The organism is Pseudomonas asplenii (assembly GCF_001293465.1).
In the GTDB taxonomy this organism is placed as follows: domain Bacteria; phylum Pseudomonadota; class Gammaproteobacteria; order Pseudomonadales; family Pseudomonadaceae; genus Aquipseudomonas; species Aquipseudomonas fuscovaginae_B.
Genome location: NZ_JSYZ01000054.1, coordinates 1 through 51,939 on the forward strand (window position 1 = coordinate 1; position 51,939 = coordinate 51,939).

A 51,939-nucleotide genomic window follows, 5' to 3' on the forward strand; every position below is an offset into this window, starting at 1 on the left:
GACCAGGGCGGTATCGGCCGCTTACCAGGTCGTCGCGTAGCTCCGTCAGGTTCTTTTCCAAGTCCATTTCGAAAGCCAGCGCGCTGGTGCTGTTGCGCTTCGAGCGCCGGCAGTCGTAATAAGCTTGGACCAAGTCGCTGAACGGGCAGGGGCTCGAATCTGCGGACGGGGCGGACGCGGAGCTCGTTGTTCTTGTCGTTGTTGTTCTGATAGCCATCTTCGAAATTCAGATTGAATGCGTTGTTGGCGGAGCGCTGCGACCGGTCGTGCTATCTACGTCGCCCCGACGATTTCTCATCGGGGGAACTGTGCCGGACCTGCTCGGACGCTTTAGACCGTCGGTATCCGTGTGTGCACATGGCGGTGGCACGAAGGCCAGCGGCACGACCAGATTCAATTCGCACAGACCTGAAAGCCTTGACCTTCAGGTAGCGGGCGCGGTTGGGGAATTGCGCTTCCAGGCGTTGGCCTGCTTTCCGATAGAGGTTGTTACCTCCATCGTGCCTGCATGCTGGGTGACGCTGATGAAGCGGTTGTCCTTGAACAGGCGCATGAGCAGTTCGATCACCTGGACCTTCTCAACGAGTGACGTGAGGTGTGGTCGCTTATCCTGCGTGGCGTTTGCCCGCGCAATCAAGATCAGCACATCGACGCACTCGTCGATAACCCGCCGACCCAATGACTGCTTGAGTTCCCGCGGGATGTTCTTGGTGATGTTGGTAGCCATCTGCAAAAGACCGCTGGCGGCCTTGTAGATCGAAAGCTCAGTATGCATTGCCATGCGTTGCCCCTACTTGGGCTCCGGCCGCAAGCGGCCGGTTAAATGAATGAATTACTGAATAAGCTCGCTGCGGACGGGGCGGACGCGGAGCTCGTCGTACTTGTCGCTGCTGTACTGATAGCCATCTTCGAAAAGCAGAAAGACTGCGCTGTAGGCGGAGCGCTGCGAACTCGACCAGTACCAAGTGTCCTTGAACGCCTCCGGGCCACCTTCGCGGAATGCTTCATGCACCGTCTGCGCTGGGTCTTCTTCGCTGTAGATCTTGCCTACCGGATCGCTATTCGGGTTATCGCCGTCGCGCCGTCCGGCCCAGTTTTCCTGGGTCGTCGGTTTGAAGTGGCGATACTGCAGTTCTTGCACGTCACGCGCCGGGATCGCCCAGTCGGTGAAGCCACCGACATCCAGGGCCAGGACTTGCTGTGCTAGCTTGCTCCCGGCTGCGGCCATGGCTTCGGTGTTCGCCCGGCTGTTTGTGAAGCTGTCGGCGCCTTCGATCTTTTCGCCGTACTCACCCCATTCGCCAGTCAGCTCATGCCCGGCGCCGGCAGTGATGTTCAGGTAGCGATTTCCAGTCTCGGGGTCGCGGGTGATGCCTGAGACAAAGCCGCCGCCGTATGCCTGGCCGATGGCCGGAATGGTTGCTACTGGTGCTGCTTTTTCAACTGCGCTCATGTGATGCTCCTTTCGTCTAGGCAACAAAAAAGGCGCTGATGCGCCCTGGGTCAAATGAATGAAGGATCAAATAAAGAATCTGCGGACGGGGCGGACGCGGAGCTCGTTGGTCTTGACGGTGACGTCCTGATAGCCATCTGCGAAAAACAGAAGGAATGCGTCGTTGGCGGAGCGCTGCGAACTCGACCAGTAGTAGCAGTCTTGTGCGAAGATCTGCGGGCAGTTCACCCAGCCCTGGTACAGTTCGGCCGCGGCTGGCAGATAGAAGTCGTTGTGTCCGTCTGCGCTGTATCCTGAGGCCGCAATGGCGGCCGGATGACCACCTTCAGATAGCAGGATCGTCGAGTTCGACATGCCATCGGTCTTGCTGGTTGCCTTCGACTCTTCGCCTCGGCGTCCGTACTCGTGATCGCCGACATCGTCTTTTGCGAAGATCAGGTAGTGCGCTGGCACGTCGCCGCGAGGCGGGACGAAACCGCCGTTGAGTCCGCCTTGCTCGGGCCAGTACGAGCCAGTTTCCGGGATATCCGATGCAACGCCATTGGCCGCAACTTGGGCGGATGGGGCGATGTGACTGACAACGCTCGCCAGTACCAGGCCGGCTACCGTTGCCGCCGGCATCTTGATTGTTGCTTCGCCGACTTTCAGAGTGACCATTTCAGGTTTCATGCTATTTCCTCTTGGGAGATGCGCAGCGCTTCGCGCCGGCAGAAGTTTTCGAGTTTCAGCGCCACGGAATTCGATACGGTGATTTCGTGGCGCGGTGGAGTGAGAAAGGGAAGGGCTCCGGATGGGCCAAGGCTGTGCAGGTGGTGAATCATCAGGGTCATCGCTTCGCCCTGTTCAGTCAGGCCGGCCCAGGCCATCAAGTCCGAGAGGGCCTGTTTAGTCCCTGGTCGAACCTTCAAACGCAGGTCTTCTTCCTGCCTCTCTGTTGACTTGGTGCGCCGGCGCCGATCGCGTTCGGCCTGATCCATTGCCATAGTTTCCCTCCAGGCCGCTGGGTGGCAGATGAACCCAGGACTGCCGTTTGCGTTGCTGCACGCGCGCTGCTCGGCGCATCAGCGGGTCACCACCGGATAGTCGATGTTGTGGTCAGCGATGATTCGCCGGATCAACGTGGAGCTGATTTCGAGCTCTTTGCACGCCTGGTAGCGGGTTATTCCGCGGTCCATGCAATCCTTGATTTTTGCAACAAGCTCGGCGTCTTGCTTGGGCTTTCGCTTGTTCGGCGCATAGGCTTTCTTCGGGCCGGCGAGGAACTGGATGCCATATCGCTTGGCGATCCCGCGCAAGACCCCCAGCGAAAGACCCTCCCGCTCACATATCTCTTCACGGTTGAGCGTTTTTGCCAGCTCGCGAATTCTGCGTGCCTGGGCATCTGACGCCGATTTGACTGATGCGCTCTGGAAGTTCGGGGTCTGTATGCGTTCAACCACGGACACACCTGGTGATACGGTGACTTGGCGAACATCGATTTTTCCGCCGGCAGCGAGGAAGGCTTCGACAGAAGAAGCGAGAGACGCGCGAAGTGTTTCGTTCTGCTGGATTAGACTGAGTTCGTTGCTGATCATGCTGCTTTGCTCCTCAGCTTGGCCTCGTACTGGTCAACCAGCAGCTTGAACTGCCATAGATCGGCCTCGAGTTTTTCGATGTAGTCGTCATCGCGCTGGAACTCCTTCCACCAGAGCTGGCGACCAACTGACTCAAGTGCTGGGCAGTACATGCCGACATGCCAGAACTTTCGATCAGTGATCCACATGCAGCCCTGGACCTGATCCATTACGCCGCTGGCATCGTTGTCGATGTGAAATGACCTGAGCTTTTCTGGGGCCAGGAAGCACTTGTACTCGCTACCTCCGTCTTCGCCGATCAGTCCGTCTGCGCTGGCTCCAAAGAAGCCATCGTCAGTTGTGACGAATCCGGCACGATTTACCATGAGGCCGGTTTGCAGCTCGTGTTCCATGCGGGCTTGAGGCTCCAGTTCGTGACCGCGTTTCATCTGCCATGTCTCGAACCCGTTATCCAAGGCTGTCCCGCTGATCCGCTCAACAGCCAGGCTGAATGCATAGTTCAGTGCAGCCTCGGATGGTTCGCCAACTGGTTCGCCGGCCAAGGCCCTGCGGATCACATCGGCCTTCGGAGCAGCCTTGTATTCTGCTTCTGCTCGAGCATCAGCTTCCGACTTGCCGGCCAGGATGGCCGAGACATAAATCTGCTGTTGCGCAGTCAGGCCATTAACCCGTGATCGAGCCACCGTAAACATACTTGCGGTGATGCATCCAGAACGCGCTTGGTGCCACTCGGGGCTACCTTGCTCGCAACTGATCAGGATCATTTCGTTCCCTCCAGTTCTGCTTTGCGGTGATTTACGGCCCTGCGTAACTGATCGGCGCCCGTTGAATCTTTTGCTGCGTGAAGTATTTTCAAGCCCGATTGCCAGGCCTCTTGAAGGGACTTGCTGTCCTTGGCGGCGGCGACCTTGGCCTCAAGGTCAGCAATAATGGCTTCTCGGAAGCCGTCGCCGCTGGCTTCATTTCCGTCGTCATCTTCTTCGCCGATCGCTACGTTGAAGATCATCTTCAGCAGGTAGCGCATTCCGTAGGAAGTGCCGGATCCGAAGGCATGGGTCTTGGTCATGACATCTCCGCCTTTTGCGCCCTTCCCATCAGAAGGCACATGGGCGCGATATTCGCGAGTGTGGCCGGCCGTATGGCTTACGAAGCAGATCATGCCGACCATGCCTTCCGGCGCAGGCTCGGTACCAAAGGAAAGGGAAAATCCTTCCTTCGTGTACTTCGGTCGTAGAGCGCTGTCCAGCTTCCCGTAGGTTGCGTAGTTGCTGCCCGTCTGGCGGTTTGTGGCGTCGGTGGAGATGCGGCCCATTTCGGCCTGCACGCGCGACAGAGCGATGTTGAACTCAGTTTCTGCCTGCTTGATCTGCATGCGTTCATGCATCGTCATCAGGCGCTCCATCTTCTCGATGTCGCACTGAGGGTCAGAGGCAATGCGCAGGATGGCCTGCAGTACTGTTGATGGCTCGCCCACGACTGCGGGCGCCTGGTCTTTTTCGACGCGGGCGACGTTGTTCATTGAAAACCTCAGCGTTACTGGGTGACGCGATCAGCGAGAGCGCTGAGCAGCATCAAGAATGTGAAGATGGCGAGGGCGAGGAATGAGCCGCGCCAGATGAGAAGGCGCCGGCGGCGCTGTGCCTGGGTCATGGGGCGTGCCTTCCCTCGCCGCGGCACTTGAAGCATCTGCCAAATGAGCTGTGGTGCGGGCCACGGCTCACATACTCACCAGAGCCCTTGCACTCGCGGCAGATGACCTTGTTTCGTTCGCGATCAAGCTGCTTGCGAAGGTCGGCCAGCTCACTGTCACGTGGGTCACCAGCCGGAACCTGGAAGGCCATGCCGATGCTTTCTGCCCAAGCTGCAACATCTGATGCGACAGCCTTAATCTGCTCGCGAGTCGCCGTGATGCCGTGCTCCTCGAAGGATTCTGCGAGGCCCTCGGCGTAGTAGTCTGTGCGGGAATAGCTCATACCGTCACCTTGCAAGTCCAGCGTCCGGCGCACCGGCAGGGCTGTTCAATCCATTTCACGTCTGCCAGGAACAAGAAGCCCCGATTTCTCAGGGCTTCGGCGATTCCTGCGAACGATCCGGCGATGATGGTCATGCCGTCTCCTTGCGCCGCAGAATCAGCATTAGGCGCTTGCAGTAGTGGTTGAACTCTTCGGTCGTTATCGCGCCGTCGGTGAACAGTCGCGTGATGAGGCCCTGTACCAGGAGCTCGTTCTCGTCAGGGCAGTCATCATCTTCCAGGCCCTCAAGAGCCTGATCGATCAGAATGTGCGGGCTCAAAATCCGCACTCCCGTTCAAGGCGGTCCTGCTCCTGCTGGGCGGCCACTGCCTGTTCGGCGTGCGGCTTCAGCAGCTCTACCGCGATCTCCTTGAGCGCCTGCTTTCCGCCGACCAGGTAGATAGCCAGATCGAGCAGCGAGCCGGCACTGGCGAAGCCCGAGGCGGCGATGACGAGCTGGCCCAGTGCGTCCTTCTCGTCAAGGCCATCAATCTGGCGCTGGTTGACGTGGTCCTGAACCGCCTTGGCGAAGTGGGCTTGGGTGACCTCGCCCTTGTCGCCGGGCCGGTAGCCCCAGTCCACTCGGTAGCCGGCCAGCAGCCGGTCGGCGTTGGCGTCGATCCACTCGACCTCAGCCAGGTCGTCCTCACTGACCGGAGGCGGTAGCCGGTTGTCGTACTCATACTGGGCTTTTCGTAGCGCTGACATAGTCGCCTCCAGGGTGGCGGGTTGTTCACCTGTATTCGTCAGCACTCATGCCTCCTGCTGTTTGCCGATGGGCCCAGGGCGAGTGCTGACGGGTAGAGGCGGGGAAGGAGAAGATTTGTCGCTGCTATATTTGGAGCAGGTCTTCGGTGCCGAGGAGAGTCAAATGAGCTGGGATGAAAGGAGGTTCAAAGCCACATGCAGCGATTGTGGTCATGAAGGTGTTCAGGTCATTCGCTCAGATGACTGGGGGCGTACCGAGCAGAGCTGGGAGGGTTTCGATACCGTATCTGCAGAAGACTACGAGCACCATCGGGGGCGATCTGAGGCGCTCGTGCCGATTTGTAAATGCAAGTGCAAAAACATCATCATTGGGCAAGTCATACCTGAATGACTATGCACGTCAATGGCGGTGCTCAAACAGCCAGTTCGTGGCTCTCGGCACGGCGAACAACCCGGACGTGGGCCACACGCCTATCCGGAACCCTGCGGTCCCGGCGCATTTCGTCGTCGCTGATCAGCGAATGAATGGCGATAAGTGCGGCCAGGATGAAGCAGGCCGGGGTGATGATCTGGCGCTTCATGGCCTCGGCCACCAGCGCCGTGCGGCGGGTCACGCCAAGCTTGAACATGGCGTTGGTGAGTCGTTTCTTCACGGTGCCGGCTTCGATGCCGGCCTCCTTGGCGATCTCCTTCGAGGTGAAGCCCTGGGCGATCCAGAGAAGGAACTGCAACTCCCGCGGCGCCAGGCCGCGACCGAGATGACCCTTCCATGTGCCGTTGGTGATCGTGTCCATCGTGGTGACTCCCGGTTGATTTCCCGTCAGCCCCTCGCGAGAAGGGCTGCCAGTGAAATCTGTATCTCCGCACCCGCTTGCCGGGTCATTCGCTCAGTTCGGTCAACACCTCGTCCGCCGTCGCAGTGGTCTGCGCGTGGGCAGGCTTTCGGGCCTGTCGGATCGCCGGTCGCCAGTAGAGGCAAGTGCGGTTTTGTTCATCGGTTTACTGTCCTCCCACCGATGGAGCCGGGAGTGACCTAACCGGCTAGGCCGGGTAGTCGGGCATGGCGCTGGCTGTGTAAAGAGCGGCGCAGCTTTCGCTGCTGGCCGGCGGGGTAGGTGCTGGCTTGAGGTGAGTTTAAGCAAGCTGAAATTTATGTGTCAAGCATGCTGAATAAAATAATTCAGATTGCTGAAATTTACTCTTGGTAAAAAGCCCGCACTGAGCGGGCTCACTTATGCGTCGCAATACTCTCGCCAGCCGATCCTGACCTGGTCCGCCCCCAGGGTTTCTACTCTGATGCCGGCGGTTTCACTGATTTCTTCCAGCAGGCGCTGCCAGTCTTCCGGGTTTTCGTGTGCAAGTCGGGCAACGGTCACTGCCTGGACTTTCTGGACCTTGGGTGAGGCGATCAGGGATTGCAGGCGCCGTCCCACTGATTCGTAGGAGGAGAGCGGTTTGCTGGTGGTAAACGCAAGGTGCGGCATGTGGTACTCCTTACCAATACTGTATGAATAAACAGTATTGGTAAGGCTCGCGCTTGGCAATGGGGCAGGCTAATTATTTATGCGTTTATGCATATTTAGATCGTAATCTGATCCGCTCAGGCCTGAAAAAGCCCGCACTTGGCGGGCTGGCGATAATGCCGGCTAGTCGGCGATAGGGGCGTAATTTCCGCTTGTTGAGTCTCTGTAGACGACCTCACAGAACAGCCGCGGTCCATCTCGCAGTATGATCAGCGCCTTCTTTGCCTCTTCCTTGGTTTCGAAAGGGCCGGCGCCTACTGCAAGGCCTATCATCGGGACGATCGGAAGGCCGGTTGCGCTGATAGCCTCAATTGTCCGCTCCCGTTCGGCCTCGTCCTTGCAATGCGTTGATGCCACCCAGCCATGCTTCAGCTTTGGCGCTTGGCCCGGCTCGACATCTGAGCCGCAGTGCTTACATTTTATGGCTGCGAATTTGATAGGCTCTGCGCACAGTGGGCAGGGGCGAGCATCTGTCTCTGTCTGGAGAGCAGAAGGGGCGTTTCTGCCGCCCAGCAGAACCATCAGGAGGCCAGCGAGCGTTACCATTCCGCCAACAATCGTGTGGATCTGTCGGTCTGCCATTAGCCCCATGTTGTTCACCCGGCCGCCAGCACCAGTTGGCACGGACACATCCATGCCTAGCGCGAAGATCAGCCAGCAGATGCCGGCGATCATCGTGAACGTCCCAAGTCCTTTCATTGGATCCCTCCCCATCGTTGACCTAGCACTTTACCATCTATGGCTATTCGTCACTATTCCATGGCTCGGGCTTTATGCCCTGGGATAAAGTCAATTCACCGACAACAACTGGGAAGGACGATCAATGAGGCCACCGCAGCGTTTCAATGTGAATGGGTATTGGATAATGCAGGCGAGTGACGGGTGGGAGGTGTCTGATGACGATCGGCGCCTGGCCGGACCATTCGGCACCCAGGGCGAGGCAGAGGAGGCCGCCATGAAGCTACCGAGGAAAGGCTGGTAGGCCAGAAACAAGAAGCCCGGCGCTGGCCGGGCTATTTGATAGTGACGCTCACATGCCTGATGCGAAAGGGAAAGGGGTAATTTCAGAAAGCACCTCGAACCCATCCATGGAGGGTGGCACCCTGGCTTTTAGGTGTTTGTAATTTGGGGAAATGCAGACCTTGATCGCAATAGGTTTACCAGGCCTGAAGAAAGTCCCTATGGATACAGCTCGATCTGATGGCTCGTTCAAAGCTGCAAGAACATGCTCTGCCGCTATCAGCAGGTCTGCAGGATCTCTAGACATTGTGCCCTCCGACTAGGGTGGCTCCTAGTGCTTGCAGAATAGGTCTAATCGGCAAAATTAGCGATTTTGCACCCCCAGGAGCTGATGAGTCATTGCCTCCGGCGAACACCAGACCCACCGCTGCTATTGGGCGGCCATGGTCGTCCGCCTGGACAACGAGGGAGCCAGAATCTCCGGATAACGAAAATTCAGCACCGCTACCGTGAACTGTAAAAACGTTTCCAAACCATATGGTTCCACTGAAGCCATAGCTTTGGGCGGCGTAGTTTATACCACATGGCCTCAAGCTCCTGCTGACTATCAGACCCTTGGTATGGCGAGTCGTTCTACCAACCTTTTCAACCCTCATGCCTTCGACAGGATCAGCTATCGCTAAAGGAGTATCGAAAGCCTCACCTTGCATAGAGGACACTTCTGCTAGGTTCCTTATCAGGAACAGGGCGGCATCAGTGTTTGAGGCGATATCCACATTTCCTACGGATCCGACATGCATTTCCAGAGCGGTCGTGTGGAAGCCAAGCGTGAAGGGGGGTATCCCGGAAGGGCCGACGTCAATTACCCCTGGGGCAAGGATCGGGGTACCGGGCTGCACGTGGCTGCACAAAGCACTAACGTGGTTATTGGTTAGACCATAGATTTTGCCATCTGGTAGGCGTACGAGGGCTCCGAGGGTTCCAGCTGATGCGTCGTTACCTGGAGATATCGAAGATCCACAACTGTAATGCAGAGAGTTTGCAGCAGTTTGGTGCAATGAGAATGTTGCACCTTGGCTCTTCATATGGTCCTTCCCGACCGTTTCGACCACACCTTGAGGATAGGCAAGCCCTTTTCGATAAATTCCCTGGGGAAGGGACTTCAGATCCTTCTGGCTGATCTTTCGAGTTGTGTAAATGAAAATCGTGTTTGTCGTTTCGTTATAAGTGATCGAATCGACGCCCTTGTGTCTTAGAATTTGCTCGGCATCAACTGAAAGGGGAATCGGCTGCACCACGGCCAGGTATGTGGCATCAACGTCCGCTGGCAGTTGAGGCAGAAGCCCTCGGCCTATAGCCCACCTGGCGATGCCGCTGGCAACTTGATGGGTGCTCATGGGTGGGGCGGGAGGCGCAATTCCTGGAGGCGGTGCGGGTGTCAGTCCAGCAGGAATTGGCGGAATTGAGTTGGGCATAGCATCCCCTGAAAAGTAAATTCAGAGGCGACTGTTCGGGGGCCTCCTGCCCCATCTCTAGTTTTTCACCATTAAACTGCATGGTGGAGTCGTGCTTCTTGCACTTCCGTCTATCAACTTTGCACTAAGCGGATCTAAAAATTCAAGGCCTGGCTAACTGCTGAAACTCGTGGCCTTTCAAGATTTTCTGTTCAGCCTCGATGCTGTTGCGAATGGCATCAGTAAAACTTCTGCAGAGCCTGGACGACCACGCCCACAATCCGGCAGTTCTCGTTGAACGGCTGAATTGGGTACCCAGGGTTCAGAGGCTTCAGGAACCACTGTCCGCCGTCGCTTACCAGCTTCTTGAACGTCGCCTCGTTGCTGTCTGGCAGCTTGGCCACCACCAGCTTGCCAGGCAGGACCTCGGCCTCGGTATCTACCAGAATCAGCGTGCCTTCGGTGATGCTCTGGCCGGCCGGCGCCGTCATCGAGTCGCCTTTTACCTTCAGCCAGAACGCTGGGCCCTTGGAGTCGTATTCGGAATACTCGTAGGTGTCGGAAGTGCCGGCCGGGTAGGGCTCGACCGCCTCGGCCCAGGAGCCGGCGGCAACCCAACTGACTACCGGGTACCGGAAGGACTTGGTGGGCTGAGCAGCCATGGCGACGTTTGATTCGGACGCCTCTTGCTCATCCCCCTCGCCAATTGCAAGCCACTCCGCACGGAAACCGGTCGCTTTTGCCAAGGCGTAAAGATTCTCTGGTCTGAGGCTCTTGCTCTCACCAGTCACCCATTGAGTAACGGCTGAATTTGCCACGCCGCAAAGCGAAGCAATTTCCCCCTTTTTTTTGCCGCTGAGCTTGATGGCCCGGGCGATGCGTTCGTGTCTTTCCATGGACTCAATATTAAGTTAACTGAATTTAAGCATGAAGGAGCTGGAATTCATCGTTGACGCTAAAGATTCAGCATGCTGAAATTGTGCTAAGCCCGTATGAGGATGCGCAATGAAAACGCGTGAAGTCGCCGATTTCTTCGGCAGCAAGACGAAGCTGGCGCAGGCCCTTGGTATCCGTCCAAGCGCTGTGACCATGTGGGGGGAGACGATCCCAGAATCCAGGCAGTACCAAATCCAGGTTCTTTCCAAGGGCAAATTCAAGGCCGCCAGGAAAAGCCAAGCTGCCTGATCTGCCTGACCAATCCCCTGCCAATCCATGCAGCCAGTATCGACCTTACCGGCCTGCGCGGTAAGAAACCTGAAGTCGCTGGAGTTTTATCCAGTGCCAGTGAATGAGAAGAGAGAGACAAGAGCATGGCCATAGCCGAGCTGAAGATCCGATTCGACGCGCAGCCCGGCTTGGATGAGCTGGATGCCCTAATTGCCACCCTTGAACAGGTTTTCGCCGACGCTCCGCACCTTCGCTTGAAGGTCAGCGATCTGCTTTTCACCGGCAGCGATCACCGCTTCAAACCCGGCCTTGTCGACTTGGTCACGACGCCCGCAGGAGGGGCATTTGGTCCATCGATCATTCAGCTTCACATCACCGACCGTTTCCGAAAAGTGGTGGCTGCAGCCGTCGCAGATGAGCTTGAGCTCTTGAGTATCGATTAAAGACATGTCCGCCCTCCGATGGCCCTCTGGTGTGGAAATCGGAAGCTACCACGGATGCGCTGGACACCTACAAGCCTTGAATTTCAGGCACAAAAAAGCCACCGGCGAGGGTGGCTCATTTGCAAAACTAGAGAGTCACCATTATGCATAACCCAATCGCTCCATTCAACACGCTCGCAGAGCCCGCGCCACGAAACGGCACATCCCAAAACGTGGCGCGCACGATGTCGTCGGTGGAGATCGCCGAACTGACCGGGAAGCTGCACAAGAACGTGCTGGCCGACATCCGCTCGATGCTGGCGGATCTCGAAATCGACTCGGCTGATTTTTCAGCCCAGTACAGGGATGGCACCGGACGCAACCTGCCGTGCTTCCATCTCGACCGGGAGATGACCGACACGCTGCTCACCGGGTACAGCGCAAAGATGCGCCTGGCGGTGGTGCGTCGCTGGCGAGAGCTGGAAGCCCAGGTCTCCAAGCCGCGAGAGCTGTCCCGCATGGATTTGATCCAGTTGGCCTTCGAGGCCGAGCAGGCTCGCCTGCAACTGACCGTCCAAGTGCAGGCTCAGGCCACGAAGATCGAGCGCTTGGAGAACCTGTTCAAGGAGGGCATGACCCACGTGCAGTTCTGCAAGGGACTGAACGGCGTCAACGTGATGCAGGTTGGGCATTTCCTTGAAACTCGCAACTGGCTCTACAACGAGAGCAGGTCCGGTACCCGCTACCGCGTGGCCGCCTACGCCCGCGATAAGTACATGACTGAGCACCAGGTCGAGGTCGCCCCGCACGGCAAAGAGCCATTTATCTCCTTCACGCCGATTCTGCTGCGCAAGGGCGCCGTCCGGATGTACGAGCTGTACCTGGCTGGCGAACTGCCCATGAAGAAGAACTGGGATGGGCTGTTCACTCATGACAAGGCTGTGCGGGGTGCGGCGTGAGCATGGATATCGTATTTCGCATGCTGACGGAGGCCTGACATGCAGTACACCGTCACAATCAACCAGGTGAAGGCGCTTGAGTGGGGGCTGAACTCTCAGCAGGCCCTGCTGTTCGCCTTTGTCTATGAGTGCCCGAGCTGGGCCAACCCCATCAAGACCGATACCGGCATCTACTTCGCCTTGAGCAAGGCCAAGATCGTCGAGGAACTGCCGCTGCTCACCGAGAAGCCGGACACGGCATATCGACTGCTGAAGGCGCTGCGTGATGCCGGCCTGATTGAGCTTGCCAGCACTTCCAACATCACTTTGGTCCGCCTGACCGGGAAGGCCAAGGAGTGGAACCGCAAGATGGATGGGTCGGAAAAATATCCGACCTCTGATGCAGTCGAGGGTCGGAAAAAAATCCGATCCACATCGGAAAAATCTCCGAGCATGGTCGGAAAAAAATCCGAGACAGGGTCGGAAAAATCTCCGACAAATCAGGATACCAGTAATCAGGGTACCAATCAGGATACCAGTATCAGTACTGCGCCCCAGGCTGCCGCCAAGGTCGCCGGGCAGGTTGTCCCGTTCACTCCCCAGCAACCGCGGTGCGCAATCCCCGAGGACATGCCGGGCCCGAAAGACCCCGAGTGCAAGACCTACAAGACCTGGGCGAACTACGCCATGGCCTACCGCAAGCGTTACCACGGCGCGTGGCCGGTCTGGAACTCCAAGGTGGCAGGCCAGGTTGGTCAACTGATCGCTCGCCTGGGCGCTGATGTCGCTCACCACGTCGCGGCGTACTTCCTGACCATCAACGATGCCCGGGTCGTCACGAACATGCACAGCATCGGCGACCTGCTGGCCAAGGCCGAGGCCTACCACACTCAGTGGCTGACCAACCGCCAGATGACTGGTACCGCGGCGCGCCAGATCGAGCAGACCCAAACCAACATCAGCGCTGCCGAGCAGGCCCTGGAAGCGCTCCGAGCCAAGAGGGCCGCCGCCAATGCTGAATGACGTGCAGCAAGACCAATTGCTCCTTTCCCTGTATGCGACTGCGGAGACGATGGGGCAGCAACTCTCCCAGCCCGCTGCGCTGATGATGGTCGAGGACCTGTGCCAGCACACCGAACAGGCACTTGTCGCCGCACTGCGGGCCTGCCGGATCGAGGGTGGTCGGCTCACGACCGCGCTGATCCTGAAGCACGCTCAGGCGGCTGACGGGCGTCCGGGAAAGGACGAAGCCTGGGCGATCGCCATGACCACCCACGACGAATTCGAAACCGTTGTGCTGACCGATGAGATCCAACTGGCCCTGGCTGCGGCCAAGCCAGTGCTCGACGCTGGCGACAAGGTCGGCGCCCGGATGGCGTTCATCAGTGCCTACGAGCGTTTCGTGACCCAGGCCCGGGCGGATGCGAAGCCGGTTGGCTGGCATGTCTCTGTCGGTTTCGACGCAAATCGCCGCGTGCAGGCGATCACCCGCGCCGTGCAGATGCAACGGATCCCGCAGGAGCACGGGCAGAAGTACCTGGCAGACCTGAACATTGCGCCCGTCACTGAAGATGGCCGGGCCATCGCCGGCCTGCTGACTGGGACTGTCACCCGGCCCGCGGCGAATCTCCGGGAGAAGCTGGCAAAGGTGAAGGCGTCGATGCAGGAAATGCGTCAGGCAAGCGCCGAGAAGAAACTCGAAATGCAGATCGCTGCGGCCAACGACCTGGCCGGCCGCCGGGCGATGTTGATCAAGCAGGCCCAGGGCCTGGAGCAGAAACACGACACTCAGGAGGCCCACTGATGGACACCAACAAGATGCGCGAGCAGTTCGAGGCAGCGTTCATCGCTCAGCAGGTTGAAGCTTTTGGCGAATACTCCCGTGGCGGTGCCATCTACAGGCTCAAGCGCAACGGCGATTTCGACAAACCGCCTACGGCTTACGATCTACAGCGCCGCGAACAGGGTATGTACGACGAATATTGGATCGAAATGCTGTGGTGGGCCTGGCGGGCCAGTCGCGAGGCCGTGGTGGTGGAGCTTCCTGATGTGCTGGAAATCGGTGGTCCGCTCGGTATTCGCTATTTCACCGAGCGTGAGGTCCATAGCGCGATCGCGGCCCAGGGCCTGAAGGTGGCGCAATGACCGACAAGATCAGCGTCAACTGTCAGGCCAAGCTCTCCGAGGCCATCACACGGCTCAGCACCATGTTTCGCGACAAGAAGTTCGTCGTTGTGTCGCTGCGCCCCGGCAAGGACCGCACCCTGGACCAGAATGCCCTGTGGTTCGCCTTCTACAAGCGCATTGCAGAGATGACCCAGATCGGCGACGCCTCGGACGCCCGCAAGTACTGCAAACTGCACCACGGCGTACAGATCCTGCTGAACGAAGACCAGGACTTCCAGGCTTCTTGGTACCGCGTCATGCGGCACCTGTCCTACGAGGAAAAGCTGGACCTGATGGGAGATTGCAGGCTGTTTGGCCCGGACGGCATGCCGGTCACCAGCCTTTTCAATCGCGCCCAGGGCATTGCCTACACCGACCGCATCATTGCTGACTTCACCAAGCAAGGCGTGTTCTTCGGCGACCTGATCGGCGAGGCGGCGGCATGATCGAAAGGAAGCGACGCGCCAAGAAATGCGAGAACCCAGCCTGCGGGGTTTCGTTCGTGCCGCAGCGTCTCGGACAGAAGGTCTGCAACTACACCTGCGGCCTGGCTATCAAGGAAGTGAACCAGGACAAGGCGCGCAAGTCCCTGGCCCAGGTTGAACGCAAGGCAATCAAGGTTCGCAAGGAAAAGCTGAAGTCTCGCGCCGACTACGTGCGTGAAGCCCAGGTGGTGTTCAACCAGTGGGTGCGCCTGCGCGACGCCGCGCTTCCGTGCATCAGTTGTGGCCGGTACCACGCCGGCAAGTATGACGCTGGCCACTACCGCACTGTCGGCGGTAATCCTGAGCTGCGGTTCGAGCCACTGAACTGCCACAAACAGTGCGTTCCCTGCAATCAGCACAAGTCCGGCGACATCGTGAACTACCGAATCAACCTGGTGCAGCGAATCGGCTCCGACCGCGTGGAGTGGCTGGAAGGGCCGCACAGCGCTCAGCACTACACAATCGACGAATTGAAGGCCATCAAGGCCGAGTACAAAGCAAAAATCAAGGAATTGGAAGGGGAGGCAGCATGAACTACCACAACGTGATATCGGCGGTCGTGCGCGCCCTGGCGGCCGAGACGATCACCAGCGCCGGCGGGTGCGATTTCGAGCCGAAGGTGCAGGCCGCGAAGCTCAAGGGGGAAATCTCAGGGAAGGATGCCGCGCTGCTGGCCGACTGCATCGTGCACAAGCTATTGCATGCGCAGTTGAGCCCGCGCCACTGGAATGCTCTGGTCGCGAAGTACAGCACGCACCGCGGCCGGAAGATCGACTCCATCGGTCGACTGGTGTCTGCCGTGAAGAGCCCGGCGCCGCTTCGATTCACCCAGCAGGCCGTCCTGGCCTGGGCTGTACCGCAGCAGTCGAAGGGCATTCAGCGCAAGGCAGTCCAGGTAAAGGCGCCCGCGCACCGGGTGAGCGAGGAGGCGGGGCAGTGGGATTGGCGCAACGCAGCAGCCGACGCCAATGCGGCAAGGGCCAACAAACACTCCCAGGCGGTGGCCGAGGCGAAGCCCGGGGAAATGATCGTCTTGGTTGAATCGAACTACGACATGACAAACTGGGATTCGCAGGGCCTGACCGAGCGCACGTACCAACGCTGGAACAAGGCGATTAAGGATGCCCTGGAGTCGATAGTCGATGAGGCGCTGGTAGAGGCGCAGCACATGCTCGAGGCCGTTGGCGTGCTCACTGATGAGGCTGCATGAAAAAATTCGCAAAAGTGCTTGCGCTGCCATGTCGCCATGTCGCATTATTTGTCCATCCTGTCATTCCTGCGCGTGTTGAGGAGTGACGAAGAAAACCCGGTCGCCGAGCCGGGTTTTTTATTGCCCGCAAAAACACAAAAGCCCCGACATCGATCGGGGCTTTCTTTTGGCGCGGGAAAAATGAGGGCGACTCCGGAGGGTGCTGACACACCCCAGGGAGACGCCAGGTCGCAGAGTAGACCTGCAAGCCAGCCAAGGCCCTCACTGCTCGCGCGAGCGGGTCGGAGCCTAGCAGAATTCATAAGGCTTTGCAGATGTTAAAAGATTGCAGATGCGGTAAGTGCAGAAGACTACTCGCCCGGGTGGGCGGGTTTACAGAGCTCCAGATCAAATGTTCCCGATGCGGGACGTTGAATCATGTGAAGGCCACGAGCCTCGAGCGATCGCCTTTGAGCGACATGAAAGCGGAATCCTCCGCGAAACCTCATTCGACTCAATAGGTGAAAATATGACTGTACGTACACTGGGTAAACGCTTCAGAAATCCCCTGATCAATGGCAATGCAACCTTCATTGCGCCTCTGATCACCCCTCAGGAAAACGTGAACGGGATCATCCTCCGTTCGATTGTCGTCCAGAGCGGCACCGTGACCATCGGCCCCGGAGTTCCGGGTAACGGCACCGATCGATTCGATCGCAGCCACATGCGTATTCCAAACGGGATTACGCTCTATAACGACGTTATGGTTCCGGCTGGCATGGGCGTGTACCTGAACACGACTGCCAACTTCAACATTTCCGTGGAAATGTCTTGGGACGTGCTCAACGCTGACGGAACCGTTGCGTAACTCGCACCTAGTCTTCGCAATGACCAAGGTCCGGCTCTTGAGCTGGTCCATGTAACAAGCTGGGCTCTGCAAATGCAGGGCTTTTCATTCTCGGCCCCTTGCCGCACCTGTTGCCATGAATGGGTGCCCTTGGGGTCGTCCTATTTCTATGGAGAGACCAATGGCAGAACCAACGAGCACTGCCGCCAGCGTGGTGCTGGTCAAATACGGCGTGGTCATGGCTGCTTTCATCGGCTCGATCCTATCCCTTGGGTTTCTGAAAGACTTGACCCGTGGACAGGCGGTGACCGCTGTAGCCACCGGCCTCGGTTTTTCGGTTTACCTGACGCAACCAGTCACTTCCTGGCTGGCTCCCAAGCTTGACCTTGCGGTGACCGATGATTTGCTGTGCGGCGTGGCTTTCGTGCTCGGCCTCACAGCGATGAACATCATCCCGGCAATCAAGTCTGCGATGGGGGCGTTCGTTGCGACGCGAGGTGCCTAATATGAACAGTATCCTTGTGTCGGCGATGACCGCGCTGGACGCCTTTCTGTGCGTCCTCGTAGTTGTCGCTGCCTGTGAGTATCTGCGCAAGGTTCGCCCGGCCGATGAGCCGTTGCTCTGCATCGCATTCTACCTGGTAGCCATCGGCGCTTTCGGTGCGTTCATCACAGCTATCCAAGGTCACTGGGTCAACCCCTTCGGGGTGATGCTTCATGCCGGGGTGGTCCTCTACGCATGGGCTCGCCGCGGTTACGCCTTCAAGTAGTTGCACCACGTTTTCGAATGCGGCAGTTTGTGGTGCGCTCATAAGTGATCTCAAGGGCTTTTATGCGCAATGATCAATCTTGATCTTGGCGCTCAGTCACGACTTTGGGTTTCACCGGAAACCGGAGCCAGTCACCCTCCTGAACTGGGACGTTGAAGTTACTTTTCACTTCAAACGTTTGGTCTAGACGTTGGCAGGTGAGCTGAATGGTATGAGCGGTTTGCCAGCCGGGGAACGGTTTGCTTTCAAGGCAAAGCCAGCCTGTATGCATGATTTGATTCACGTTGTTTTCTCTGCCTACCCCAACATATAGAGAACGATCCCCTGGTTTGAATTCGGAAGCGATGCCTTGAAGTATTACAGGCTGCTCATATTGGGTGTGAACCACAACGTCGGCGTTTATGAATCTCATGCGGCACTCCTTGCGTTGGTTGATCCACACCAATACCGCCGGTGAGCCACTATTTCAAGGGGGGAGTATGGCAAGGCCCATGCCTCCGGTGGACCTGCTCGATCAAATGCTCACTGTGTTGCGTCCTGCTCCCGAAGTATGGGGATGGCTCCGAGCCGAGATACTCGCCGACACTGGCAGTATCCATAACGAGGACCATGCCCACCTGATTGATGCCGACATCCAGGTGATGTGGGCATCGTCCTGTTTCGAGAAGCAGGGCAGAACCGTCCTGGGCCAGGCCGAGCAAGTGGCATTCCGTGCTGGAGGTTGGCAGAAGGCCAGGATGGAGCAGCAGATGCGTGAGTGGTTCGGCGAGGTGCCGGCCTTCATCATCACCCTGGCTGCCGACTACTGTGCCCAGTGCTCCGACGCAGAGTTCTGCGCCCTTGTAGAGCACGAGCTTTACCACCTGGCGCACGCCACCGACAAGTACGGTCAGCCAGCATTCACCCAGGACGGCGCCCCGAAGATCAAGCTTCGTGGTCACGACGTCGAAGAGTTCGTCGGCGTGGTTCGTCGCTACGGTGCGAGCAACGACGTGCAGCGGCTCATCAACGCTGCGAGCCGGCCGCCAGAGGTGGCCAACATCAACATTTCGAGGGCCTGCGGAACCTGTCTGCTCAAGTTGGCCTGATCTGAGACAGGCATGAGACGGAACCCAATCTATGGCAGCCCTGAAAAGCGATGTGAAAGCCTTCATCGTTCAGGCTTTGGCGTGCTTTGACACGCCCACTCAAGTATCACAAGCCGTAAAGCAAGAATTTGATATCGACGTGACCCGCCAGCAGGTTGAGCAGCACGACCCAACCAAGCGCGCGGGTGTGAACCTGGCGGCCAAGTGGCGAACCCTGTTCGAGGACACCCGCAAGCGGTTTCGTGAAGAAACGGCAGACATCCCGATCGCCAATCGCGCGTTCCGTTTGAGGGCCATGAGCCGTTTCGTGGAAAAGGCCGAGTCGATGAAAAACATCGGCCTGGCCATGCAGATCCTCGAGCAGGCCGCCAAGGAGTGCGGCGACATCTACGTCAACCGGCAACCGAAGGTAGAAGAATCCCCCGACAACCTGGTGCCAAATCGCGTTCAGGTCGATGTGATCGATGCGAGGAAGCCAGATGCCGAGCCTTAACCGACCGCAGGCAGAGTTCCTGACCTTGCCGCACAAGTTTCGCGGTTTCGTTGCTGGGTTCGGCAGTGGCAAGACCTGGGTGGGTTGTGCGGCACTGTGTAAGCACGTCTGGGAGTGGCCCAGGGTCAACGCTGGCTACTTTGCTCCAACCTATCCGCAGATCCGGGACATCTTCTTCCCGACTATCGAGGAGGTTGCGTTCGACTGGGGGCTGAAGGTCAAGACGAAGGAGAGCGACAAGGAGGTCGAGTTCTACAGCGGTCGCCAGTACCGCAGCACAATCATCTGCCGTTCGATGGAGAAGCCGCAGACCATCGTCGGCTTCAAGATTGGTCACGCCCTAGTCGACGAGCTGGACGTACTGGCCGCGACCAAGGCGCAGCAGGCCTGGCGCAAGATCATCGCCAGGATGCGCTACAACATCCCCGGGCTGAAGAACGGCGTTGATGTGACAACCACCCCGGAGGGGTTCAAGTTCGTCTACACGCAGTTCGTGAAGCAGCTACGCGACAAGCCAGCACTGAATGACCTGTATGGGCTCGTGCAGGCCAGCACCTTCGACAACGAGCTGAACCTGCCAGATGACTACATCGCATCGCTGATGGAGTCCTACCCGCCGCAGTTGATCCAGGCGTACCTGCGCGGCCAGTTCGTCAACCTGACCTCCGGCACGATCTACACGGCCTATGACCGCAAGCTGAACGGATGTTTCGACACCGTGCAGCCGGGCGAGCCGCTGTTCATCGGTATGGACTTCAACGTGGGTCGCATGGCGGCGATCACCCACGTTAAGCGTGACCAGGGAATGCCCAGGGCGGTAGATGAGCTCATCGATGGCTACGACACGCCGGACATGATCAGGCGCATCAAAGAGCGCTACTGGCAGCACGACGGGAACGACTTCAAGAAGACCTGCGAGATACGGATTTACCCGGATGCTTCAGGCGATTCGCGAAAATCCGTCAATGCCAGCGTCACCGATCTGGCCATGCTTCGGCAGGCCGGCTTCCAAGTGATCGCTCCAGCATCAAACCCGCCGGTGAAAGACCGGATCAACGCTATGAACGCAGCGTTCTGCAACGCACAAGGCGAGCGACGCTACCTTGTGAACCCATTCACCTGTCCTACCTATGCCGACGGCCTGGAGCAGCAGGTGTGGGCCCCGAACGGGGAGCCTGACAAGACCGCAGGTATCGATCACGCGAACGATGCTGGCGGCTACTTCATCCACCGCGAGTACCCGATCGTTAAGCGGACTGCTTTCACCAACTCCTTGAGAATGTGACCTCCATGAGCAATGACCCAAGCAAAACGCTACCGGCAGTAGACGCCATGCGCGAAGACTGGGCTCTTGTTGATGCGCTGATGGGCGGAACCAAGGCAATGCAGGCTGCAGGCAAGCGCTATTTGCCGAAGTGGCCAAAGGAAGATGACGACGCCTACAGGGAGCGCCTGTCGCTGTCCACGCTGCTCCCGGCATTCAGCGAGACGGTCCAGAACATGAAGGGCAGGGTGTTCGCCGAGAACATTGTTCTTGGTGAGGATGTGCCTGAATCGATCAAGGCCTATGCGCAGAACTTCGATCGGCAAGGCAATAACCTGCAGGTCTGGGCTCAGCAATTGTTCACTGTCGGGCTGTCCCATGGCCTTTGCCACGTGCTGGTTGATTACCCGAAGACGAAAGACGAGCAAGGTAACTCTGTTGTGCGTACCGCGGCGGACGAGAAAGCCGCCGGCGTTCGCCCATACGCAGTGATGATCCACCCTCAGCAGGTCATTGGGTGGCTCAGCGAAGAGAAGGGGGGAGAGTGCTCGTTATCTCAGTTCTGGTACGCGGAAGCCGTCGAGGAACGCGCTGGTGATTTCGGTGTGGCTATCATTCCGCAGATCAGGGTGTTAGTCCCTGGTGGCTGGAGGGTGTACCGCAAGATCGAGGACGCCAGCGGCAAGAAGGAGTGGACCAAGGTTGATGAGGGTGCGAACACGCTCTCTGTCATCCCGTTGGCTACCTTCTACACCAAGCGTACGGGCTTCATGACCGCAACGCCGCCGCTATTGGAGCTGGCACACCTCAACAAGAAGCACTGGCAGTCCCAAAGTGATCAGGACAACATCCTTCACGTCGCTCGGGTACCTATGCTGATGATCTCTGGTATCGACGACGATGCTTTCGAGCTCAAGGTCGGGACTAGTTCAGCGACCAAGCTGCCCACTGGTGGCGATATGAAGTGGGTCGAGCATACGGGGGCTGCCATCGAGGCCGGGCGCAAGTCGTTGGAGGACCTTGAAGACCAGATGCGTATCGCCGGCGCCAAGCTGCTCCAGAAGGACAAGCAGACCACCAAGACTGCGACCCAGGCTGAGGAAGAGGCTGCCCAAGAGATGAGTCCGCTGCAAACCATGGCCGGGCAGCTTGAGGACACGCTTGATCAGGTGCTGCAGTTCTTTGCGCTCTGGAAAGGGGAGAAGGAAGGCGGCCACGTGAAGGTGAATGGCAACTTCGACGTGGACTTCGCGCCGGAAACCACTCTTCCACTGCTGCTCAACATGGCAACCCAGGGTCGGCTCTCTGACGAAACTCTGTTCAATGAGTATAAGCGCCGCGGCGTGGTCTCGGATGACATTGAGTGGGAAGTCGAGAAGCAGAAGATTGCCGACCAGGGGCCAGCACTCGGGGCTCTCTAAATGGCGACGGTCAACGAGATTCTTCAGGACGAGCATATCGCCCATGCGGTATCGCTGGAGCGTTATAAGCTTGGCGTGGTGCGGCGCATCATCGCTCAGTTGAATCGGTCGGATGCCAGCCTATCGGCAGCACTGACCGAGGCCCTGGAGCGGATGCCTGCTGAATTGTTCACTGTTGAGCGCCTGGAGCTGCTGCTTGACGAGGTGAGGGCGGTTAACGCACAGGCCTATGACCAGGTGTTTAAGGCGCTCAATGCTGACCTGCAGGAGCTTGCGGGCTACGAGGCCAACTGGCAGCAGACATTGTTTCAGCATGCGCTGCCGGAGCCCGTACTTGTGCGCTTTCCGCTGGTGAGCATCGGCTCTGAACAGGCCTATGCAGCCGCAATGTCTCGGCCGTTCCAGGGGCGTCTGTTGCGTGATTGGGGCAAGCAGGTAGGCGCTGAGCGCATGGTCAAGATTCGCAACGCAATCCGATCCGGCTACCTTGAGGGTAGAACCACCGATCAGATCATCCGTAGCATTCGCGGCACCAGGGCGGCCGGCTATGCCGACGGTTTCCTTGAGCGGCCTCGTAAAGACCTGGCAGCGGTTGTACAGACGGCCGTGAGCCACACTGCGGCGACGGCGCGTGAACAGTTCGCTGTGGCAAACAGTGAGATCCTGAAGGCCGAGGATTGGCTCAGCACCCTAGACACGAAGACCTCGACCGACTGCATCATCCGGGACAAGCTTTCGTATGAGGTGGGTACGCATAAGCCGATAGGGCACAAGGTTCCGTGGCTGCAAGGCCCAGGACGGATTCACTTCTGCTGCCGCAGCACTTCGACGCCGCGAACCAAGTCATGGCGAGAGCTCGGTATTCCGGTTGACGAGATGACGCCAAGTCAACGAGCGAGCATGGACGGTCAGGTGCCGGGAGATACCACATACACAACCTGGCTTGAGCGACAGTCGGATGCGCGCAAGGCCCAGGTGCTTGGGCCAATGCGGTACCAGCTCTACAAGGACGGCAAGAACCTTGAGGATTTTTACTCCCCTACGGGTGAATGGCTGACCTTGGAGCAGATCAAGCAGCAGGACTCCCAGGCATTCGCTAAGATGGGCTCATGACCAAGGAGGATTTGCCGTGGAAGTCTTGTTGATCGGTGGTACCAATGGTCGGAGGTGGGTAAACATTTCCGATGGCGACACTTTTATTGACGCACCAAAGCTAAGGACTGGGTTCCAGACAGCGGTAGGCGGCGATCTGGGGAGCGAACGCTATGTGCGCCAGGAAGTAGCTGGTGCAAACGGCAAGACGAGGTCTTTTTTCGTCATTGAGGGCGGTGACGTCATTGATCTCCTTTTTGAGTTTTATCGTGGCTGATAAGCCGCGCTTCCATGTGATCCAAGGATCTCCAGCTCCCGATAATTCGGTTGAGCAGGTGCGCAAGCGTGTGCGTGCGATGCCCAAGCCTGCTTATATGGTCCAATGCCACCGGTGCGGCGGGCGCGAGTTCATCGAGACGAAAATCGGCATGCTGATGAAGAATGGCAAACTGACTGGTGGGACAAAGCAACTGCTCTGCGTTGGCTGCCTGCTTCAAGGGGAGCGGGTGGTGCTTTGACCTTTCACGGCTATGAACGATTCGTCGAATGGACGGTGCATTCAGCATGGGGGCAATGATATACAGAGGCTCCTAAAACTGTTTCAGAGGATGTTCAAATGGATATTGCATCAATCCTTGACAATACGGCTGTTGGGTCAGCATTTACGCTGTCTCCGCAAAAGCAGAATGTGTCGCTCCAAGATTTTCAATCTGTGGTCCGTGAGGTTCGCCGCCTTCAGAAGGAAGGTTTTGTGTCTGTTGTTAAAGAGCACAGCGAAAGCTCCTCCGGGCACGATTATGTTGATCTGCTCATAGCCGAAAAGTTAAGAAGTCTGTAATCGACCAGCCTCAAATACGAGTATCAAACAGCCCTGGCATCCGCCGGGGCTTTTTTATGGGCGCGACTCCGGATGGATAGCGCCGCACTGGGCCGGATGGCCCGCCGGATGGGCGGATGCCCGGAGATGAACCAATGAAACTGAAATTCGACGAACAAGGTCATGTGGTTGTGCAGGATGGTAAGCCGGTCTACACGCACGATGATGGTAAGGACGTGGCGTTTGACGCGCCGTCGGCCGTATCCAAGATCACTGCGCTGAACGCCGAAGCCAAAGGGCACCGCGAAGCCAAAGAAGCCGCCGAGGCTCGCGCCAAAGCATTCGAAGGCATCGACGATCCTGAAAAGGCCCGTGCCGCACTGGCAACTGTCGCGAACCTCGACGCTGGGCAGCTGGTACAGGCCGGCAAGGTGGATGAAATCAAGCAAGCTGCCATCGCGGCCACTGAGGAGAAGTTCAAGGCGCAGGTGTCCACGCTTACTGAACAGATCAAGACCGTCACCGCGGAGCGCGACACTACCACCGGGATTCTCTACCAAGAGAAGATCGGGAGCGCCTTCGGCCGATCCAAGTTCGTCACCGACAAAATCGCCGTTCCACCCGACATGCTGCAAAACACCTTCGGCAAGGCTTTCAAGGTCGAGGAGGGCAAGGTTGTGGCCTATGGCGACGATGGCAACAAGATCTACAGTCGCGCGCGCCCTGGCGAGCTGGCTGACTTCGACGAGGCGCTGGAAGCCCTGGTCGAGCGCTATCCGTACCGCGACAACATTCTCAAGGGTTCCGGCGCCAATGGCGGCGGTGCTCCGAACAATGGCGGCAAGGGCGGCGACAAGAAAACCCTTCCCCGAGCTGCGTTTGATGCGCTTGATCCTGCCGCTAAGGCCGATCATGCGCGCAATGGCGGCACGGTTACTGACTGACCAAAGCCGCCGGGTGTTGCCCGGCAAGTAATCAATGCCCGCCACTGAGCGGGCTTTTTTGTGGAGAAAGCCAAAATGGCGAGCACCCTCAACGGCCTTGTGCCGGACCTGTACGAAGCACTGGACGTTATTTCGCGAGAGCTGACAGGCTTCATTCCAGCGGTATCCCGTGATTCGTCTGTTGCTCGAGCTGCTATCGGCCAGGATGTACTGGTTCCGATCACCAGCGCAGAAGCTGCTGCTGACAACATCCCAGGAGTGACCGCACCAGACACTGGTGATACCGCAGTCGACAACGTCGCCGTGGCCATCACCAAGAGCAAGCATGTTCCGGTTCGCTGGAATGGCGAGCAAACCAAGGGCCTGCAAAATGCTGGTACCTTCTCGTCGATCCAGGCTGATCGCTTCTACCAGGCGATGCGCACGCTGGTTAACGAAATCGAGAAGGATCTCTGGCTCGAGGCTTATCGCAACGCCTCCCGTGCGTTCGGTACTGCGGGTACCACGCCTTTCGGCACGGCGGCTGACCTGTCCGACTTCGCTGGCGTGCTGGGCATCCTGGAGCAGAATGGCGCGCCCACCAACGACCTGCAACTGGTCCTGGGCCACTCGGCCATTGGCAACATGCGTGGCAAGCAATCCGGCCTGTTCAAGGTCAACGAGGCCGGCTCCAGCGACATGCTGCGCAACGGCATGACTGATCGCATCATGAACATGGCAATCCGTCATTCCCACCAGGTGGGCCGGCACGTCAAAGGTACTGGCGCCGCGTACGTGACCAACGGCGCTAACGCTGTAGGTGCGACCAGCATCGCTTTGGCGACCGGCTCTGGCACTGTCCTGGCTGGTGATATCGCCACCTTCGCGGCTGACAGCGATAACAAGTACGTCGTCGGCACCGGTGTTGCGGCCCCGGGTACCATCACCCTGAACAAACCCGGCTCGCAGATCGTCATCCCGACCGGTAACGCCCTGACCCTGGGCAGTTCGTACACCGCGAACGTTGCGTTTGCCCGCTCGGCGATCGTGCTGGCCACCCGTGCTCCCGCAATGCCTGAGGGCGGTGACTCGGCGGACGACGTGATCACCATCACCGACCCACTGACCGGCCTGTCGTTCGAGATCGCGGTTTACCGCCAGTTCCTGCAAACGGCCTACCACGTCCGTCTGGCATGGGGCTGCCGCGCGATCAAGGATGAGCATATCGGCCTGCTGCTCGGCTAACTCAACCACAACGACAGCCAGGGGCTTCGGCCTCTGCGTTGTTTCTGGAGAATGACAATGGCTGGACTGACGAAAGAACAGAAGGCGGCAAAGGCGCTGCTGGCCAAGGCTATCGAGCTCAGTGGCTTGAGTACGGAGGCTTTTGAAGCCCTGGGCGAGCTGGAGCGTGCCGACTGGAGCAAAAGCGCGCAGGACGCGATTGATCTGGCGGCTGCAGACGCTCAACGCATTATGGATGAAACTGCAGCGGCGAAGCCGAAAGGTAAGCCTGACGCAGAAGGCGATGAGCCGGATTACACCGGCTTGGTGAAGGTTGAGCAGGGCGGGGAGGAGCTGCACGTTCATCCTTCTTGCTTGGATGACCACAAGCGACTCGGCTGGAAAGAGGTCTGATATGGCTTTGGTGATTGAGAACGGCAAGGTGGTGCCAGGCGCCGACAGCTTCGCAACGGCAGCCGAACTGGTCACCTATGCCACGAACTTCGGAAAGGTCATTCCAGTGGACGAAGTAGCGCAGGAATCCCTGCTGCGTCGCGCGGCCTTGCAAATGGATGCGATGCCATGGAAGGGCAAGCCTGTGAACCGTGATCAGGCGCTGGCCTGGCCTCGGGTTGAGGTCAAGCGTCAGGGGTGGGTGCTGCGCTCCGACGAAATCCCGCCGCAGATCAAGGCCGGCCAGATGGCCTTGGCCGCCGAAATCCATGCCGATGATCTGATCGCACCCGAAACCAAAACCGGGGCCGTTGTTTCCGAAACGGTTGGGCCGATCAGCACCACGTTTGCTGTCGCCAGCACGTCGGTGAGCAAGCCGGCGGCAACCCGGCAGTCGTATGCCCAGTTCGCTGGATTGCTGGAGTCCTCAAGTCAGGTCAGCCTGGTACGCAGCTAATGACAGATATCTATGATCGGGCCAAGGCGAGCGCCGCACGGGTGTTGGCGCCGCGCTCAAGGGGCGGCAAGGGGTTAGAGCTCTCTTTGATTCGGGTAACGACCGGCGAGTACGACCCTGGGATCGGTGGCAGCACTGTTACAACTGAGCAGTTCGACGGCTCAGGGCTTCGCCAAAACTATCGCCTACAGGACATCGACGGCGCCCTGATCAAACAGGGCGACGTCAAGATCCTGATCTCCCCAGTGCTACTGAATGGCGTAGACATGCCCCAGCCGGTGACGCTGGACAAGATCACCTTCGACGGCGAAACCTACACGGTTCAGCACGTTGATCCCTGGGACTACGCCGGCGTAGCCGTCGGCTTCAGTGTGCAGGCCCGAAAATGAGCTTCAGCCTGGACATCAGGGAGTTCGCCGAAAAAACCAAGGGGAACATCGAGGAAATCGTTAAAAAGGTCTCGATTGACCTGCTTAGCTCTGTTGTCGATCGCTCTCCCGTAGGCAATCCGGAGCTTTGGGCGGCCAACCTGGCCTATCGCGAAAAGAACACTCGTGCCGCAGATGATTACGACTTCAAGGTCGGAGTGCGTAACACAATCATCAATCTGACCGAGTCGAATTTTACTAAGTCTGGACGGCTGAGGAGGGGTGTGAAGTACGCCAAGCCTTTGACCAAGGCTGAGCGTATCCAGAACTTCGACGTCAACGGACTGGTCGCTGGAAAGGACTATGTAGGTGGGCGTTTCAGAGGGAACTGGCAGGTTTCTTTCGATACAGCAATCACTGGCGCCATTGATCGTGTCGACCCTGGAGGGAATGCGACAAGGGATGCAGGTGCAGCCCTTATTCAGACCTTCACCATTGGCAAGGGGACGATTTGGATCATGAACAATCTTCCGTATGGACCAAGACTTGAATACGAGGCTTGGTCCAACCAGGCTCCCGCGGGAATGGTGCGTATTTCCGTTACGGAGTTCCAAGCTTTCGTCAATCGAGCAGTAGCAGGGCTGGAAAAATGAGCGATACCCTGATCAGGGCAGCATTCGAGACTCGGCTTGCGAGTTGGGCGAGCACACGGTCACCTGTGCTGCCGGTTGCATACGAGGATGTGTCATTCGAGCCTCCGAGCGACGGCTCTGCTTATCTCAAGGCGTTTTTGATGCCTGCCAGCACCGGCAGCGAGGATCTCGCCGGCGCTCATAGTGTCTTCCTGGGAGTGTTTCAGGTAAGCATCGTTACTCAGGCGGGGCAGGGCCGGGGCATTGCATCCCGAATCGCCGATGAGCTGCGTGAGTTGTTCCCAAACAATCTCGGCCTGCAGTCGGGGGGCTTGACTGTATATGTCCGGACGCCTCTCGCGACAGCCCCGTCATTGGCGGGCGATACCACCACCACGTTACCTACATCGTTTCAGTACCGCGCAGACACCATTTAACCCGCCCATTGGGCAGCCCATGAACCCCGCCGAGTGCGGGGTTTGTCATTTCTGAGAAGAGGAACAACCCAATGGCTTTCAACCTACCCAATGGTTCGATCATGGAGATCGCAGCCACTATCAGTGCCGCCAAGACTGTAACAGCCATCAGCAATGCCAAGCCCGCAGTCGCGACTGCTGCGGCACACGGACTTGCCGAAGGCGACATCATTGTCGTCTCATCCGGTTGGACCCGCCTGAACGACAAGGTGGTGCGTGTGGCTGACATCCAGAGCGGCAGTTTTGCGCTGGAAGGTATCGACACCACCAAGACCACTGTTTACACCCCCGATGCCGGTGCTGGATCGGTTCGAGAGGTTACTGGTTGGGCGCAGATCAGCCAGATCACCGAAGTCGCCTCCAGCGGCGGTGAACAGCAGTTCGCAACTTTCGGCTTCCTGGAGGAAGACGAGGATCGCCAGTTGCCGACCACCAAGTCGCCTACCAGCATGACCATCACCGTGGCTGACGACCCATTGCTGCCGTACGTGCCGCTGTGCGAGACTGCTGACGAGGACCGTTCCCCGCGCGTTGTGAGACTCACCCTGCCGAATGGCTCGGCCATCTACTACAACGCTTATGTGTCGATCACTTCGACCCCGACGTTGTCCCGAAACAACATCATGACCCGGGTCATTACGCTGTCGCTAGCCTCGCGCCCGACTCGCTACCAGGCGGTGTAAACCATGGCCAAGTTCAAACTGATTCAGAAGCCCACCTTCAAGGCTCCGGTGATGATCGGGCGCGCCGGCTATGATGCCGAGAAGGTCGTGTTCGAGTTCAAGTACCTGGATCGAACTGCTTTGGCCGATCTGTATACCAACTGGAACGAGCGGCACGAAGATCTGAGCAAGCAGATCGGTGAAATGGACCTGAAGGCCTTCACCGCGGCTCAGATCGACCTGCAGGCCGATCAACTGTTGGCGGTGGTTGTCGGGTGGGACATTGAAGAAAAGTTCACGCCTGAAAACGTGCGCATTCTCGTCAATTCGATAAGTTCGGCGCCGAAAGCGGTGCTTGATGCCTACGCCGAAGCCTTCAACGAGGCTCGCCAGGGAAACTCCTAAGCGCTGCCCGCGTACTATACGAGCCGAAACCGTCAGATGCAGAGTTGATGGCGTTCGGCTTGTCGCGCCTGGATGTTCCCGATAAGGAACTCGGCATTTGGCCTGACAACTGGGACTCGCTGAGAGTTTTCGAGGCCTTGAGCACCCAGTGGCGAACAGGCGCGTTCGGCGCAACAGGCCTGGACTACACCGCAATACCTGCCACCGCCTCGATGCTCGGCATCAAGCGCAGTGAGCTCCCCGATATTTTTCCCGATATCCGCATCATGGAAATCGAGGCCCTGGCCGTGATGGCCGAGGCGACTGGGTAGCGCGCTTATGCGGAAGCGCTTTTTTTCTCATTGAAATCAAACGTGCAAAGGAAGTTATGGACCCATGAAATCAGTGATTTATGATCCTGAGCGGTCTGAGCGCGAGGGTAAATCGTTATCAGATATTGCGGCTCTTTTCCACGGAAGGAAAATGCCCGATATGCCCATTCCACATTACCTCGAAGTGCACCCGCCAAGCCGGGGTAAGCCGCGCAGTGCTCCTGATTCCAGTCGAGCCACCGCGAATAGATCGACTTGATCTTTTCCTCGTTACGCGCAATGAGAGCGTCACGTGGAGTGAACTCAACATAGGTGTAGTAGCGCCCGTCGGCGTCTCCCGAAATGCATCCTAGCGTCATAAATGCCCGGCCTGGCTTGTTCATGGAGATCAGCAGATCCCGTAAACCATTCTCCTCCGTTGCTTCATGGATGAGCTCGATCTGTTCCGGATTAGCAACGAGATCGATACCGCCATTATTCCGGTCCCCGTTCACGGAAAGCTCTACTGGGCGAAATGGCCATACCGAATAACCGTCTGAATCGATATCTTTTTTCATGTGTTGCAAGACCTCCTAGGTCATCGTGCCCCAGTCCTTGGGCTTGCAGGCGAAGGACTGGGGAATCCTTGCGTTAAGCCGACCCAGATATCTAGATGGCAATGCCGCTAGCAAAATTCTCGATCAGTTGTGAGAACTCTGTGTCCGCAGTGGTATTTTGAATAGTGAAAGCGAAGGTCGTTTTGTCTTTCTCGGAGTAATGGATGTTCAGCATCACTTCGTTAACATTATATTGAACGCCATACTGAATGGCCTTCTCGCTCTTGAAACCCTTGTGGGACTTGATGTAGTTCACGAGCTGTAGCTCATGCTCACGCTTTATACGCATTTTATTGATTACCTGTGATAGACATGCCAGGCGGTTGCCTGGTGGCTGAAGGCTACTACTCTTGACTATGCTCCCTCTACTGTCATTCCATCCATGCTGGATGCCCAGCCAGGGTCGACTTTAGTCGACGTTGATAGGCAACACATGAGGCGCTAGATTCGTCTCGGCGATTGAGCCAATGCTCAATGCCAAACAAGGAAGAAATAATGGTTAACAAGGTAAAAGACGAGGCCGAGCTGCAGGCGTGGGATCAATATGCTGCCGCAGCCATTGCCACGGCTTACAACTCTGTGCACGGTCGCGACGCGCGTGACTTCGTATTGAAAGCTACGCAAAGAGCTGCGGAAATTGCAGATGCGCTGATTGAAGAGCGCCGTAAGCGGTAAAGATATGTGACTTAGAGCCCAGCCCGTGCTGGGCTTTTTGCTTCTGCTAAAAACTCGCGTTTAGTCAGGTGTCATTATTCGAGCTACTTCGCACAGACTAAATAAGTAGTTCGCCAGGGCTTCAGGCTCTAGATCGATTTGGTCAGCCACCATCTCCAGTCGACAGCAATCCCACTCTGAAATGGCTGGGTACGAAGAGAGAAGTAGGGTGCAGACTCGGTTGCTGTCAACTCCAGTGTCTTCGAAGGCGGCATGAATAGCCATCCGTGCCCCGAATAGATCGTCGGGGTCGCGACGTCCATCGCTTGCGGCTTGGCGCAGCAAGCCGGCTCGTTCCTGAGCTGATTTTGGCATCCGTTGATCCTTGCGGATAAAAAGCCTAGCGTTTGGCCGGGCTAGGGTTTACTCGTAAGCAGACTCGAGCGTGTTCATTTCGCCGTAGGCCCACACTCGATGTGCTTCTGCTGTGTGTCCGTTAGTTTCGTCAAAGCCGAGGGCTGCGGCAGCGTGCCAGCGCACACCGAAGGCTTTCTCCTTGGCATAACCGTTGAGCTGTTCATCGTTATCGAGGTCCTGCACCAGGCCTTGAATGGCGGCGAATAGGGCTGCGCGCTCAAAAATGGTTTTCGCGTTCTTGATTTCGTCGACAAGCTCTCGAAGGGCTTCGACGCGGGCTTTGATGTGGCTCATCGCTCGCTCCAGTAGATGAAGGTCACCTGGACCTTGGCGTCCTTGACCTTGTCTCCGTCGAGAATCCGGAGCGCGTGACGTGGTGGATTCACGCTCACGGACACCAGGTTTTCCTCAGTTATACCGAATTCGGAAGCTCGTTCGTTGAACTCTTGCAGGATTTCGTCAACGCTCAGTCCGATAACTTCGTGGCTTCGCAGCTTTCGCATTCTTCTACCTTGATGTCTGAGTCAGATGGGCTTGTTGGGGGAGTTTTTCCGTTTTTCGCCTTGCGGTTTTCTTCAATGTGCCGCTTTAGACCTTCAGCGAATTCTGGACTGCTCTTGATCATCTGCAGGCCCCAGAGCAGCGTATCCGACACGATGTCGCCCAACGGCTTGCCAGTTTTCTCGGCAGCCTTTTGCAGCAGTTCAAAGGCAGATCGGTCGATGGTCAGGGGCATGCTCTCGCCGCCAGGTTCCTCTAGGACGATTGTGACAGTTTTTGTCTCAGGAGGCTGGCCCAGCAGTTCATCAACGCTGACGCCCAGAGCGTCAGCGAGTTTTCCCAGAACGGTCTTCCGCGGGCTGGCTTGGCCAGCTTCGTATCGCGAGATCTGAGAAGGAGAGACGCCGCTCGCGTCCCCCAACTCCTGCTGAGTGAGATTTTTTGAGCCGCGCAGGCGAATGAGATTGTTCGCGAATTCAGTGGTCATGGGTGCCCCTTCTATTACGCTAGGGTAATACAAACTCACGAAAAGCAAAAATGCGTTTGACAAAGTCAACAAACGCACTAAACTCACAAAACGCAAACAAGGAGGCGTGTATGAAACCCGAAAAAATCACTACGGCCGTGCGGATGCTGTGCGAAATGCGCCAGAAGCTGGAGGAGAGCGCCTATCAGAACGGTCGAACCTTGAGCGGCGAAATCGTGTTCCGCCTGCGCAAGTCACTGGAGCAGGAGATGCAGAATGAGCAAAAGCAGCGAGCATAAAAACAGCGCTGGCCAGGCTCGGATTATTCCTTTGGGAACCTCTTGCGAGGTTTCGGCCCATTCGACGATGAGGTATTACCGACAAGTACATCAAGCGCCTGGATGGCTTCGTATGCCCGGCGAATTGCCTCGCTGACACCTGGTTGCTCTGTCTCATTTTTTCCAAGTGATGCCATCAGCTTCTCTTTAGAGATACGAGTCGTCATAGGCACAGTGTCGATGTCTGTCTGCTTATCGTCATCGCTGTGTTGGCTGATAGTCACCTCAACAGCTAGACCCTTTTCCCGGCCCATCTCAATCAGGAGGTCGGTGAGTTCGCCCATGCCCATTTGCTTCGAGTCCCGCGGGGCAAAGCTTTCCTCGAGGCGGGAAATAATTTCTGCGTGCAGTGAGCGGGAGCCTTGTCTTGCACTGTCATCCAATCGCTGACGAAGCTCATTCGGCATGCGTACCGGGTAGGGAGATATTGCGTGTCGATCGCTCATGACGGACCCAAATTTTGTATTGCAGGAAGTATGCGAAATGAATCAAAAAGACTCAATGAGTCCACTTGACTCTATTTTTACGTGAGTTAATATGAGTCCACAAACAGCAAGGAGCGTCACATGAAAGACGCGCACAAGGTAGCGCCATACAGCTTGAGGATTGCAGAGCACCTGAAGGGGAAGGCGAGGGAGGAGGCGGCGACTAATCGGCGCAGCCTCAACGCAGAGCTTGAGCTGTTGATTGAGGAGGGGTTCAAGTGGCGGGAAATGCAGCAGGCGAAGCAGGCGGTAGCCTGAAACGAAGAAGCCCCGACGAGGTGAGAGTCGTCAGGGCTTCGGAAAACGAGATCAACTTCGAGGAAGAAATCGTCATGGGCGATACTAGCACAGCTGTAGCGAAATCCAATGTCATCCCGTTCCGTTCGACCAAGCTGTTACTCGTTGAGCGCGACGGACAGCCTTTCGTTCCAATGAAACCAGTAGTAGAGGGGATGGGGCTGGCTTGGCAAACCCAGCACCGCAAGCTGATGGCTGGGCGCTTTGCTTCAGTTATCACCATGATGGTGACAACTGGATTTGATGGTAAGCAGTACGAAATGGCGTGCTTGCCATTGAAAAAGCTTCCGGGCTGGCTGATGTCGATTCACGCGAGCAAGGTCCGGCCTGATCTTCGCGAGAACGTGTTGGTCTATCAGGACGAGTGCGACGACGCGTTGTGGGCTTACTGGAACGAAGGTCATGCCGTGAACCATCGCGGACCAGGGCAGGCGATGACCGTCCTCGGGCAAACCATTGGCACCGATGGATTTCACATGCTGGGAGCGGTAGTGAAGGGGAAGGTGTCGAGCCTGCCAGCTCAAATTCAGCGTCGGGCCACCGCGAAAATCTGGTCGCAGACTCATGCAGCTTTTGGCGTTCGGTCGGCGGCAGATATTCCGGCCGATCAGCTTGACGCTGCGCGGAACTTCATCGCGGCCTATGCCGTTCTTGAGGGTGAGTTCATGCCGAAGGAGCAGGGCAAGTCTGTTGAGATTCCGTCCGATCTATCGGAAACCCAGCGCTACCTGGTGTTCATCGACGGCTTCGGCAAGCGCCAGGTTCAGCCCGTTCCATTAGATGCATGCGTGATGTCGCCTACCCAGTTCCTGGCTGCTGTCACTGGATCGAATGGAATTCATGTCTCGCCGGCGGCGCTGTTCGATTTTGCCCTGGCGGCGATGGGGAAGGTGAAGTGGAGGGTGGCGGCATGAGCGCTTTGATGACGGTTCCATTCCATGGCGTTGATCTGTACTTGGTTGAGCGCGACGGTCAGCCATTTGTTCCGATGAAGCCAATGGTTGAGGGGATGGGTATCGACTGGAAGAGCCAGCATCGCAAATTGACTGCCAATCAACGCCGCTGGGGGATGGTCATCATGACCACCCCTTCCGCTGGCGGCGAACAAGAAGCTGTCTGCATACCCCTTCGCAAACTACCAGGCTGGCTCTCGACACTTGAGCCGAACCGGGTAAAAAGCGAGGCTGCTCGGCAGAAGATCGAAGAATTTCAAGACGAGTGCGACGACGCGCTCTGGCAGTACTGGAACGACGGACATGCCGTGAATCCTCGATCTCAGTTGCCAGCAGCAAATGATTCTGCCGTTGAATTCGGTAAGCTGGCGCTGGAGAACCTGCCGAATCTTGGCGAAACGAGCAAGCAGGCCTTGCTCAGCCATATTTCGGAGATCGCATTCGGTCAGCGCTTGATTCCATTGCCGAAGGTCGAAGAGAGCCTGAAGTTGGCGGGTGAGGTTGGCGAGATGTTCGGAGTCAGTGCGCAGAAAATCGGCAGGCTCGCGAATCAGCACGGCCTAAAGACTGATGAGTACGGTGAGTACCGCCTCGACAAGTCAAAGTACAGCGACCGCCAGTGCGAAACCTTCTTCTATAACCGTGCAGCGGTAGAGCGATTCCGGGAAATCCTCGGGCAACGCTAAGCGTCCAGCCAAGGAGGGCATCCCTCGTACCCGAAGAACCCCGCCCATGCGGGGCTTTCGTGTTGCTTTCTCGTTGATGATAAAGTCCCGCAGTATTTCAACGAGGGAACGATATGAAAATGTTCGTAGGGGCGTTGGCTGCTGGGTTGTTATTAAGCTTGGTTCCGCTTGCCTCAAACGCAGACTGGGCCAAAACGCCCCTTAGAGATGAGATGAGAGCCATTGAATCGCTGATGTACAGCCAGGAATCCTCGCCTATTTTAGGTCAAGGCCCGAAGCTGACTCTTAGTGTTTTCGATAAAAATGACGGTTTTCCGGCTGTCATGCTGAGCATCGAAACGGGAGTGGTCGATGGTTGTCCGGAGCAAGGATTGCAGACGTGTGATCTCCAGGCTCGCTTTGACAACGGGGAGGTGCGAGGGCTTTCTTTTGCGACGCGGGACGGGAAACGCCTGACACCAACAAACTCTGGAGCATTCTCCGGCGCGGTAATAGCATCAAAGATCCTGTACATAGAACTCCCTATTGGAGGGTCAATCGCTCAATATCGATACGAACTTCGAGGGCTTGAAGCCAAATACATAGCGGAACCCTCTATATCGTTCATGGGATTCGAGCTTGGAGGATCTTATCCGGAGCAGAAGCCGAATATGGAGGCCTCGGGTGGCGAAGATGGCCATACATGTTATTCCGGGAAAAATATCCAGAATGTATTTTCAGGGGTCAGTGTTTCGAAAGTGACACTGTGCTTCTATAATGATGTTTTTTATCAGGCGTTTATTGTTCCGGGTAGCAAGCAGGCTTACGCGGTAGGCTTTTCATATCTTTCTAAAAAATTTGGGAAGGTTGATCCAGATGGAGTCTACCCATCTTGGCCGGCTGACACAGGAAAACTAATCAGGAAAAACGTACGCAGCGCGTCTTACTTGTCCGTCGGGAAAAATAAATATGACGATGCATTTATAATAACTGATGAAGCATTGAGCCTGAGGGTCCCAAAATCTCAATGATCTAATAGATGTAGATAGCCGCCGTATGGCGGCTTTTTTTTGCCCATAAAACATCGGATTGAAGGTATCTTGATCCACTTGGGAAAAGCAGATGAGCACAAATTTCGCATCCTTAGGCATTTCTGTTGAATCGTCGCAGGCAGTGAAGGCCGCTGGCGACCTGGATAAACTGGTCGACTCGGCAGAGGGCGCCCAGAGGGCAATTGACGATCTGGGCAAAACCGGTGAGGGCCTGGCCAACACTGGCAAGAGAATTACCCAGGCAGAGAGCGAAATAGCTCAGAGCGTCGACAAATCTACTGCCGCGATGGATCGTAGGTCTGAGGCGAGCCGCAAAGCATCTGGCAGTGCTGCAGCTGAAATCAATCTTATCAGCCAGCTTGATCGAGCAATGACTGGCAATATCACTAGCATGGAATCTTTGATTCAAGCTGAGGGATTGCTCGAGCGAGCCAAGAAAGGCGGCCTGGTAACAATTGAGGACCAGGTCAGGTATCAGGATCAGTTGGGAAAGGCCCATGACAGGCTTGAAAAAGCTGAGGCCAAAGAGCTCGCGCAGAAGCAGCGCTTGATTGAGGCCGAGGGCCGACGGATCGAAGCGCTGAAGCGCATCGTGGATGGAATCGACCCTTTAACCTCCAAACTGGCAAAGCTCGAAGAGCGCGAGCGAGCCCTAAACGAGCTTCATAAGCTCGGCGAGACTGACGTAAACCGCTACAACGAAGCATTGGCGAAGATCGGCAAGGATCGCGCTGGACTGACCGCGACGGAGACCGCGTTCGATAAGTTGAAGCTAGGCACTCGCCAAGCCCAAGAGAACGTGATGCAACTCGCCAATGCCCTGCAATCGGGTGACCTGGGGAGTGGGGCTCGTGCCATCGTCCAGTTAGGTGCTGGAGCGGGCGCTTCGGCGAAGAGCATGGCGGGACTGCTCATACCGTCCAGCTTGCTTGTTGCGGCCCTTGGATCACTCGCGTACGCATATCTCGATGCCATGAAGCAGGCGCGTGAGTTTAACGCCGCAATTAACGGCGGCACGAACGGAGCGGGGCAGACAATAGCCAGCCTGAAGGACATGGCCGACGGCGCTGGTCTCGTTACCGGGAATCTGTCTGGTGCGCGGGAGGCTGTTGTGTCGCTCGCTTCTGGAGTGGCTACCAGCGGCATGCAGATGCGCAATCTGGCTGAAGCCGCAGCAGCGATCAGCGAGGTCACAGGGCAGGGCGCCGGAGAACTCGCAAAATCGTTCGCCACTGCCGGCGACACAGCGACGGAGGCAGCAGGCAAGATCAGCAGTCAGTATGGATTGCTCACCCTTGAGCAGTACCAGGTTATCAAAGGGCTTGATGATCAGGGCGAAAGCCAGCGTGCCTTGGATACGCTTAGTGAAGATCTGAATCAGGCAGCTCTCGTTCGGCTGAAGTCCTACCGTGAGTCGCTTTCGGATTTAGAGCGCGATTGGGACAAAATCAAGAACTCCATCAAGGGTGCCTACGCCGAAGTTCGGTCGGAGATTTTCCCGGACCTGGCCAAGCAGATCGAGATTACCCAGCGTGTACTGGACACCCGCAAAGGAGGCGGCGTTGCCGGCGCAATATCCAATGGACTCAGCTCACTGAACACTGCGCTTGGCTTGGGCACCGGTGAGCACGACGATTCAACTGAAGCGCTGGAAAAAAAGCTGACGGAATTGAAGTCTCGACTTGCAGCGAGCAGCGCCCAGACGGAAGCAACTGGTGAGGTTACTGACGCCAACCAAAAGGCGATCAAGGCTCAGCGAGAGCTAGATGCGCAACTTGATAACGTAAATCCGCTCAACAAGCGTAAAGTCGGGCTGGAAAAGCTCAACAATCAGTTCAAAGCGCTATATGAAAACGCGGAGAAAACAGGGCAAAAATCTCCATTACTTGATGGCGTGAACTACGACGGCAAAAAGTTTTCGGGAGGTGCTTACGATACGCTGCTCAAGGGGCTTCAGGAAAAAAATAAAGACCCGAAAACAGCCGCGATCCAAGTTGACCTGACCGCCTTCAACACCGCCAAGAACAACCTGTCCGACATTGTCAATGACTACCGAAACGCCCAGAAGGAGCTGGAGGCCAAGCAGAAGGCCGGCGTGGTGGATTTGTCGGCTTACGCTAAGCAGCGCTCGGCCCTGATCAATCAGGAAAAGGACGATGTGACTGCCGCGTACCAGGCTGAGATTGATGCCCTGGAAGCGGCAAAGGCTAAAAAGACCACGACAGCAGCCCAGAGCATCCAGCTTGATCAGAAAATTGCCGATGCACGGCAGGGGATGGTCAAGGCTCAAAAGGATGCCGATAGCCAACTGACGGTCATCGCGACGAACGAGAAGGGTCGGCTGGAGCAGATGACGGCGGCCTCAGAGGCATACGTCAACCAACTGGAGCGTCAGCGTGCAGCGCTCGCTGCCTCAGGTCTCCGTGCGGCCACTGGATTGGGTCTTGGTGATCGCCAGGCCTCGCTGCAGGCCAGCCTTGATGCAGCCACGGACAAGTTCAACGACGAGCGTGCGAAGCTGCTGGATCGCCGTAAGACGGCACCCGACAAGTACAGCCAAGAAGACTACCTGCGTGACTTGGCCAGCCTGGAGGATGCTGAGCGCAAGTACCGCGATACGGTTGTCGACAATTACAACCAAATGTCCGTCGCCCAAGGCGATTGGCGCAGTGGCGCTTCATCGGCTTTCCAGAATTACCTGGAGAGTGCACGGGACGTTGCTGGCCAGACCAAATCGCTTTTCGGGAACGCTTTCTCCTCGATGGAGGATGCGATCGTGAACTTCGCCATGACCGGGAAGGCTTCCTTCGGGGACTTCGCGAAATCGGTGATTGCCGACATGGTGCGTATCGAGGCCAGGAAGGCGGCGTCGTCTGGGCTGAGTGCTCTGTTCGGCTTTGCCTCTACGGCGCTTGGCTCGTACTTCGGGGGTGGCGCCAATGGACTAGCCGCCGGCTCGGCAGGGGCAACATCGTCGAGCCTTGGCGCCTCGGCCGCCGGCTATTCCTCAGCCTACTTCCAAGCCAATGGCGGCGCCTGGTCCAACGGCGTGCAGTTGTTCGCCGACGGCGGTGCATTCACTAACAGCATCGTCAGCAAGCCAACAGCATTCGGTATGGCCAACGGAAAGCTTGGGGTGATGGGTGAGGCAGGGGATGAGGCAATTATGCCGCTCACACGTACTATCGGCGGTGCTCTTGGCGTGCGCGCTGTTGGTGGAGGGGGCGCATCCAGCAGTAACCAGGTGATCATCCAGCAGAACTTCTCTGTGCCAGACGGCCAGGGAAGCCCCAGTGATGCAGACAGCCAGGCTCTTGCTCAGGCCTATGCCAAGTCAGCCAAGCAGGGTGCCCAGGAGCAGATTGCCAAGGATCTCCGGCCAGGTGGCCAGATATACATGGCCATCAGAGGGCGTAGGTAATTTATCGCACCCGCTTCGGCGGGTTTCTTTTTGGAGTCAACATGGCCGAGACATTCACTTGGGGCCCTGAACGAAACACAACCCCGACCATTTCGTTTCGCACGAAGTCGGCCAAGTTTGGCGATGGATATGAGCAGCGGGCCGCCGACGGTATCAACAACCGCACGCAGTCCTGGCCACTGAAGTTCACTGGTACGAAAAAGCGAATCGAGGAAATTATGGACTTCCTCGATCGGCATGCCGGCCACAAGGCCTTCTATTGGAAAAACCCCTTTGGCGAAACGGTGCTCTATCGCTGTGACCAGTATCAGCCGCAGCCTATGAGCGGTACCACGTACTCGCTAACCGCCACCTTCGATCAGGCATTTCACCCATGACTATCAATCCGATCAACATCGGCTCGGCGCCAAACGACGGCACCGGCCAGGACCTGCGGTCGGGCGGCCAGATCATCAACGACAACTTCGCCGAGCTGGATACCCGCACTGCGGCTGCCCAGGCGAAGGCCGAGCAGGGTGTTTCCGACGCGGCCGCCGCCCAGGCAACCGCAGATGCGGCGAAAGCCAAGGCAGATGCGGCGGTGCCCAGTGCTGCCCTGGGCGTCTCTGTCGCGCAACTGGTCAACGGCACTGTGCCGGCCGGCCAACTCCCGAGCTACGTCGACGACGTGCTCGAGTACCCGACCCTGGACGATTTCCCGGCTACCGGCGAGACCGGGAAGATCTACATCGCGATCAACGGCGGCGACAGCCCGACGAACCCGACCCGGCAGTATCGCTGGAGCGGTACTGCATTCGTGCTGATCCCGGCATCACCAGGTTCGACCGATCAGGTGCCGGAGGGCACAACCAATCTGTACTTCACCGCTGCTCGGGTTCGCTCGACGCTGCTCGCCGGCCTGGGCGCTGCTGTCAATGCCGCGATCCTCGCGAGCGACACGATCATGCAGGCCTTCGCCAAGCTGCAGGGCCAGCTCAATGCAAAGCTGGGCATAGGCGACACTGCGGCCGACTCTGCGAAGCTGAACGGACAGGCTGCGTCGTTCTACACCGCACCGATGGTGGGAGCCACATCTTCAGCGGCTGGCACCAAGGGCCTGGTTCCTGCCCCGGCGGCAGGTGATCAGGACAAGTTTCTAGGGGGCGACGGAACCTACAAGGTTGCCGGTGGCGCAGGCATGCCAGTGGGCACTCTGTACGTGCACATGGGGCCAGCCGACAAGATTCCGGCCGGTATGCTGCCATTGAACGGTCAGTTTGTGGATCGCGGTACCTGGCCGCAACTGTGGGCCAAGTACAACAGCGGCGAGCTGTTGATGACCACGGAAGCCAACTGGTCGGCCGATCCGCTCATTCGCGGCCAGGCGACGCCGGGAAACGGAACCAACACATTCCGTTTGCCTGACCTGAACGGCGTACAGCCTGGAAGCATTGGCGGCGTGTTCGTTCGAGGATCGAACTCGGGTGCACCTGGTCCTGGCTACATGCGAATGGACCAGTTCCAGGGCTTCCGCATGGGCATTTGGGCGGCTACTGGCGGTGCTGGAAGCGGCTCCTTCAACATCACAAATGGTTACGCAACCGCCGCTGTTAGTGGCCAGGCCCAGGCCGAGGCGCGAAATTTCATCACTGACGGCACTAACGGAACTCCGCGAGTTGGGACTGAGACACGCCCGAAAGAGGTTACCTACACCTGGTGCATCGTCGGGGCGACAACCACGAGCAACCCAGGCACTGTCGATGTGACCGCGCTGGCGACTCAGGTCAATGCGCAGCAAGCGCAGCTGGAGACCATCGACTTCACAGTCATCTACCCCAATGGTGGAAGCGAGGCTTCCCCTGCACTGACAGCGGCCGGGTCCAGGTACACAAACCCCAGCCCATGGCCAGGGAAGAGGATCATCTGCGAGGCGCAATTGCTGTACAACGGCAACTGGGTCGCCTCTGGTTGGTGGACAACAACAGGAACGGCCATCGGAACCAGAGCCGCACAGAACGCTGACACTGTGATTACGGCTGTCGGTATTGGAGGTTGCATGATCGGCTATCAGTACGGCGGCGGCTCTTCGGATTACAACGCCGGCGGCACGTCAGCAAACTTGCCGGTGCGCGTCCGGTGCTGGAAGGTGAAAGGATGAAGGTCTTCGGCAGAGTCGACAGCTTCGAAATGTGGGTTGATGAAACCGGCATGGAATGCCCGGAGGGTTGGATCGAAATGTCCAGCCAACGGCCGGACGGTCCGGACTCTCTGGATTTCACAGCCCGGCCAGACGGCACCTGGGCGATCACGCCGGCCACCTTGAAAGCCAAGGCCGCCGGCGTTGAGCTAGAGTGGCAGCAGGTGGAGATGGCCGTGATTGCCAACCAGTTGCTGGCACTCGAGGAGGAGGCGCCGGACGCCTTGCCGGGCAGCCGAAAAGACTGGTTGCAATACCGAACGAGGGTTCGCCTGTGGCATGAGTCGCCCGACTTTCCCACGCAAGAACAACGCCCCGTCCGACCTTCCTGAACCCATCTCACAAGAAACCAATATGGCAATCACAGCAGATATCCAGACCCTGGAGCCTGGCGCGTGGGTGGAGCTTTTCGAGCTCGACGCCACGATGCTGGGCGCCGAGCTTTACCGTTTCCATGGCTACCCGCAGCAGTCGTCGATCTGGTGGCAGGGCAACGAGTACTCGCCCTGGCCCATCAAGGCCGAAGGCTTCGAGATGACGGGGCAGGGCAGCCAGCCCACACCAACCCTCTCTGTCGGTAACGTCGGCGGCTTCATCACCGCCCTGGTGCTGTACTTCGATGACCTGGTGGGCGCCAAGCTGGTCAGGCACCGCACGCTTGGTAAGTATCTCGACGACCAGCCCGAGGCCGATCCCGAAGAAGAACTGCCGCCTGATATCTGGTACGTCGAGCGCAAGTCTGGCGAGGATCCAGGTGGTGTTGTGTCGTTCGAACTGGCTACCGCGCTGGACTTCCAGGGCGTGCAGCTTCCCCGCCGACAGATCGTGGCTAATGTCTGCTGGTGGCTGAGCTGCGGCGGGTACCGCGGGCCTTATTGCGGCTACAACGGGCCGCCGGTCGCCGACGAGAACGACGTGATAGTCACCGACGCGGCCAAGGACAAGTGCGGCGGCCGGCTGAACAGTTGCAAGCTGCGCTTCGGCGCGAACAACCCGCTTCCCTACGGCAGCTTCCCGGCCGCAGGCCTGATCAGGACCTGACCTATGAACAAATCGACCCGCGCCGCGATCGAGCGGCACGCTATCGCAGAATACCCGCGGGAGTGCTGCGGCCTGGTGATCAGGGAAGGCCGCCGGGAGGTCTACGTCGAATGCAGGAACACAGCGTCGTCGCCGAGCGAGCACTTCCGCATGGCGCCGGAGGACTACGCCGCCGCCGAGGACCGTGGCCATGTGCTGGCGGTGGTGCACAGCCACCCCGACTTCCCTGCAACGCCGAGCGAAGCCGATCGGGTGTCGTGCGAGGCATCAGGCCTGCCCTGGCACATCCTCGAAGTCCGGAAGGGCGACAACGAACAGGTGCTGGCCGGCGAGCTGGTGAGCTTTTCCCCCGAGGGCTACGAGTCTCCCCTGATCGGCCGGAAGTTTGCTCACGGCGTGCACGACTGCCTGAGCATCATTCTCGACTTCTACCGGCGTGAAATGGGCGTGGACCTCGGCAACTACCAGCGTGAAGACGGCTGGTGGAATCAAGGCGGCAACCTGTACCTGGAGAATCTGCCGGCGGCCGGCTTCGAAAAGGTTTCGACACTGCGGCACGGCGACATCGTGCTGATGCAGATCCGGTCCCCGGTGCCGAATCACGCCGGGGTATACCTGGCCGATGGCGTGCTGAAGACCGAACCGCATCACTTCCCCGCGCCCGGCTCGATCCTGCACCACCTGTACGGGCGCAACAGCAAGCGCGACACCTACGGCGGCTACTGGCAGGAGGTCACGGTCAGCTACTGGCGGTACCGGGATGCGCTGTCAATTGGTTGATTACTCTGGAAGCGAATATGCTGGGCACTCCTGAAACTCCCGAAGGAAAAGGTGGAAGAACTCAAGAAGCTGACGATGAGTCGATTCATCCGGCGCTCGATGGTAAGCGGTTATCAGATGTTGCGGCTCACTTCGTCGGAGTGAAAAAGTACGATACGCCAATACCACGTTTGCCAGAATCTGTTCGGCGTAGTCTGGGTATTTTGACTTGACCCACTCTTCCCATGCATCACCAAGGGCGTGGATAGCTCTCACGTCACGCGCCCGTGACTGGTCGCGATGTGTAAGCTCCAGGTACGAAAAATAGGCTTCCCCGTCAATGCCGGAGGCGCAGCCGAGCGACATGAATTTGCCGCCGGGATTGTTCAGTTCGATGAGTAGAGGGCGAAGGCCGTTTTCTTCTGTCGCTTCATGAATTATCGATATCTGCTCGGGGTTTTCGATTAAATCGACTGCGCCATTGTTGTGGTCTCCGTCATCCCGAAGCTGAGGTATGTAAGGCCAGTTCTGAAAGTTTTCTGAGTCGAAGTCCTTCTTCATTGGCATGTGCTCGTCCTTGGCTGTACGTGGAGGTCAAAGGCTACTATCGTCGAACGGCTCAACGTTACTGGCATTGCGTCCACGCTGGATGCCCAGCCAGTCGCGGGCTACAGTCGACACTTCAATGAACAAGGAGGTGGTCATGCGGAGTTCAATTTTTTTGGCTGCAGTAGCTCTGGCGCTGACTCTTTCCGGATGTGCTGGGACAAGCTTTTCCTATGATGATGCCAGAAGGGTCCAGGTAGGTATGACTGAGGAGCAGGTGACTCAGATCATGGGGCCGCCGTACTCAGTCGTCTCACGCCCTGACGGTCAAATGTGGATTTGGAGTCACGCGAACGGTATGACGGGTGCGAGCAGAGTGGTTTCTTTCCGTTTAATGGATGGCAAGGTCGTTGAAGTACCGACCATTCCGGCGAGCTTCAAGTAACCAATCAGGGACCGATATGCGAATCTTGATTGCGGTTCTTTACATTCTGGCAATAACCAACCCAAGGCGCGTCGAAAGTCATGGCTGACTGCGCCAGGTGACATCGCCAATATTTTCAACCGCCTACGGGCGGTTTTTTATTACCCGGAGGAAGCATGAGTGAGAGCTCAGAAAAGATGCAGACAGTCCTACTGTCTGGGTCGCTTGCAAGAACGTTTGGCCGACGCCATCGAATGACGACGTCCGGCGGATTCAGGGACATCATGGGCTATTTTCGGCAGTTCCCTGGGTTCGAGAAGCATATGGCCGAGAGTTCCCGGAAAGGGATGCGATACGCGATCTTCAACGGAAAAGAGAACATCGGTGAGGATGACCTTGGAAAGCCCACTGGCCATGATGTGGTTCGTATTGTGCCGGTTATCTCTGGGTCGAAGCGCGCAGGTCTTCTGCAGACAATCATTGGCGTGGTGCTGATCGCGGTGTCATTTATTCCGGGGTTTCAAGGGCTTGCCCCAGTTGGTATTTCGCTCGCTTTGGGCGGGGTGGTTCAGATGCTGAGTCCGCAGGCAAAAGGCCTGGGCACGCAGGACAGCCCAAATAACCGGCCGAGCTACAGCTTCAACGGCGCCGTGAATACGAGCGTCCAGGGCAACCCGGTACCGCTCGGCTACGGCAAGATGATTGTCGGTAGCGCTGTGATCAGCGCCGGTATCTATGCCGAGAACCAGATGTAACTGTCCTCGTCACCTACCCAGGCCCGCCTCGAGCGGGCTTTTTTTCGTCTGAAGGAAAGTCATGATCGAAATTCCATTCATCGCCGGCAGCAAAGGTGGCGAGTCAAAGCCGCGCCCGGCGGTTGAAGCTCCCGACAACCTGCAGAGCATCGCATATGCACGCATTCTCGACTTGGTGAGCGAAGGTGAGATCCGTGGGCTGGTGAACGGCATGCAGTCTGTCTTCCTCGACGAGACGCCGCTCGCCAATGCCGACGGAACGCTCAACTTCAGCGGTGTCACCCTTGACACGCGCTACGGCAGCCAGGACCAGGAACATATCGCAGGCTTCCCGGCTGTAGAAAGCGAGATCGGCGTGAGTGTCGAACTTCGCTATGGCCAGCCGTGGACTAGAGCAGTCACCAATCTGCAGTTGTCTGCCGTCCGCATCCGGCTTTCTACGCCACGCTTGGCGCAGACAAACTCAAGCAACGGTGACACGAACGGGTATTCGGTTTCGTATCGTATCGAGGTGTCGACGGACAATGGGCCGTTTGTGACCGTGCTGTCTGCGGCGTTCAGCGGCAAGACCACCACCAAGTACGAGCGCTCCCATCGGATCGACCTACCAGAGGCGAGCAGTGGCTGGCAGGTGCGCGTCACCCGGCTGACCCCAAACAGTACTTCGGGCCTGATCGCGGATACGACGAACATCGATGCGATCACAGAGATCATCGACGCCAAGATGCGCTATCCAGGGTCGGCGATCATCGGCCTGCAGTTCGACGCATCGCAGTTCCAATCGATTCCAACACGCGCGTTTGAGCTGTACCTGCGGATAATCCGCGTCCCCAGCAACTACGATCCCGACACAAGGACGTACAGCGGCGTGTGGGATGGCTCCTTCAAGACCGCATGGACCGACAACCCGGCGTGGATCTTCTACGACCTGCTGCTGCATTTTCGCTATGGCCTTGGTCATCTGCTTAATGCCGCCCAGGTGGACAAGTGGGAGCTGTACCGGATCGGTCAGTACTGCGATCAGCCGGTACCGGACGGGAAGGGCGGCACCGAGCCGCGGTTCACCTGCAACCTGTTCTTGCAGACCCGGGCAAATGCCCTCGACGTGCTGCAGGACCTGGCCACCACCTTCCGCGGCATGAGCTATTGGGCCGCCGGCTCGGTCATGGCTGTCGCCGATATCCCAGAGGATCCGGCATACACGTACTCAAACGCGAACGTGATCGACGGCAAGTTCGCCTATACCGGGTCGGCGAAGAAGACCCGCTACACCGTGGCACTGGTGAGCTGGAACGACCCGGCGGATTTCTACAGGCCGAAAGTCGAGTATGTCGACGACCAGGCCGGCATCGCGCGGTACGGCATCCAGCAGACGGAAATGACTGCCACCGGGTGCACCTCCCAGGCGCAGGCCCAGCGCATCGGCAAATGGGCACTGCTGACCAACCGCCTGGAAACCGAGAGCGTTTCTTTCTCGGTGGGCCTGGATGGGGCAATGGCCCGCCCTGGGCAGATCATCCGGATCGCTGACAACGACCGTGCCGGCCGGAGGATCGGCGGTCGCCTGCGCTCTGCGACGCTCGACACGCTGATCCTCGATGCCGATGTGACGGCGTACCCTGGCGACACTATCACGCTGATCATGCCCACCGGGAAGGCCGTCTCCCGCAAGATCAAGTCCTCCGGCTACCCGCTGACATGGGACCAGAACGGTATCAAGTGGGACAACGGTACCGTGACCCTGGACACCACTGGGTTCCCGTCAGAGGTTCAGCAGGTTGTTCTTGCTGAAGAACTCGACGAGCTACCGCCAACCCACTCTATGTGGGCGATCGACTCGACTACCCTGGCCACCCAGCTTTTCCGTGTCATGTCGGTTGCCGAGGATTTCTCAGATTCGGAGATCAAGTTCACGATCACGGGCGTGAAGCACAGCCCGAGCAAGTATGACGCGATCGACAACGGCACGCGGATCGAGCGGCCACCAGTGACCGTCATCCCGCCTAGCGTTCAGCCACCACCGGCAAACGTCGAGGTCAGTAATGACCACTTCGTCGACCAAGGCAGCGCCGTCAGCGTGATGACGATCACCTGGGAGAAGCCCGAGGCGGCCATTGCCTATGAGGTGTACTGGCGCAAGAACGATGGTGATTGGATATTCGCGGGCCGCACCGGCACGACGTCTATCGACGTCAGCGGGATCTACGCAGGCCGGTACGTAGCGAAGGTTCGGGCGATCAACTCGCTCGACATCGGGTCTGTGTTCGCGACGTCGGCCGAGACCGCGCTGAACGGCAAGACGACGCCTCCGCCTGTGCCGTCTTCGTTCACTGCGGAGTCGATCGTCTTCGGCATCAAGCTGAAATGGGGTATCCCCGCCGGGCTGAGCACGGCGGACCTGCAGCGCACTGAGATCTGGTACAGCAAGACAAATAACATCAGCGAGGCGATCAAGTTTGGCGACTATGCATACCCGCAGACCGATCTGACGATCATGGGTCTGGCCGCCGGCGTGCGGTTCTTTTTCTGGGCGCGCTTGGTTGACCGAATCGGTAACGTCGGCGCCTTCTACGGTCCAGTCACCGGCCAATCGTCGGCGGATGCCGGGCCGATCCTCGACTATCTGAACGACCAGATTACCGAGACCCAGCTCAGCCAGCACCTGCTGGAGAAGATTGAGTCTGGTGGGGGAGCCCAGGTCGAGGTCGAAGCGCTGAAGACCGAATTGGCTGCGATGTACAGCATCAAGACCCAGCTCACCGTCGACGGCAAGCCATATCTCGCAGGCATCGGTGTTGGCGTTGAAAACGATGACGGGATCATAACGAGCCAGGTTCTGATCGCGGCCAGCCGCTTTGCGATCATCGACCCGAACACGACCGATGTCTTCTACCCGTTCGTTGTGGAAGGGGACAAGGCGTACATCAAGTCGGCATTCATCGAGGACGGCTCGATCACGATGCTGAAGATCGGGCAGTACCTGCAATCGGATGACTATATCCAAGGCACGCAAGGTTGGCGCCTGGACAAGGCTGGAAACATCGAGTTCAACGGGCCTACTCCTGGTGGAGGCCGTCTGACAATGACAAACCGGGCAGTGAAGGTATACGACGCTGCAGGTGTAAAACGGGTTCAACTTGGAGACCTCAGTGCATGAGCCATGGGCTAAGGATATGGGGTGCTGACGGAAGCTTGTTATTTGATACCGGAACAATTACATGGAGAATTGTTTTGTCTGAGATTGTGTCTTTTGCAAACTCGTCGGCTAGCACAAAAACTTTCTCGGTGCCGGGATGCAATCCAAGTAATTCTGTTGCCTTTGTCCTGCCAATGAACAACGAAACAGGCAATGGCACAACGGCGCGCCAGCTCGAGGCGCAGATGGGCGCCGATGTTGTTTATTGCAGAAATTTTCTAGGAGGCTACCCGGATAGGCCCAGTATTTCTTGGGCAACCATGCGGTTAATCGTCATGAGGTGGAACTAATGAGCTATGGCCTATCCGTTGTGAATGACTCTGGAGCCGTGTCGATAGATTCGGAGTTCTCAAGGCTCTGCGTATTTCACAGGGGCAGATACGTGGTTTCTGGAGGAGCCGGTTCTATTGGGTTCTCAGCGCCAATCCCTTCGCAGGAGCCGCCCCTGGTTTTCCTGAAACCTGACAATAATTCCGGGTCAGTGGCTGTCGGCTGCATCATCTCTGGCGCCCCTGGTGCATGGACGGGGGTCACGATCACGGGCACGAACAGTTCCGGAAGCCTTTTTGTCGCTGCCTTTAAAGCGTCTCCTGTCAGTGATTATGGGATGAGGCTTTGGGACTCAGGCGGAAAACTTATTTTTGATTCAGGAAATTCAGCGGCAGTTTTCACTAGAGTTCTTCAGAACTGGACATACACCCACTCAACTGTTGACGCTCAGGGGTATTACACCAACTACTACTATGTTCCTCTAGATTTGAGTTCTGGTGACTATCTCATGATAAATAACGCAAGGATGTGGATGATGGCTGCGAATAATACATCCAGGGTCACCGGCATGTTTTTTGATTTTGCTTCCGGCGTTTTAAGGTTTACGACGACGGCTATTCAAAACCCATTCTACTTTTCTCTTCCTGCGATATTCGGAAAGCCCGTCGCCTGAGTTTCAATCGATAACAGTCACTATACGAATTTTCTCTAAGGAGGTGGGCTTATGCCGATCACCCAGAATCAGTTGCTACAGATCCTCCCCAACGCCGGCGCCAAAGCCGGCGTTTTTGTTCCAGCGCTCAACACGGCCATGTCCAGGTACGGGATTGTCGGCCGACTGCGCGTGGCCGCGTTCATCGCTCAGATCGGGCATGAGTCAGGCCAGTTGCGTTGGATGAAAGAGATCTGGGGCCCGACGCCGGCGCAGCTCGGTTACGAAGGCCGCAAGGACCTGGGCAACACCCAGCCAGGCGACGGCTCAAAGTACCGGGGCCGCGGTCCGATCCAGGTGACTGGCCGTGCAAACTACGCGAAGTGCGGCGAAGCCCTGGGGCTTGACCTGATCAACCAACCAGAACTGCTCGAACAGCCGGGGCCGGCCTGTATGTCTGCTGCATGGTGGTGGGCAACTCATGGCCTGAATACGCTGGCCGACGCGGGCAACAACGCCGATATCGGCAGCATCATCAACACCGGCCGGCCTGGGCGGACGCCAAACGGCGCTGCCGATCGCCAGGCCCTCTACGAAACCGCGCTGAAGGTGCTGCCATGAATGAACAGGTCGCGAAGCTGATCGTGTGCATTGTGCTGGCCCTGGCACTTATCGGCGCGGGTGCCGCTGCAGCATGGAAGTGGCAGGCCAATGCCTACGACAAGCTCCTTGCTGATCAGGGGGCAGCCTACCAGGCTGACCTGTCCTCGATCGCCGCCGCTGGTGCCGAGCAGGCCCGACAGGCACTTGAACAACAACAGGTAGCGCAGCAGGCGCTGGCCGACCTCGATGCAAAATCTACCCGGGAGAAAGCTGATGCACTGGCCCAAAATGAATTGCTCCGCCGGCTGTATGGCGGCTCGCAGGCTGACAATGAAAAGCTTCGTGCTGATGTTGCTGCTGGTCAGCGCCGGCTGCGCATCGCCGGCACATGTTCAGTCGGTACCGGTGGCGGGAATATGCCCCAGGCCACCAGCGCCACCAGCCTGGGCGATGCAGCCACCGTCGAACTCGCTCCAGCTACTGGACGAACTGTTTTCGATATCCGCGCCGGAATTGCCAGTGACCAAACAGCCCTGAAGGCACTGCAGGCGTATGTGAGAGACGTGTGTCCTATGGGAGCCGCCACTTATTGATGAATGGTACGAAATAGCAGGTACGTTGGATTGCCAGGCAAATGGTCTGAGAGTAATGTTCAAGAGGGCTGGAGGAGAGGCCTTTCAAGGCCTGCCTCCATTTGAGCAGGTCGCATATGGACTTGCCTGAGGAAATGGCTTCTTACAGGGGCTAACATATGATTTCTTCCAGCTTTTTTGAGCGCTAGCCGTGTGCCTTGTCTGCGGCTGGCCAGCCTTCCGATCCCGATCTCTTGGCGGATGGGAGGAGAGGCACTGTGCTTACTGTGGGCTCTATCGGGTTTCGAAGATTCTGCTTACCGAGATGCAGTTCAATGGTATGCAGTTCGATACTGACAGAACTAGGAGCTGGCTTGTTTCCTGTCGGGCCTCTGACCCTCTCCCCATGATCACGGCTGAGAATGCTTTTACTCTGACGCGCTAGGGAATTTGTGAAGCAGCCTGACTCATTGAAGCTCCTGGCTCCAAACGCAGTCCGGGAAAGTTTGAGGCAGAAATTCTAGTATTGGGGAAGACTCTATCTCCGTACAATTTTTCCTGACTTCACCTCATCCATATACCCCCTCAGCCGGTCAGCATGATTATGCAGGTTACGTATCAGCTCTAAGGTTTCTTTTGGAATTTCATGGCTCTTTTTCGTTGAGACGATGAACAAATCATAAGCTGCGTCTTCAATGGCTAGAGCAGCAGCTTCAAGGTCGTCGTGCAGCTCACCGATCGTCTCGGTTGTCATTTCTCCATCCTATTTGGGGGGGGAAGCACAGACGCGATCTCGTGCTGCCCAATGAAGGATTGCCGCAGGTGCCTCGAGACTACTGTGAAACTCTTGGTGTGTGGCATTCAGGTGTATTGTCTCGATAGATACGTAGCATGAAAACCCATAGTCAGTATCGGTAGAGCTCAATTTTCACCTTAAGTTCAGTAGGTGAGCCTGTCACTCCGGTGCATCGAGCACAGCCAGGCCTAATTTGATGAACTCAAGGTTGTTGTCGAGCGCTTCCAGCGCTGACCTGATGTTCTGAGCTGTCTCTACGGAGCCTCGCTGCTCAACCCAGTTGCTCAATTCCTCGACTGCTGCGCCTAAGGCCAGTTGGTTTTCGTTGAGTTTAGCGATTACCGCGATAAGCAGGTTTTTGTTTGACATGGGTGATCCTCCGATATGGAGGAAGGGTATCAGAATGGAATGGGGGGAGGAGGTTCGGCAGAACGCCAGGGAGGGGAAAATCAGTTCCGCAATCAAGGAGTTGTGCCTTGATTTTCAAGGCCTGCGCGCCTGCTGGAAATTCCTGGTTGCGGAACCATTTTTGTCGTAAGTCATTGAAAAA

The 51,939-nt window shown here is 57.5% G+C and carries 76 protein-coding genes and 1 pseudogene; 51 read left to right on the forward strand and 26 right to left on the reverse strand.

All coding sequences use genetic code 11. From position 1 onward, the window contains the following. The 12 genes and pseudogenes from PF66_RS33625 to PF66_RS31220 form a co-directional block, all read right to left on the reverse strand. A pseudogene (locus PF66_RS33625) lies at nt 1-217 on the reverse strand (reverse transcriptase); the annotation flags it as partial. Between the two features lie 207 nt (nt 218-424). Further along, the gene (locus PF66_RS31175; RefSeq protein WP_054064829.1) at nt 425-781 is read right to left on the reverse strand and encodes a four helix bundle protein; all 357 of its coding nucleotides are present in this window, start codon (nt 779-781) and stop codon (nt 425-427) included. A 51-nt stretch (nt 782-832) separates the two neighbouring features. Continuing rightward, nucleotides 833-1,453: a DUF1566 domain-containing protein gene (locus PF66_RS31180; RefSeq protein ID WP_054064830.1), complete on the reverse strand. Its 621-nt coding sequence runs from the start codon at nt 1,451-1,453 to the stop codon at nt 833-835. Nucleotides 1,454-1,519: 66 nt separating this feature from the next. Then, complete coding sequence (locus tag PF66_RS31185; protein WP_054064831.1) at nt 1,520-2,122, reverse strand: DUF1566 domain-containing protein; 603 nt, start codon at nt 2,120-2,122, stop codon at nt 1,520-1,522. Continuing rightward, nucleotides 2,119-2,436, reverse strand: a complete 318-nt coding sequence (locus PF66_RS31190; protein WP_054064832.1) for a hypothetical protein — start codon at nt 2,434-2,436, stop codon at nt 2,119-2,121. The genes PF66_RS31185 and PF66_RS31190 overlap by 4 nt, the downstream gene beginning before the upstream one ends. A gap of 78 nt (nt 2,437-2,514) precedes the next feature. Beyond that, nucleotides 2,515-3,027: a hypothetical protein gene (locus PF66_RS31195; protein ID WP_054064833.1), complete on the reverse strand. Its 513-nt coding sequence runs from the start codon at nt 3,025-3,027 to the stop codon at nt 2,515-2,517. Continuing rightward, on the reverse strand, nt 3,024-3,791 hold the full coding sequence (locus PF66_RS31200; RefSeq protein WP_054064834.1) for a lambda exonuclease family protein: 768 nt from the start codon (nt 3,789-3,791) through the stop codon (nt 3,024-3,026). Before PF66_RS31200 ends, PF66_RS31195 begins: the two co-directional genes overlap by 4 nt. Then, nucleotides 3,788-4,546 carry an ERF family protein gene (locus PF66_RS31205; protein WP_054064835.1) on the reverse strand — a complete coding sequence of 253 codons (759 nt, stop codon included), beginning with the start codon at nt 4,544-4,546 and terminating at the stop codon, nt 3,788-3,790. The genes PF66_RS31200 and PF66_RS31205 overlap by 4 nt, the downstream gene beginning before the upstream one ends. Nucleotides 4,547-4,673: 127 nt before the next feature. After that, nucleotides 4,674-5,000, reverse strand: a complete 327-nt coding sequence (locus PF66_RS31210) for a hypothetical protein (protein WP_054064836.1) — start codon at nt 4,998-5,000, stop codon at nt 4,674-4,676. Further along, nucleotides 4,997-5,134: a hypothetical protein gene (locus PF66_RS33265; protein ID WP_193394250.1), complete on the reverse strand. Its 138-nt coding sequence runs from the start codon at nt 5,132-5,134 to the stop codon at nt 4,997-4,999. Before PF66_RS33265 ends, PF66_RS31210 begins: the two co-directional genes overlap by 4 nt. Then, a complete protein-coding gene (locus PF66_RS31215; protein ID WP_054064837.1) occupies nt 5,131-5,319 on the reverse strand; it encodes a hypothetical protein in 189 nt (62 codons plus the stop codon). Before PF66_RS31215 ends, PF66_RS33265 begins: the two co-directional genes overlap by 4 nt. Further along, on the reverse strand, nt 5,316-5,792 hold the full coding sequence (locus tag PF66_RS31220) for a hypothetical protein (protein WP_241494490.1): 477 nt from the start codon (nt 5,790-5,792) through the stop codon (nt 5,316-5,318). The genes PF66_RS31215 and PF66_RS31220 overlap by 4 nt, the downstream gene beginning before the upstream one ends. Before the next feature lie 118 nt (nt 5,793-5,910). On the opposite strand from PF66_RS31220, the gene PF66_RS31225 reads away from it, so the two are divergent. Continuing rightward, nucleotides 5,911-6,138, forward strand: coding sequence for a hypothetical protein (locus PF66_RS31225; RefSeq protein ID WP_152973131.1), 228 nt, complete (start codon nt 5,911-5,913; stop codon nt 6,136-6,138). 22 nt (nt 6,139-6,160) lie between these two features. On the opposite strand, the gene PF66_RS31230 is transcribed toward PF66_RS31225, so the two are convergent. The 3 genes from PF66_RS31230 to PF66_RS33270 form a co-directional block, all read right to left on the reverse strand. Beyond that, nucleotides 6,161-6,541 carry a response regulator transcription factor gene (locus PF66_RS31230; RefSeq protein WP_054064840.1) on the reverse strand — a complete coding sequence of 127 codons (381 nt, stop codon included), beginning with the start codon at nt 6,539-6,541 and terminating at the stop codon, nt 6,161-6,163. A 438-nt stretch (nt 6,542-6,979) separates the two neighbouring features. Beyond that, nucleotides 6,980-7,231, reverse strand: a complete 252-nt coding sequence (locus PF66_RS31235) for a DUF1654 domain-containing protein (RefSeq protein ID WP_054064841.1) — start codon at nt 7,229-7,231, stop codon at nt 6,980-6,982. 162 nt (nt 7,232-7,393) lie between these two features. After that, nucleotides 7,394-7,969 (reverse strand): hypothetical protein, encoded by a 576-nt coding sequence (locus PF66_RS33270; RefSeq protein WP_054064842.1) that lies wholly within the window; start codon nt 7,967-7,969, stop codon nt 7,394-7,396. Nucleotides 7,970-8,135: 166 nt separating this feature from the next. Here PF66_RS33270 and PF66_RS34125 point away from each other — a divergent pair, with 166 nt between their 5' ends. Further along, entirely contained in the window at nt 8,136-8,252 is a 117-nt protein-coding gene (locus tag PF66_RS34125; protein WP_425357930.1) for a DUF2188 domain-containing protein, read from the forward strand. Between the two features lie 277 nt (nt 8,253-8,529). Here the strand turns inward: PF66_RS34125 and PF66_RS32960 are convergent, their stop codons facing one another. After that, the gene (locus PF66_RS32960) at nt 8,530-9,627 is read right to left on the reverse strand and encodes a hypothetical protein (RefSeq protein ID WP_152973134.1); all 1,098 of its coding nucleotides are present in this window, start codon (nt 9,625-9,627) and stop codon (nt 8,530-8,532) included. A 296-nt stretch (nt 9,628-9,923) separates the two neighbouring features. Next, nucleotides 9,924-10,580, reverse strand: coding sequence for a LexA family protein (locus PF66_RS31245; protein WP_054064843.1), 657 nt, complete (start codon nt 10,578-10,580; stop codon nt 9,924-9,926). A gap of 109 nt (nt 10,581-10,689) precedes the next feature. Between PF66_RS31245 and PF66_RS31250 the strand changes: the two genes are divergently transcribed. The 13 genes from PF66_RS31250 (at nt 10,690) to PF66_RS31305 (ending at nt 17,668) form a co-directional block, all read left to right on the forward strand. Further along, nucleotides 10,690-10,869 carry a Cro/CI family transcriptional regulator gene (locus PF66_RS31250; protein ID WP_054064844.1) on the forward strand — a complete coding sequence of 60 codons (180 nt, stop codon included), beginning with the start codon at nt 10,690-10,692 and terminating at the stop codon, nt 10,867-10,869. Nucleotides 10,870-10,994: 125 nt separating this feature from the next. Then, nucleotides 10,995-11,294, forward strand: coding sequence for a hypothetical protein (locus PF66_RS31255; RefSeq protein ID WP_054064845.1), 300 nt, complete (start codon nt 10,995-10,997; stop codon nt 11,292-11,294). A 143-nt stretch (nt 11,295-11,437) separates the two neighbouring features. Continuing rightward, nucleotides 11,438-12,232 (forward strand): Rha family transcriptional regulator, encoded by a 795-nt coding sequence (locus PF66_RS31260; RefSeq protein WP_054064846.1) that lies wholly within the window; start codon nt 11,438-11,440, stop codon nt 12,230-12,232. A 39-nt stretch (nt 12,233-12,271) separates the two neighbouring features. Beyond that, on the forward strand, nt 12,272-13,234 hold the full coding sequence (locus tag PF66_RS31265; protein WP_054064898.1) for a hypothetical protein: 963 nt from the start codon (nt 12,272-12,274) through the stop codon (nt 13,232-13,234). Further along, a complete protein-coding gene (locus PF66_RS31270) occupies nt 13,224-14,015 on the forward strand; it encodes a hypothetical protein (RefSeq protein WP_054064847.1) in 792 nt (263 codons plus the stop codon). The genes PF66_RS31265 and PF66_RS31270 overlap by 11 nt, the downstream gene beginning before the upstream one ends. Further along, the gene (locus tag PF66_RS31275) at nt 14,015-14,356 is read left to right on the forward strand and encodes a hypothetical protein (protein ID WP_054064848.1); all 342 of its coding nucleotides are present in this window, start codon (nt 14,015-14,017) and stop codon (nt 14,354-14,356) included. The genes PF66_RS31270 and PF66_RS31275 overlap by 1 nt, the downstream gene beginning before the upstream one ends. After that, nucleotides 14,353-14,823, forward strand: coding sequence for a hypothetical protein (locus tag PF66_RS31280; protein WP_054064849.1), 471 nt, complete (start codon nt 14,353-14,355; stop codon nt 14,821-14,823). The genes PF66_RS31275 and PF66_RS31280 overlap by 4 nt, the downstream gene beginning before the upstream one ends. Next, on the forward strand, nt 14,820-15,395 hold the full coding sequence (locus tag PF66_RS31285; RefSeq protein WP_054064850.1) for a recombination protein NinG: 576 nt from the start codon (nt 14,820-14,822) through the stop codon (nt 15,393-15,395). Before PF66_RS31280 ends, PF66_RS31285 begins: the two co-directional genes overlap by 4 nt. Beyond that, entirely contained in the window at nt 15,392-16,072 is a 681-nt protein-coding gene (locus PF66_RS31290; RefSeq protein WP_054064851.1) for a hypothetical protein, read from the forward strand. Before PF66_RS31285 ends, PF66_RS31290 begins: the two co-directional genes overlap by 4 nt. Nucleotides 16,073-16,386: 314 nt before the next feature. Continuing rightward, complete coding sequence (locus PF66_RS32535; RefSeq protein ID WP_081009965.1) at nt 16,387-16,572, forward strand: zinc finger domain-containing protein; 186 nt, start codon at nt 16,387-16,389, stop codon at nt 16,570-16,572. Nucleotides 16,573-16,580: 8 nt separating this feature from the next. Then, nucleotides 16,581-16,919, forward strand: coding sequence for a 3-methyladenine DNA glycosylase (locus PF66_RS32540; protein ID WP_152973135.1), 339 nt, complete (start codon nt 16,581-16,583; stop codon nt 16,917-16,919). A gap of 160 nt (nt 16,920-17,079) precedes the next feature. Next, nucleotides 17,080-17,403, forward strand: a complete 324-nt coding sequence (locus tag PF66_RS31300) for a hypothetical protein (RefSeq protein WP_054064853.1) — start codon at nt 17,080-17,082, stop codon at nt 17,401-17,403. Nucleotide 17,404: 1 nt separating this feature from the next. Beyond that, entirely contained in the window at nt 17,405-17,668 is a 264-nt protein-coding gene (locus PF66_RS31305) for a hypothetical protein (protein ID WP_054064854.1), read from the forward strand. 73 nt (nt 17,669-17,741) lie between these two features. Here the strand turns inward: PF66_RS31305 and PF66_RS31310 are convergent, their stop codons facing one another. Then, nucleotides 17,742-18,080, reverse strand: a complete 339-nt coding sequence (locus PF66_RS31310) for a hypothetical protein (protein WP_054064855.1) — start codon at nt 18,078-18,080, stop codon at nt 17,742-17,744. Between the two features lie 67 nt (nt 18,081-18,147). Between PF66_RS31310 and PF66_RS31315 the strand changes: the two genes are divergently transcribed. The 18 genes from PF66_RS31315 (at nt 18,148) to PF66_RS31400 (ending at nt 29,754) form a co-directional block, all read left to right on the forward strand. Beyond that, on the forward strand, nt 18,148-18,756 hold the full coding sequence (locus tag PF66_RS31315) for a putative metallopeptidase (protein WP_054064899.1): 609 nt from the start codon (nt 18,148-18,150) through the stop codon (nt 18,754-18,756). A 31-nt stretch (nt 18,757-18,787) separates the two neighbouring features. Next, the gene (locus tag PF66_RS31320; RefSeq protein WP_054064856.1) at nt 18,788-19,249 is read left to right on the forward strand and encodes a DUF2280 domain-containing protein; all 462 of its coding nucleotides are present in this window, start codon (nt 18,788-18,790) and stop codon (nt 19,247-19,249) included. Continuing rightward, nucleotides 19,236-20,534, forward strand: a complete 1,299-nt coding sequence (locus PF66_RS31325) for a terminase large subunit domain-containing protein (protein ID WP_054064857.1) — start codon at nt 19,236-19,238, stop codon at nt 20,532-20,534. The genes PF66_RS31320 and PF66_RS31325 overlap by 14 nt, the downstream gene beginning before the upstream one ends. 5 nt (nt 20,535-20,539) lie before the next feature. Next, a complete protein-coding gene (locus PF66_RS31330; protein ID WP_054064858.1) occupies nt 20,540-21,934 on the forward strand; it encodes a DUF4055 domain-containing protein in 1,395 nt (464 codons plus the stop codon). After that, nucleotides 21,935-23,047, forward strand: a complete 1,113-nt coding sequence (locus PF66_RS31335; RefSeq protein ID WP_054064859.1) for a hypothetical protein — start codon at nt 21,935-21,937, stop codon at nt 23,045-23,047. It abuts the gene before it with no gap. Nucleotides 23,048-23,063: 16 nt separating this feature from the next. After that, nucleotides 23,064-23,303, forward strand: coding sequence for a hypothetical protein (locus PF66_RS31340; protein ID WP_054064860.1), 240 nt, complete (start codon nt 23,064-23,066; stop codon nt 23,301-23,303). Then, nucleotides 23,284-23,544: a hypothetical protein gene (locus tag PF66_RS31345; RefSeq protein ID WP_241494492.1), complete on the forward strand. Its 261-nt coding sequence runs from the start codon at nt 23,284-23,286 to the stop codon at nt 23,542-23,544. Before PF66_RS31340 ends, PF66_RS31345 begins: the two co-directional genes overlap by 20 nt. 98 nt (nt 23,545-23,642) lie before the next feature. After that, entirely contained in the window at nt 23,643-23,864 is a 222-nt protein-coding gene (locus tag PF66_RS31350) for a hypothetical protein (RefSeq protein ID WP_054064862.1), read from the forward strand. Between the two features lie 134 nt (nt 23,865-23,998). Beyond that, nucleotides 23,999-24,787, forward strand: a complete 789-nt coding sequence (locus tag PF66_RS31355) for a DUF6651 domain-containing protein (protein WP_054064863.1) — start codon at nt 23,999-24,001, stop codon at nt 24,785-24,787. A 75-nt stretch (nt 24,788-24,862) separates the two neighbouring features. Continuing rightward, nucleotides 24,863-26,011 (forward strand): P22 phage major capsid protein family protein, encoded by a 1,149-nt coding sequence (locus tag PF66_RS31360; protein ID WP_054064864.1) that lies wholly within the window; start codon nt 24,863-24,865, stop codon nt 26,009-26,011. A 57-nt stretch (nt 26,012-26,068) separates the two neighbouring features. After that, nucleotides 26,069-26,404: a hypothetical protein gene (locus PF66_RS31365; protein WP_054064865.1), complete on the forward strand. Its 336-nt coding sequence runs from the start codon at nt 26,069-26,071 to the stop codon at nt 26,402-26,404. A gap of 1 nt (nt 26,405) precedes the next feature. After that, nucleotides 26,406-26,900 carry a DnaT-like ssDNA-binding protein gene (locus tag PF66_RS31370; RefSeq protein ID WP_054064866.1) on the forward strand — a complete coding sequence of 165 codons (495 nt, stop codon included), beginning with the start codon at nt 26,406-26,408 and terminating at the stop codon, nt 26,898-26,900. Next, nucleotides 26,900-27,289, forward strand: a complete 390-nt coding sequence (locus tag PF66_RS31375) for a hypothetical protein (RefSeq protein ID WP_054064867.1) — start codon at nt 26,900-26,902, stop codon at nt 27,287-27,289. The genes PF66_RS31370 and PF66_RS31375 overlap by 1 nt, the downstream gene beginning before the upstream one ends. Beyond that, nucleotides 27,286-27,921 carry a hypothetical protein gene (locus tag PF66_RS31380; RefSeq protein WP_054064868.1) on the forward strand — a complete coding sequence of 212 codons (636 nt, stop codon included), beginning with the start codon at nt 27,286-27,288 and terminating at the stop codon, nt 27,919-27,921. The genes PF66_RS31375 and PF66_RS31380 overlap by 4 nt, the downstream gene beginning before the upstream one ends. Further along, nucleotides 27,918-28,337 carry a phage tail terminator-like protein gene (locus PF66_RS31385; protein WP_054064869.1) on the forward strand — a complete coding sequence of 140 codons (420 nt, stop codon included), beginning with the start codon at nt 27,918-27,920 and terminating at the stop codon, nt 28,335-28,337. The genes PF66_RS31380 and PF66_RS31385 overlap by 4 nt, the downstream gene beginning before the upstream one ends. A gap of 71 nt (nt 28,338-28,408) precedes the next feature. After that, a complete protein-coding gene (locus PF66_RS31390) occupies nt 28,409-29,059 on the forward strand; it encodes a phage tail protein (protein ID WP_054064870.1) in 651 nt (216 codons plus the stop codon). Nucleotides 29,060-29,062: 3 nt separating this feature from the next. Continuing rightward, nucleotides 29,063-29,443, forward strand: a complete 381-nt coding sequence (locus PF66_RS31395; RefSeq protein WP_054064871.1) for a phage tail assembly chaperone — start codon at nt 29,063-29,065, stop codon at nt 29,441-29,443. Nucleotides 29,444-29,490: 47 nt separating this feature from the next. Next, on the forward strand, nt 29,491-29,754 hold the full coding sequence (locus PF66_RS31400) for a DUF1799 domain-containing protein (protein ID WP_054064872.1): 264 nt from the start codon (nt 29,491-29,493) through the stop codon (nt 29,752-29,754). 5 nt (nt 29,755-29,759) lie between these two features. Here the strand turns inward: PF66_RS31400 and PF66_RS31405 are convergent, their stop codons facing one another. Together PF66_RS31405 and PF66_RS31410 are read right to left on the reverse strand one after the other, a co-directional pair. Next, nucleotides 29,760-30,311, reverse strand: coding sequence for a hypothetical protein (locus PF66_RS31405; RefSeq protein WP_054064873.1), 552 nt, complete (start codon nt 30,309-30,311; stop codon nt 29,760-29,762). Nucleotides 30,312-30,402: 91 nt separating this feature from the next. Then, nucleotides 30,403-30,606 (reverse strand): hypothetical protein, encoded by a 204-nt coding sequence (locus tag PF66_RS31410; RefSeq protein ID WP_152973137.1) that lies wholly within the window; start codon nt 30,604-30,606, stop codon nt 30,403-30,405. 239 nt (nt 30,607-30,845) lie between these two features. On the opposite strand from PF66_RS31410, the gene PF66_RS31415 reads away from it, so the two are divergent. Beyond that, a complete protein-coding gene (locus tag PF66_RS31415; protein ID WP_054064875.1) occupies nt 30,846-31,025 on the forward strand; it encodes a hypothetical protein in 180 nt (59 codons plus the stop codon). A 402-nt stretch (nt 31,026-31,427) separates the two neighbouring features. On the opposite strand, the gene PF66_RS31420 is transcribed toward PF66_RS31415, so the two are convergent. Beyond that, nucleotides 31,428-31,715, reverse strand: a complete 288-nt coding sequence (locus PF66_RS31420; protein ID WP_054064876.1) for a hypothetical protein — start codon at nt 31,713-31,715, stop codon at nt 31,428-31,430. A gap of 172 nt (nt 31,716-31,887) precedes the next feature. Next, on the reverse strand, nt 31,888-32,409 hold the full coding sequence (locus PF66_RS31430; protein ID WP_054064878.1) for a helix-turn-helix domain-containing protein: 522 nt from the start codon (nt 32,407-32,409) through the stop codon (nt 31,888-31,890). Nucleotides 32,410-32,519: 110 nt separating this feature from the next. Here PF66_RS31430 and PF66_RS32545 point away from each other — a divergent pair, with 110 nt between their 5' ends. After that, nucleotides 32,520-32,687: an Arc family DNA-binding protein gene (locus PF66_RS32545; protein ID WP_081009967.1), complete on the forward strand. Its 168-nt coding sequence runs from the start codon at nt 32,520-32,522 to the stop codon at nt 32,685-32,687. A 23-nt stretch (nt 32,688-32,710) separates the two neighbouring features. On the opposite strand, the gene PF66_RS31435 is transcribed toward PF66_RS32545, so the two are convergent. After that, complete coding sequence (locus PF66_RS31435) at nt 32,711-33,172, reverse strand: Arc family DNA-binding protein (protein ID WP_081009968.1); 462 nt, start codon at nt 33,170-33,172, stop codon at nt 32,711-32,713. A gap of 120 nt (nt 33,173-33,292) precedes the next feature. Between PF66_RS31435 and PF66_RS33105 the strand changes: the two genes are divergently transcribed. From PF66_RS33105 to PF66_RS31475, 10 genes are all read left to right on the forward strand, one after another. Beyond that, nucleotides 33,293-33,469: a hypothetical protein gene (locus PF66_RS33105; protein WP_160320682.1), complete on the forward strand. Its 177-nt coding sequence runs from the start codon at nt 33,293-33,295 to the stop codon at nt 33,467-33,469. Next, nucleotides 33,430-34,422 carry a phage antirepressor N-terminal domain-containing protein gene (locus PF66_RS33630; RefSeq protein WP_193394251.1) on the forward strand — a complete coding sequence of 331 codons (993 nt, stop codon included), beginning with the start codon at nt 33,430-33,432 and terminating at the stop codon, nt 34,420-34,422. Before PF66_RS33105 ends, PF66_RS33630 begins: the two co-directional genes overlap by 40 nt. Next, entirely contained in the window at nt 34,419-35,147 is a 729-nt protein-coding gene (locus PF66_RS31445; protein ID WP_054064880.1) for a phage antirepressor N-terminal domain-containing protein, read from the forward strand. The genes PF66_RS33630 and PF66_RS31445 overlap by 4 nt, the downstream gene beginning before the upstream one ends. Before the next feature lie 113 nt (nt 35,148-35,260). Next, entirely contained in the window at nt 35,261-36,157 is an 897-nt protein-coding gene (locus PF66_RS32965) for a hypothetical protein (RefSeq protein WP_152973139.1), read from the forward strand. Between the two features lie 91 nt (nt 36,158-36,248). After that, the gene (locus tag PF66_RS31450; protein ID WP_054064881.1) at nt 36,249-39,599 is read left to right on the forward strand and encodes a phage tail tape measure protein; all 3,351 of its coding nucleotides are present in this window, start codon (nt 36,249-36,251) and stop codon (nt 39,597-39,599) included. A gap of 41 nt (nt 39,600-39,640) precedes the next feature. Next, nucleotides 39,641-39,976 carry a phage tail protein gene (locus tag PF66_RS31455; RefSeq protein ID WP_054064882.1) on the forward strand — a complete coding sequence of 112 codons (336 nt, stop codon included), beginning with the start codon at nt 39,641-39,643 and terminating at the stop codon, nt 39,974-39,976. Continuing rightward, nucleotides 39,973-41,736 (forward strand): hypothetical protein, encoded by a 1,764-nt coding sequence (locus tag PF66_RS31460; protein ID WP_054064883.1) that lies wholly within the window; start codon nt 39,973-39,975, stop codon nt 41,734-41,736. Before PF66_RS31455 ends, PF66_RS31460 begins: the two co-directional genes overlap by 4 nt. Beyond that, nucleotides 41,733-42,107 (forward strand): hypothetical protein, encoded by a 375-nt coding sequence (locus PF66_RS31465; RefSeq protein WP_054064884.1) that lies wholly within the window; start codon nt 41,733-41,735, stop codon nt 42,105-42,107. The genes PF66_RS31460 and PF66_RS31465 overlap by 4 nt, the downstream gene beginning before the upstream one ends. A gap of 22 nt (nt 42,108-42,129) precedes the next feature. Further along, entirely contained in the window at nt 42,130-42,816 is a 687-nt protein-coding gene (locus PF66_RS31470) for a phage minor tail protein L (RefSeq protein WP_054064885.1), read from the forward strand. A gap of 3 nt (nt 42,817-42,819) precedes the next feature. Further along, entirely contained in the window at nt 42,820-43,596 is a 777-nt protein-coding gene (locus tag PF66_RS31475; protein WP_054064886.1) for a C40 family peptidase, read from the forward strand. Here the strand turns inward: PF66_RS31475 and PF66_RS31480 are convergent, their stop codons facing one another. Then, nucleotides 43,597-44,142 carry a hypothetical protein gene (locus PF66_RS31480; protein WP_054064887.1) on the reverse strand — a complete coding sequence of 182 codons (546 nt, stop codon included), beginning with the start codon at nt 44,140-44,142 and terminating at the stop codon, nt 43,597-43,599. It lies immediately after the preceding gene. A 136-nt stretch (nt 44,143-44,278) separates the two neighbouring features. Between PF66_RS31480 and bamE the strand changes: the two genes are divergently transcribed. The 6 genes from bamE to PF66_RS33635 all read left to right on the forward strand — a co-directional run bounded on the left by bamE (nt 44,279) and on the right by PF66_RS33635 (nt 50,614). Then, complete coding sequence (gene bamE, locus PF66_RS31485) at nt 44,279-44,566, forward strand: outer membrane protein assembly factor BamE domain-containing protein (protein WP_054064888.1); 288 nt, start codon at nt 44,279-44,281, stop codon at nt 44,564-44,566. A 155-nt stretch (nt 44,567-44,721) separates the two neighbouring features. Beyond that, complete coding sequence (locus PF66_RS31490) at nt 44,722-45,300, forward strand: tail assembly protein (protein WP_054064889.1); 579 nt, start codon at nt 44,722-44,724, stop codon at nt 45,298-45,300. Between the two features lie 61 nt (nt 45,301-45,361). Next, nucleotides 45,362-48,457: a host specificity protein J gene (locus PF66_RS31495; protein WP_054064890.1), complete on the forward strand. Its 3,096-nt coding sequence runs from the start codon at nt 45,362-45,364 to the stop codon at nt 48,455-48,457. Nucleotides 48,458-48,785: 328 nt separating this feature from the next. After that, complete coding sequence (locus tag PF66_RS32970) at nt 48,786-49,439, forward strand: hypothetical protein (protein WP_152973141.1); 654 nt, start codon at nt 48,786-48,788, stop codon at nt 49,437-49,439. A gap of 51 nt (nt 49,440-49,490) precedes the next feature. Next, a complete protein-coding gene (locus PF66_RS31500; protein ID WP_054064891.1) occupies nt 49,491-50,039 on the forward strand; it encodes a glycoside hydrolase family 19 protein in 549 nt (182 codons plus the stop codon). Next, entirely contained in the window at nt 50,036-50,614 is a 579-nt protein-coding gene (locus tag PF66_RS33635) for a lysis system i-spanin subunit Rz (RefSeq protein ID WP_054064892.1), read from the forward strand. Before PF66_RS31500 ends, PF66_RS33635 begins: the two co-directional genes overlap by 4 nt. Nucleotides 50,615-51,131: 517 nt before the next feature. On the opposite strand, the gene PF66_RS31510 is transcribed toward PF66_RS33635, so the two are convergent. Both PF66_RS31510 and PF66_RS31515 read right to left on the reverse strand, forming a co-directional pair. Next, nucleotides 51,132-51,347 (reverse strand): hypothetical protein, encoded by a 216-nt coding sequence (locus PF66_RS31510; protein WP_054064893.1) that lies wholly within the window; start codon nt 51,345-51,347, stop codon nt 51,132-51,134. Nucleotides 51,348-51,548: 201 nt separating this feature from the next. Further along, nucleotides 51,549-51,758: a hypothetical protein gene (locus tag PF66_RS31515; protein ID WP_054064894.1), complete on the reverse strand. Its 210-nt coding sequence runs from the start codon at nt 51,756-51,758 to the stop codon at nt 51,549-51,551. Nucleotides 51,759-51,939: the final 181 nt, after the last annotated feature.

Coding starts and splice junctions, on each gene's coding strand:
- PF66_RS31175 (WP_054064829.1), bottom strand. CDS start 781: ATGGCAATGCATACTGAGCTTTCGATCTACAAGGCCGCCAGCGGTCTT.
- PF66_RS31180 (WP_054064830.1), bottom strand. CDS start 1,453: ATGAGCGCAGTTGAAAAAGCAGCACCAGTAGCAACCATTCCGGCCATC.
- PF66_RS31185 (WP_054064831.1), bottom strand. CDS start 2,122: ATGAAACCTGAAATGGTCACTCTGAAAGTCGGCGAAGCAACAATCAAG.
- PF66_RS31190 (WP_054064832.1), bottom strand. CDS start 2,436: ATGGCAATGGATCAGGCCGAACGCGATCGGCGCCGGCGCACCAAGTCA.
- PF66_RS31195 (WP_054064833.1), bottom strand. CDS start 3,027: ATGATCAGCAACGAACTCAGTCTAATCCAGCAGAACGAAACACTTCGC.
- PF66_RS31200 (WP_054064834.1), bottom strand. CDS start 3,791: ATGATCCTGATCAGTTGCGAGCAAGGTAGCCCCGAGTGGCACCAAGCG.
- PF66_RS31205 (WP_054064835.1), bottom strand. CDS start 4,546: ATGAACAACGTCGCCCGCGTCGAAAAAGACCAGGCGCCCGCAGTCGTG.
- PF66_RS31210 (WP_054064836.1), bottom strand. CDS start 5,000: ATGAGCTATTCCCGCACAGACTACTACGCCGAGGGCCTCGCAGAATCC.
- PF66_RS33265 (WP_193394250.1), bottom strand. CDS start 5,134: ATGACCATCATCGCCGGATCGTTCGCAGGAATCGCCGAAGCCCTGAGA.
- PF66_RS31225 (WP_152973131.1), top strand. CDS start 5,911: ATGAGCTGGGATGAAAGGAGGTTCAAAGCCACATGCAGCGATTGTGGT.
- PF66_RS31230 (WP_054064840.1), bottom strand. CDS start 6,541: ATGGACACGATCACCAACGGCACATGGAAGGGTCATCTCGGTCGCGGC.
- PF66_RS31235 (WP_054064841.1), bottom strand. CDS start 7,231: ATGCCGCACCTTGCGTTTACCACCAGCAAACCGCTCTCCTCCTACGAA.
- PF66_RS33270 (WP_054064842.1), bottom strand. CDS start 7,969: ATGAAAGGACTTGGGACGTTCACGATGATCGCCGGCATCTGCTGGCTG.
- PF66_RS34125 (WP_425357930.1), top strand. CDS start 8,136: ATGCAGGCGAGTGACGGGTGGGAGGTGTCTGATGACGATCGGCGCCTG.
- PF66_RS32960 (WP_152973134.1), bottom strand. CDS start 9,627: ATGAGCACCCATCAAGTTGCCAGCGGCATCGCCAGGTGGGCTATAGGC.
- PF66_RS31245 (WP_054064843.1), bottom strand. CDS start 10,580: ATGGAAAGACACGAACGCATCGCCCGGGCCATCAAGCTCAGCGGCAAA.
- PF66_RS31250 (WP_054064844.1), top strand. CDS start 10,690: ATGAAAACGCGTGAAGTCGCCGATTTCTTCGGCAGCAAGACGAAGCTG.
- PF66_RS31255 (WP_054064845.1), top strand. CDS start 10,995: ATGGCCATAGCCGAGCTGAAGATCCGATTCGACGCGCAGCCCGGCTTG.
- PF66_RS31260 (WP_054064846.1), top strand. CDS start 11,438: ATGCATAACCCAATCGCTCCATTCAACACGCTCGCAGAGCCCGCGCCA.
- PF66_RS31265 (WP_054064898.1), top strand. CDS start 12,272: ATGCAGTACACCGTCACAATCAACCAGGTGAAGGCGCTTGAGTGGGGG.
- PF66_RS31270 (WP_054064847.1), top strand. CDS start 13,224: ATGCTGAATGACGTGCAGCAAGACCAATTGCTCCTTTCCCTGTATGCG.
- PF66_RS31275 (WP_054064848.1), top strand. CDS start 14,015: ATGGACACCAACAAGATGCGCGAGCAGTTCGAGGCAGCGTTCATCGCT.
- PF66_RS31280 (WP_054064849.1), top strand. CDS start 14,353: ATGACCGACAAGATCAGCGTCAACTGTCAGGCCAAGCTCTCCGAGGCC.
- PF66_RS31285 (WP_054064850.1), top strand. CDS start 14,820: ATGATCGAAAGGAAGCGACGCGCCAAGAAATGCGAGAACCCAGCCTGC.
- PF66_RS31290 (WP_054064851.1), top strand. CDS start 15,392: ATGAACTACCACAACGTGATATCGGCGGTCGTGCGCGCCCTGGCGGCC.
- PF66_RS32535 (WP_081009965.1), top strand. CDS start 16,387: ATGTTAAAAGATTGCAGATGCGGTAAGTGCAGAAGACTACTCGCCCGG.
- PF66_RS32540 (WP_152973135.1), top strand. CDS start 16,581: ATGACTGTACGTACACTGGGTAAACGCTTCAGAAATCCCCTGATCAAT.
- PF66_RS31300 (WP_054064853.1), top strand. CDS start 17,080: ATGGCAGAACCAACGAGCACTGCCGCCAGCGTGGTGCTGGTCAAATAC.
- PF66_RS31305 (WP_054064854.1), top strand. CDS start 17,405: ATGAACAGTATCCTTGTGTCGGCGATGACCGCGCTGGACGCCTTTCTG.
- PF66_RS31310 (WP_054064855.1), bottom strand. CDS start 18,080: ATGAGATTCATAAACGCCGACGTTGTGGTTCACACCCAATATGAGCAG.
- PF66_RS31315 (WP_054064899.1), top strand. CDS start 18,148: ATGGCAAGGCCCATGCCTCCGGTGGACCTGCTCGATCAAATGCTCACT.
- PF66_RS31320 (WP_054064856.1), top strand. CDS start 18,788: ATGGCAGCCCTGAAAAGCGATGTGAAAGCCTTCATCGTTCAGGCTTTG.
- PF66_RS31325 (WP_054064857.1), top strand. CDS start 19,236: ATGCCGAGCCTTAACCGACCGCAGGCAGAGTTCCTGACCTTGCCGCAC.
- PF66_RS31330 (WP_054064858.1), top strand. CDS start 20,540: ATGAGCAATGACCCAAGCAAAACGCTACCGGCAGTAGACGCCATGCGC.
- PF66_RS31335 (WP_054064859.1), top strand. CDS start 21,935: ATGGCGACGGTCAACGAGATTCTTCAGGACGAGCATATCGCCCATGCG.
- PF66_RS31350 (WP_054064862.1), top strand. CDS start 23,643: ATGGATATTGCATCAATCCTTGACAATACGGCTGTTGGGTCAGCATTT.
- PF66_RS31355 (WP_054064863.1), top strand. CDS start 23,999: ATGAAACTGAAATTCGACGAACAAGGTCATGTGGTTGTGCAGGATGGT.
- PF66_RS31360 (WP_054064864.1), top strand. CDS start 24,863: ATGGCGAGCACCCTCAACGGCCTTGTGCCGGACCTGTACGAAGCACTG.
- PF66_RS31365 (WP_054064865.1), top strand. CDS start 26,069: ATGGCTGGACTGACGAAAGAACAGAAGGCGGCAAAGGCGCTGCTGGCC.
- PF66_RS31370 (WP_054064866.1), top strand. CDS start 26,406: ATGGCTTTGGTGATTGAGAACGGCAAGGTGGTGCCAGGCGCCGACAGC.
- PF66_RS31375 (WP_054064867.1), top strand. CDS start 26,900: ATGACAGATATCTATGATCGGGCCAAGGCGAGCGCCGCACGGGTGTTG.
- PF66_RS31380 (WP_054064868.1), top strand. CDS start 27,286: ATGAGCTTCAGCCTGGACATCAGGGAGTTCGCCGAAAAAACCAAGGGG.
- PF66_RS31385 (WP_054064869.1), top strand. CDS start 27,918: ATGAGCGATACCCTGATCAGGGCAGCATTCGAGACTCGGCTTGCGAGT.
- PF66_RS31390 (WP_054064870.1), top strand. CDS start 28,409: ATGGCTTTCAACCTACCCAATGGTTCGATCATGGAGATCGCAGCCACT.
- PF66_RS31395 (WP_054064871.1), top strand. CDS start 29,063: ATGGCCAAGTTCAAACTGATTCAGAAGCCCACCTTCAAGGCTCCGGTG.
- PF66_RS31400 (WP_054064872.1), top strand. CDS start 29,491: ATGGCGTTCGGCTTGTCGCGCCTGGATGTTCCCGATAAGGAACTCGGC.
- PF66_RS31405 (WP_054064873.1), bottom strand. CDS start 30,311: ATGAAAAAAGATATCGATTCAGACGGTTATTCGGTATGGCCATTTCGC.
- PF66_RS31415 (WP_054064875.1), top strand. CDS start 30,846: ATGGTTAACAAGGTAAAAGACGAGGCCGAGCTGCAGGCGTGGGATCAA.
- PF66_RS31420 (WP_054064876.1), bottom strand. CDS start 31,715: ATGAGCCACATCAAAGCCCGCGTCGAAGCCCTTCGAGAGCTTGTCGAC.
- PF66_RS31430 (WP_054064878.1), bottom strand. CDS start 32,409: ATGACCACTGAATTCGCGAACAATCTCATTCGCCTGCGCGGCTCAAAA.
- PF66_RS32545 (WP_081009967.1), top strand. CDS start 32,520: ATGAAACCCGAAAAAATCACTACGGCCGTGCGGATGCTGTGCGAAATG.
- PF66_RS31435 (WP_081009968.1), bottom strand. CDS start 33,172: ATGAGCGATCGACACGCAATATCTCCCTACCCGGTACGCATGCCGAAT.
- PF66_RS33105 (WP_160320682.1), top strand. CDS start 33,293: ATGAAAGACGCGCACAAGGTAGCGCCATACAGCTTGAGGATTGCAGAG.
- PF66_RS31445 (WP_054064880.1), top strand. CDS start 34,419: ATGAGCGCTTTGATGACGGTTCCATTCCATGGCGTTGATCTGTACTTG.
- PF66_RS32965 (WP_152973139.1), top strand. CDS start 35,261: ATGAAAATGTTCGTAGGGGCGTTGGCTGCTGGGTTGTTATTAAGCTTG.
- PF66_RS31450 (WP_054064881.1), top strand. CDS start 36,249: ATGAGCACAAATTTCGCATCCTTAGGCATTTCTGTTGAATCGTCGCAG.
- PF66_RS31455 (WP_054064882.1), top strand. CDS start 39,641: ATGGCCGAGACATTCACTTGGGGCCCTGAACGAAACACAACCCCGACC.
- PF66_RS31460 (WP_054064883.1), top strand. CDS start 39,973: ATGACTATCAATCCGATCAACATCGGCTCGGCGCCAAACGACGGCACC.
- PF66_RS31465 (WP_054064884.1), top strand. CDS start 41,733: ATGAAGGTCTTCGGCAGAGTCGACAGCTTCGAAATGTGGGTTGATGAA.
- PF66_RS31470 (WP_054064885.1), top strand. CDS start 42,130: ATGGCAATCACAGCAGATATCCAGACCCTGGAGCCTGGCGCGTGGGTG.
- PF66_RS31475 (WP_054064886.1), top strand. CDS start 42,820: ATGAACAAATCGACCCGCGCCGCGATCGAGCGGCACGCTATCGCAGAA.
- PF66_RS31480 (WP_054064887.1), bottom strand. CDS start 44,142: ATGCCAATGAAGAAGGACTTCGACTCAGAAAACTTTCAGAACTGGCCT.
- bamE (WP_054064888.1), top strand. CDS start 44,279: ATGCGGAGTTCAATTTTTTTGGCTGCAGTAGCTCTGGCGCTGACTCTT.
- PF66_RS31490 (WP_054064889.1), top strand. CDS start 44,722: ATGAGTGAGAGCTCAGAAAAGATGCAGACAGTCCTACTGTCTGGGTCG.
- PF66_RS31495 (WP_054064890.1), top strand. CDS start 45,362: ATGATCGAAATTCCATTCATCGCCGGCAGCAAAGGTGGCGAGTCAAAG.
- PF66_RS32970 (WP_152973141.1), top strand. CDS start 48,786: ATGAGCTATGGCCTATCCGTTGTGAATGACTCTGGAGCCGTGTCGATA.
- PF66_RS31500 (WP_054064891.1), top strand. CDS start 49,491: ATGCCGATCACCCAGAATCAGTTGCTACAGATCCTCCCCAACGCCGGC.
- PF66_RS33635 (WP_054064892.1), top strand. CDS start 50,036: ATGAATGAACAGGTCGCGAAGCTGATCGTGTGCATTGTGCTGGCCCTG.
- PF66_RS31510 (WP_054064893.1), bottom strand. CDS start 51,347: ATGACAACCGAGACGATCGGTGAGCTGCACGACGACCTTGAAGCTGCT.
- PF66_RS31515 (WP_054064894.1), bottom strand. CDS start 51,758: ATGTCAAACAAAAACCTGCTTATCGCGGTAATCGCTAAACTCAACGAA.